The 57,671-nt window shown below is 71.1% G+C and carries 51 protein-coding genes and 1 riboswitch (1 of these 52 running past the window's edge); of the genes, 31 read left to right on the top strand and 20 right to left on the bottom strand.

Going from position 1 to position 57,671, the window contains the following annotated elements; all coding sequences use genetic code 11:
- Positions 1-178 precede the first annotated feature (178 nt).
- The 8 genes from K4G64_RS07890 to glgX all read right to left on the bottom strand — a co-directional run bounded on the left by K4G64_RS07890 (position 179) and on the right by glgX (position 14,780).
- Complete coding sequence (locus K4G64_RS07890) at positions 179-709, bottom strand: DUF1990 family protein (RefSeq protein WP_374206383.1); 531 nt, start codon at positions 707-709, stop codon at positions 179-181.
- A 68-nt stretch (positions 710-777) separates the two neighbouring features.
- Positions 778-2,424 (bottom strand): M4 family metallopeptidase, encoded by a 1,647-nt coding sequence (locus K4G64_RS07895; protein WP_221755308.1) that lies wholly within the window; start codon positions 2,422-2,424, stop codon positions 778-780.
- Positions 2,425-2,691: 267 nt separating this feature from the next.
- Positions 2,692-4,752, bottom strand: a complete 2,061-nt coding sequence (locus K4G64_RS07900) for a M4 family metallopeptidase (protein ID WP_221755309.1) — start codon at positions 4,750-4,752, stop codon at positions 2,692-2,694.
- Between the two features lie 282 nt (positions 4,753-5,034).
- On the bottom strand, positions 5,035-6,816 hold the full coding sequence (locus tag K4G64_RS07905) for an ABC transporter ATP-binding protein (RefSeq protein WP_221755310.1): 1,782 nt from the start codon (positions 6,814-6,816) through the stop codon (positions 5,035-5,037).
- Complete coding sequence (locus K4G64_RS07910; RefSeq protein WP_221755311.1) at positions 6,813-8,600, bottom strand: ABC transporter ATP-binding protein; 1,788 nt, start codon at positions 8,598-8,600, stop codon at positions 6,813-6,815. The genes K4G64_RS07905 and K4G64_RS07910 overlap by 4 nt, the downstream gene beginning before the upstream one ends.
- 25 nt (positions 8,601-8,625) lie before the next feature.
- Positions 8,626-10,512 (bottom strand): ABC transporter ATP-binding protein, encoded by a 1,887-nt coding sequence (locus K4G64_RS07915; RefSeq protein ID WP_221755312.1) that lies wholly within the window; start codon positions 10,510-10,512, stop codon positions 8,626-8,628.
- Positions 10,509-12,308, bottom strand: coding sequence for an ABC transporter ATP-binding protein (locus tag K4G64_RS07920; protein WP_221755313.1), 1,800 nt, complete (start codon positions 12,306-12,308; stop codon positions 10,509-10,511). The genes K4G64_RS07915 and K4G64_RS07920 overlap by 4 nt, the downstream gene beginning before the upstream one ends.
- 219 nt (positions 12,309-12,527) lie before the next feature.
- On the bottom strand, positions 12,528-14,780 hold the full coding sequence (gene glgX / locus K4G64_RS07925) for a glycogen debranching protein GlgX (RefSeq protein WP_221755314.1): 2,253 nt from the start codon (positions 14,778-14,780) through the stop codon (positions 12,528-12,530).
- 188 nt (positions 14,781-14,968) lie between these two features.
- On the opposite strand from glgX, the gene K4G64_RS07930 reads away from it, so the two are divergent.
- The 5 genes from K4G64_RS07930 (at position 14,969) to K4G64_RS07950 (ending at position 20,483) form a co-directional block, all read left to right on the top strand.
- Complete coding sequence (locus tag K4G64_RS07930) at positions 14,969-16,213, top strand: Ig-like domain-containing protein (RefSeq protein WP_221755315.1); 1,245 nt, start codon at positions 14,969-14,971, stop codon at positions 16,211-16,213.
- A 156-nt stretch (positions 16,214-16,369) separates the two neighbouring features.
- Positions 16,370-17,599 (top strand): Ig-like domain-containing protein, encoded by a 1,230-nt coding sequence (locus K4G64_RS07935; protein WP_374206384.1) that lies wholly within the window; start codon positions 16,370-16,372, stop codon positions 17,597-17,599.
- An 81-nt stretch (positions 17,600-17,680) separates the two neighbouring features.
- A complete protein-coding gene (locus K4G64_RS07940) occupies positions 17,681-18,448 on the top strand; it encodes an enoyl-CoA hydratase/isomerase family protein (protein WP_221755317.1) in 768 nt (255 codons plus the stop codon).
- Between the two features lie 275 nt (positions 18,449-18,723).
- A complete protein-coding gene (locus tag K4G64_RS07945; protein ID WP_062929175.1) occupies positions 18,724-19,227 on the top strand; it encodes an ATP-binding protein in 504 nt (167 codons plus the stop codon).
- 77 nt (positions 19,228-19,304) lie between these two features.
- Positions 19,305-20,483, top strand: coding sequence for a YncE family protein (locus K4G64_RS07950; protein WP_221755318.1), 1,179 nt, complete (start codon positions 19,305-19,307; stop codon positions 20,481-20,483).
- Here K4G64_RS07950 and K4G64_RS07955 read toward each other — a convergent pair.
- Positions 20,450-21,130: a GNAT family N-acetyltransferase gene (locus K4G64_RS07955; protein ID WP_260460152.1), complete on the bottom strand. Its 681-nt coding sequence runs from the start codon at positions 21,128-21,130 to the stop codon at positions 20,450-20,452. The genes K4G64_RS07950 and K4G64_RS07955 overlap by 34 nt on opposite strands.
- A gap of 44 nt (positions 21,131-21,174) precedes the next feature.
- Between K4G64_RS07955 and K4G64_RS07960 the strand changes: the two genes are divergently transcribed.
- The 3 genes from K4G64_RS07960 (at position 21,175) to K4G64_RS07970 (ending at position 23,199) form a co-directional block, all read left to right on the top strand.
- On the top strand, positions 21,175-22,089 hold the full coding sequence (locus tag K4G64_RS07960; RefSeq protein WP_221755319.1) for a MerR family transcriptional regulator: 915 nt from the start codon (positions 21,175-21,177) through the stop codon (positions 22,087-22,089).
- Between the two features lie 59 nt (positions 22,090-22,148).
- The gene (locus tag K4G64_RS07965) at positions 22,149-22,361 is read left to right on the top strand and encodes an EF-hand domain-containing protein (protein ID WP_221755359.1); all 213 of its coding nucleotides are present in this window, start codon (positions 22,149-22,151) and stop codon (positions 22,359-22,361) included.
- A gap of 175 nt (positions 22,362-22,536) precedes the next feature.
- Positions 22,537-23,199: an NAD(P)-binding domain-containing protein gene (locus tag K4G64_RS07970; RefSeq protein ID WP_221755320.1), complete on the top strand. Its 663-nt coding sequence runs from the start codon at positions 22,537-22,539 to the stop codon at positions 23,197-23,199.
- Between the two features lies 1 nt (position 23,200).
- On the opposite strand, the gene K4G64_RS07975 is transcribed toward K4G64_RS07970, so the two are convergent.
- From K4G64_RS07975 to gcvT, 6 genes are all read right to left on the bottom strand, one after another.
- Positions 23,201-23,758 carry a glycoside hydrolase family 25 protein gene (locus K4G64_RS07975; RefSeq protein ID WP_221755321.1) on the bottom strand — a complete coding sequence of 186 codons (558 nt, stop codon included), beginning with the start codon at positions 23,756-23,758 and terminating at the stop codon, positions 23,201-23,203.
- A 142-nt stretch (positions 23,759-23,900) separates the two neighbouring features.
- Positions 23,901-25,310 carry an MFS transporter gene (locus K4G64_RS07980; RefSeq protein ID WP_221755322.1) on the bottom strand — a complete coding sequence of 470 codons (1,410 nt, stop codon included), beginning with the start codon at positions 25,308-25,310 and terminating at the stop codon, positions 23,901-23,903.
- A gap of 101 nt (positions 25,311-25,411) precedes the next feature.
- Positions 25,412-26,779, bottom strand: a complete 1,368-nt coding sequence (locus K4G64_RS07985; protein WP_221755323.1) for an L-serine ammonia-lyase — start codon at positions 26,777-26,779, stop codon at positions 25,412-25,414.
- Between the two features lie 110 nt (positions 26,780-26,889).
- Positions 26,890-28,152 (bottom strand): serine hydroxymethyltransferase, encoded by a 1,263-nt coding sequence (gene glyA / locus K4G64_RS07990; protein ID WP_221755324.1) that lies wholly within the window; start codon positions 28,150-28,152, stop codon positions 26,890-26,892.
- A 9-nt stretch (positions 28,153-28,161) separates the two neighbouring features.
- Positions 28,162-28,539, bottom strand: a complete 378-nt coding sequence (gene gcvH, locus K4G64_RS07995; protein ID WP_221755325.1) for a glycine cleavage system protein GcvH — start codon at positions 28,537-28,539, stop codon at positions 28,162-28,164.
- A gap of 103 nt (positions 28,540-28,642) precedes the next feature.
- A complete protein-coding gene (gcvT, locus tag K4G64_RS08000) occupies positions 28,643-29,764 on the bottom strand; it encodes a glycine cleavage system aminomethyltransferase GcvT (protein WP_221755326.1) in 1,122 nt (373 codons plus the stop codon).
- 184 nt (positions 29,765-29,948) lie between these two features.
- Positions 29,949-30,048: riboswitch (glycine riboswitch) on the bottom strand.
- A gap of 222 nt (positions 30,049-30,270) precedes the next feature.
- On the opposite strand from gcvT, the gene K4G64_RS08005 reads away from it, so the two are divergent.
- From K4G64_RS08005 to K4G64_RS08050, 10 genes are all read left to right on the top strand, one after another.
- Positions 30,271-30,939 carry an AAA family ATPase gene (locus K4G64_RS08005; protein WP_221755327.1) on the top strand — a complete coding sequence of 223 codons (669 nt, stop codon included), beginning with the start codon at positions 30,271-30,273 and terminating at the stop codon, positions 30,937-30,939.
- Between the two features lie 102 nt (positions 30,940-31,041).
- The gene (locus tag K4G64_RS08010; protein WP_221755328.1) at positions 31,042-31,830 is read left to right on the top strand and encodes an enhanced serine sensitivity protein SseB; all 789 of its coding nucleotides are present in this window, start codon (positions 31,042-31,044) and stop codon (positions 31,828-31,830) included.
- A gap of 163 nt (positions 31,831-31,993) precedes the next feature.
- Positions 31,994-32,794, top strand: coding sequence for an enhanced serine sensitivity protein SseB C-terminal domain-containing protein (locus K4G64_RS08015; protein WP_221755329.1), 801 nt, complete (start codon positions 31,994-31,996; stop codon positions 32,792-32,794).
- Between the two features lie 343 nt (positions 32,795-33,137).
- The gene (locus K4G64_RS08020) at positions 33,138-34,136 is read left to right on the top strand and encodes an ABC transporter permease (RefSeq protein WP_221755330.1); all 999 of its coding nucleotides are present in this window, start codon (positions 33,138-33,140) and stop codon (positions 34,134-34,136) included.
- Between the two features lie 8 nt (positions 34,137-34,144).
- Complete coding sequence (locus K4G64_RS08025) at positions 34,145-35,911, top strand: ABC transporter substrate-binding protein (RefSeq protein ID WP_221755331.1); 1,767 nt, start codon at positions 34,145-34,147, stop codon at positions 35,909-35,911.
- A gap of 91 nt (positions 35,912-36,002) precedes the next feature.
- Positions 36,003-37,013, top strand: coding sequence for an ABC transporter permease (locus K4G64_RS08030; protein WP_030851334.1), 1,011 nt, complete (start codon positions 36,003-36,005; stop codon positions 37,011-37,013).
- The gene (locus tag K4G64_RS08035; RefSeq protein WP_221755332.1) at positions 37,010-38,092 is read left to right on the top strand and encodes an ABC transporter ATP-binding protein; all 1,083 of its coding nucleotides are present in this window, start codon (positions 37,010-37,012) and stop codon (positions 38,090-38,092) included. Before K4G64_RS08030 ends, K4G64_RS08035 begins: the two co-directional genes overlap by 4 nt.
- A complete protein-coding gene (locus tag K4G64_RS08040) occupies positions 38,089-39,249 on the top strand; it encodes an ABC transporter ATP-binding protein (protein WP_221755333.1) in 1,161 nt (386 codons plus the stop codon). Before K4G64_RS08035 ends, K4G64_RS08040 begins: the two co-directional genes overlap by 4 nt.
- A gap of 85 nt (positions 39,250-39,334) precedes the next feature.
- On the top strand, positions 39,335-40,009 hold the full coding sequence (locus K4G64_RS08045) for a trimeric intracellular cation channel family protein (RefSeq protein ID WP_221755360.1): 675 nt from the start codon (positions 39,335-39,337) through the stop codon (positions 40,007-40,009).
- A 139-nt stretch (positions 40,010-40,148) separates the two neighbouring features.
- Positions 40,149-41,009, top strand: a complete 861-nt coding sequence (locus tag K4G64_RS08050) for a thioesterase family protein (RefSeq protein WP_221755334.1) — start codon at positions 40,149-40,151, stop codon at positions 41,007-41,009.
- A 227-nt stretch (positions 41,010-41,236) separates the two neighbouring features.
- Here the strand turns inward: K4G64_RS08050 and K4G64_RS08055 are convergent, their stop codons facing one another.
- Positions 41,237-41,875 (bottom strand): TetR family transcriptional regulator, encoded by a 639-nt coding sequence (locus K4G64_RS08055; protein WP_221755335.1) that lies wholly within the window; start codon positions 41,873-41,875, stop codon positions 41,237-41,239.
- A gap of 116 nt (positions 41,876-41,991) precedes the next feature.
- Between K4G64_RS08055 and K4G64_RS08060 the strand changes: the two genes are divergently transcribed.
- The 3 genes from K4G64_RS08060 (at position 41,992) to K4G64_RS08070 (ending at position 43,782) form a co-directional block, all read left to right on the top strand.
- Positions 41,992-42,156 (top strand): hypothetical protein, encoded by a 165-nt coding sequence (locus tag K4G64_RS08060; RefSeq protein ID WP_221755336.1) that lies wholly within the window; start codon positions 41,992-41,994, stop codon positions 42,154-42,156.
- Positions 42,157-42,206: 50 nt separating this feature from the next.
- Positions 42,207-42,473, top strand: a complete 267-nt coding sequence (locus K4G64_RS08065; protein ID WP_031103607.1) for a hypothetical protein — start codon at positions 42,207-42,209, stop codon at positions 42,471-42,473.
- 139 nt (positions 42,474-42,612) lie between these two features.
- Complete coding sequence (locus K4G64_RS08070; RefSeq protein ID WP_221755337.1) at positions 42,613-43,782, top strand: cysteine desulfurase family protein; 1,170 nt, start codon at positions 42,613-42,615, stop codon at positions 43,780-43,782.
- 95 nt (positions 43,783-43,877) lie between these two features.
- Here K4G64_RS08070 and K4G64_RS08075 read toward each other — a convergent pair whose 3' ends face one another.
- Complete coding sequence (locus K4G64_RS08075; RefSeq protein ID WP_221755338.1) at positions 43,878-44,543, bottom strand: N-acetylmuramoyl-L-alanine amidase; 666 nt, start codon at positions 44,541-44,543, stop codon at positions 43,878-43,880.
- A gap of 60 nt (positions 44,544-44,603) precedes the next feature.
- Here K4G64_RS08075 and mnmA point away from each other — a divergent pair, with 60 nt between their 5' ends.
- Positions 44,604-45,734 carry a tRNA 2-thiouridine(34) synthase MnmA gene (mnmA, locus tag K4G64_RS08080; RefSeq protein WP_221755339.1) on the top strand — a complete coding sequence of 377 codons (1,131 nt, stop codon included), beginning with the start codon at positions 44,604-44,606 and terminating at the stop codon, positions 45,732-45,734.
- A 54-nt stretch (positions 45,735-45,788) separates the two neighbouring features.
- Here mnmA and K4G64_RS08085 read toward each other — a convergent pair whose 3' ends face one another.
- Both K4G64_RS08085 and K4G64_RS08090 read right to left on the bottom strand, forming a co-directional pair.
- Positions 45,789-46,571 (bottom strand): alpha/beta fold hydrolase, encoded by a 783-nt coding sequence (locus K4G64_RS08085; protein WP_221755340.1) that lies wholly within the window; start codon positions 46,569-46,571, stop codon positions 45,789-45,791.
- 61 nt (positions 46,572-46,632) lie between these two features.
- Entirely contained in the window at positions 46,633-46,956 is a 324-nt protein-coding gene (locus K4G64_RS08090) for a DUF427 domain-containing protein (RefSeq protein WP_221755341.1), read from the bottom strand.
- Between the two features lie 81 nt (positions 46,957-47,037).
- On the opposite strand from K4G64_RS08090, the gene K4G64_RS08095 reads away from it, so the two are divergent.
- The 6 genes from K4G64_RS08095 to K4G64_RS08120 all read left to right on the top strand — a co-directional run bounded on the left by K4G64_RS08095 (position 47,038) and on the right by K4G64_RS08120 (position 54,911).
- The gene (locus K4G64_RS08095; RefSeq protein ID WP_221755342.1) at positions 47,038-47,841 is read left to right on the top strand and encodes a class I SAM-dependent methyltransferase; all 804 of its coding nucleotides are present in this window, start codon (positions 47,038-47,040) and stop codon (positions 47,839-47,841) included.
- Positions 47,838-48,377 carry a TIGR00730 family Rossman fold protein gene (locus K4G64_RS08100; protein ID WP_221755343.1) on the top strand — a complete coding sequence of 180 codons (540 nt, stop codon included), beginning with the start codon at positions 47,838-47,840 and terminating at the stop codon, positions 48,375-48,377. Before K4G64_RS08095 ends, K4G64_RS08100 begins: the two co-directional genes overlap by 4 nt.
- An 18-nt stretch (positions 48,378-48,395) precedes the next feature.
- Positions 48,396-49,094 carry an SDR family oxidoreductase gene (locus tag K4G64_RS08105; protein ID WP_221755344.1) on the top strand — a complete coding sequence of 233 codons (699 nt, stop codon included), beginning with the start codon at positions 48,396-48,398 and terminating at the stop codon, positions 49,092-49,094.
- 59 nt (positions 49,095-49,153) lie between these two features.
- Entirely contained in the window at positions 49,154-50,161 is a 1,008-nt protein-coding gene (locus tag K4G64_RS08110) for a methionine synthase (RefSeq protein ID WP_308122272.1), read from the top strand.
- 15 nt (positions 50,162-50,176) lie between these two features.
- Complete coding sequence (gene ligA, locus K4G64_RS08115; protein WP_221755345.1) at positions 50,177-52,372, top strand: NAD-dependent DNA ligase LigA; 2,196 nt, start codon at positions 50,177-50,179, stop codon at positions 52,370-52,372.
- Positions 52,373-52,631: 259 nt separating this feature from the next.
- Positions 52,632-54,911: a bifunctional diguanylate cyclase/phosphodiesterase gene (locus K4G64_RS08120; protein ID WP_221755346.1), complete on the top strand. Its 2,280-nt coding sequence runs from the start codon at positions 52,632-52,634 to the stop codon at positions 54,909-54,911.
- Positions 54,912-54,971: 60 nt separating this feature from the next.
- Here the strand turns inward: K4G64_RS08120 and K4G64_RS08125 are convergent, their stop codons facing one another.
- Positions 54,972-55,559 carry a TetR/AcrR family transcriptional regulator gene (locus tag K4G64_RS08125; protein ID WP_221755347.1) on the bottom strand — a complete coding sequence of 196 codons (588 nt, stop codon included), beginning with the start codon at positions 55,557-55,559 and terminating at the stop codon, positions 54,972-54,974.
- A gap of 94 nt (positions 55,560-55,653) precedes the next feature.
- Here K4G64_RS08125 and K4G64_RS08130 point away from each other — a divergent pair, with 94 nt between their 5' ends.
- The 3 genes from K4G64_RS08130 to gatA all read left to right on the top strand — a co-directional run.
- Complete coding sequence (locus K4G64_RS08130; RefSeq protein ID WP_221755348.1) at positions 55,654-56,025, top strand: DUF4267 domain-containing protein; 372 nt, start codon at positions 55,654-55,656, stop codon at positions 56,023-56,025.
- 103 nt (positions 56,026-56,128) lie between these two features.
- Entirely contained in the window at positions 56,129-56,425 is a 297-nt protein-coding gene (gatC, locus tag K4G64_RS08135) for an Asp-tRNA(Asn)/Glu-tRNA(Gln) amidotransferase subunit GatC (protein WP_018531282.1), read from the top strand.
- Between the two features lie 5 nt (positions 56,426-56,430).
- Positions 56,431-57,671: the 5' portion of an Asp-tRNA(Asn)/Glu-tRNA(Gln) amidotransferase subunit GatA gene (gene gatA / locus K4G64_RS08140; protein ID WP_221755349.1), read on the top strand. 253 nt of this gene lie beyond the right edge of the window; the window shows 1,241 of its 1,494 coding nt (coding positions 1-1,241); its start codon is at positions 56,431-56,433; the stop codon falls past the right edge of the window.

Raw genomic sequence — 57,671 nt, forward strand, 5'->3', positions numbered from 1 at the left:
CTCCAACGGCGCCTCTCGGGCCCGGTGACACCACCCCCCAGGTCATCGGTTCGACAGGGGGGAACAGTCATGCCGGGCCCGGAGGCCAGCGGCCCTCTTGCAGGACCGCGAAGAACATAACGGGGGGGGGGCTCGCGCCCACGCGGCGGAGCCCGCACATGGATACAGCCCCGCGCCCCTAAGCCGGCTCGTCGCCCTGCGTCGCGAGGTTCCGGAGGACGTTGCCGCACCTGCGGGCGTACGCGTGCTGGAATCCCCTCGTCGCCGGGCCGCCCGCCTTCGCGTACCACTTGGCCGGCCGGCTGAACGCGTTCACCGTCAGCCACACCGTGCCGTCTCCCGTGCGGTCGACCACGAAGGACTCCTCGCCGGTCTCCGGGTGGCCGGGCAGCGTGCCGTAGGCCCAGCCCGCCCGGCGGGGTTCCTCGACCGTCCAGACCACGCGGCAGGGGGCCTTGATCATGCCGGCGAGGGTGACGGTGACGTCGACGCCGGGGGCCGCGCGTTCCGCGCTCGCGTCGAGGCCCACGCCCATCGACCGGTGCATCTCCCAGGTCAGGACCGCCTCGGAGGCCCGGCGGAAGACCTCCTCGCCCTCGCCCAGGCGGGTGCGCACGTTCATGGGATGGAAGCCCGGGGGGCAGAAACCCTGGTCACGGGTGGCGCCGACATCGGCGTAGGTGAAGTCCTGCGAATCCGTAGAAGACACGGTCCCCAAGGGTAAAGCGGTACCCGGGCCCGCTCGGGGTCCGGGTACCGCCCATGGTCGTGCTTCGGTCAGCCGACGTTCACGGCCGACCAGGCGGACGCGACCGCCTTGTACTCGGTGCTGGACGCGCCGTACAGCGCCGAGGCCGCGTTCAGGGTCGCGGTGCGGGCCTGGGCGTACTTGGTCGTCGACGTCATGTACGTCGTCAGCGCCTTGTACCAGATCTGCAGCGCCTTGGTGCGGCCGATGCCGGTGACCGTGGAGCCGTTGGAGGTGGGCGAGCTGTAGGTCACGCCGTTGATCGTCTTCGAGCCGCTGCCCTCGGACAGCAGGTAGAAGAAGTGGTTGGCGGGACCGGAGGAGTAGTGGACGTCCACCCCGCCGAGGCCGGAGGACCAGCTGTCCTTGGACGCCCCGTCCTTGCTGGGCTTGTCCATGTAGCGCAGCGGCGTGCCGTCGCCGTTGATGTCGATCTCCTCGCCGATGAGGTAGTCACCGACGTCGGAGGAGTTGCCCGCGAAGAACTCGGCACCCGCGCCGAAGATGTCGCTGGTGGCCTCGTTCAGACCGCCGGACTCGCCGCTGTAGTTCAGGCCCGCCGTGGCCGAGGTCAGGCCGTGGCTCATCTCGTGCGCGGCCACGTCGAGCGAGGTCAGCGGGTTGGTGTTGCCCGACCCGTCGCCGTAGGTCATGCAGAAGCAGCTGTCGGACCAGAACGCGTTGACGTAGGCGTTGCCGTAGTGGACGCGTGAGTAGGCGGCCTTGCCGTCGTTGCGGATGCCGTTGCGGCCGAAGGCGCTCTTGTAGAAGTCCCAGGTGACCTGGGCGCCGTAGTGCGCGTCGGCGGCGGCGGTCTCGGCGTTGGACGGGTTGCCGGTGCCCCACACGTCGTCGGAGCCGGAGAAGAGGGTGCCGGTGCCGGAGGTGCCGCGGTTGAGGTTGTACGTCTTGTGGCCGCCGCGGGTGGAGTCGGTGAGGTTGTACGTCGACCCGGACTGGGTGGTGCTGAGGGTGACCTGGCCGCTGTAGGTGGTGTTGCCGGTGCCGGTCTCGATGCCCTGGTACTCGTAGAGCTTCTTGCCGGTGGCGGCGTCGGTGACGACGTGCAGTTCGTTCGGGGTGCCGTCCTCCTGGAGGCCGCCGACGACGGTCTCGTAGGCGAGGACCGGCTTGCCGCTCGCCGCCCAGATCACCTTGCGGGGAGCGGACTTCGCCTCGGTCTTGGCCGAGCCGGCCTCCTTGGCGAGGGTCACGGCCTGCTTCTCCGCCTTCGCGGCGGTGACCTCGGGCTTGAGCGAGGCGACCTTCAGGGCCGCCTTGGTGGCTCTGGTGACGCCCTTGGCCGCGCCGGACTTCGACTCGTGCACCACGAGGTCGCCGCCGAGGACCGGCAGGCCCGCGTAGGTGCGCTCGTAGCGGGTGTGGACCGAGCCGTCGGCGTCCTTCACGACGTCCTTGACCACCAGCTTCTCCTGCGCGCCGAGGCCTATCTCGTCGGCGGTCTCGACGGCGCCCGCCTGCTGCTCCTGGATGAGCGCGGTGCGGGCGGGAGCGGAGAGCAGGACCGGGGCGGCGGCGAGGGCCGGCTTGCTCGCGGAGTCCGCGGCGGCGCTGCTGCCGGAGGTCAGTCCGGTGGTGAGCAGGGCACCGGCGGCGACGGCGGTGGCGATGGCGAGCGTGGCGCGCTTTTGACGCGCGTAGACAGAGGTGGACACACGAGCTCCTCGTTGTGGGGGAAGTGCTGCGGTGCTGTGCGGCGTGGGGGAACAGTGGCACTAGAGACGCGTACATGTCAGGAGTGCGGTGTGATGTTGGCCGGAACTCGACGGCCAGATGTACGCGAGGGCAGGTGAAACGGACGCCGCCCCGGGGGATTCGAACCCACCGGGGCGGCGCCCTGACTCTGAGGCCCTGGGGGCCTGTGTATCTACCGGTCCACGGATCTACGGTCTACGGATCTACCGGTCTACGGATCTACCGGTCTACGGGAACGTCAGCTTCCAGCTGTTGATGTAGCCGGTGTCGATGGCCGCGTTGTCCTGCACCCGCAGCTTCCACACGCCGTTGGCCACCTCGGAGGAGGCGTTCACCGTGTACGTGGTGTTGATGTTGTCGGCGCTGCCGCCGGTGCCGTACCCCTTCAGCGTGTACGCCGAGCCGTCGGGGGCGACCAGCTCCACCTTGAGGTCACCGATGTAGGTGTGGACGATGTCCACCGCGACCTGGAGGTTGGACGGCGCGTTGCCCGTCCGGCCGGAGACGGTGATCGACGAGGTGACCGCCGCGCCCCGGTCCGGGATCGCCACGTCGGCCGTGTTCTCGAAGGACGTGCCGCCGCCGCCCCCGCCGCCGGAGCGCTCGCCGACGTTGATGCCCGCCCACGCGTCCTGGACCGCCTTGTACTCGGCGCTGTCCGTGCCGTAGAGCTCACCCGTGGCCGCGAGGGTGCCGGTGCGGGCGCCCGCGTAGTTGGTGTTCGAGGTGAACTTCGTGGTGAGCGCGCGGAACCAGATCTTCTCCGCCTTGTCCCGGCCGATGCCGGCGACCGGAAGGCCGTCCGAGGTGGGCGAGTTGTATGTGACACCGTTGATGGTCTTGGTGCCGCTGCCCTCGGAGACCAGGTAGAAGAAGTGGTTCGCGGGGCCCGACGAGTAGTGCACGTCGATCGAGCCGATGCCCGAGTACCAGCTGTCCTTGGACGCGCCGTCCTTGCTGGGCTTGTCCATGTAGCGCAGCGGCGTGCCGTCGCCGTTGATGTCGATCTCCTCGCCGATGAGGTAGTCACCGACGTCGGAGGAGTTGTTCGCGTAGAACTCGACCGTCGATCCGAAGATGTCGGAGGTGGCCTCGTTCAGGCCGCCGGACTCGCCGCTGTAGTTGAGACCGGCCGTGTTCGAGGTGAGCCCGTGGGTCATCTCGTGCGCGGCCACGTCGATCGACGTCAGCGGGTTCGCGTTGCCCGAGCCGTCGCCGTAGGTCATGCAGAAGCAGCTGTCCGACCAGAAGGCGTTGACGTAGTTGTTGCCGTAGTGGACCCGGGAGTAGGCGCCCACGCCGTCGCCGCGGATGCCGGAGCGGCCGTGCACGTTCTTGTAGTAGTCCCAGGTGAGGGCGGCACCGTAGTGCGCGTCGGCGCCCGCGGACTCGAGGTTGGACGGGGTGCCGTTGCCCCAGACGTCGTCCGGGCCGGAGAAGAGGGTGCCGGTGCCGGAGGTGCCGCGGTTGAGGTTGTACGTCTTGTGGCCGCCGCGGGCGCCGTCGGTGAGGTTGTACGTCGACCCGGACTGGGTGGTGGTGAGGTCGACCGTGCCGGAGTACACCGTGTTGCCGGTGCCGGTCTCGATCGCCTCCCACTCGAACACCTTCTCGCCGGTGGTGGCGTCGGTGACGACGTGCAGTTCCTGCGGGGTGCCGTCGTGCTGGAAGCCGCCGACGACCGTCTCGTAGGCCACGGCCGGCTTGCCGTTCGCGGCCCAGATCACCTTGCGGGGCGCGCGGTTGATGTCGGCGTCCTTGGCCTCCCCGGCCTCGCCCGCCTTCAGGGCCTGCTGCCGGGCCTTCGCGGCGGACACCGCGGTCTTCGTCGTCGCCGGCTTGATGGCGGCGCGGGTGGCCTTCACGACGGCCGCGGTGGCGTCCGCCTTCGTGCTCTGGACGATCAGGTCGCCGCCGAGGACCGGCAGGCCGTCGTAGGTGCGCTCGTAGCGCGTGTGGACGGTGCCGTCGCGGTCCTTGAGGACGTCGCGGACGACCAGCTTCTCCTTGGCGCCGAGGCCCAGGTCCTCGGCGGTCTCCGTCTTGGCGGCGTCGGCCTCGCGGATCAGTGCGGCGCGCTGTGCGGGAGTGAGCCTGACCGACTCGGACCCGGGCTTCGCCTTGCTCGCGGCCGACGGTGCCTTCTCCGGGGCTGCGATGGCGGTGCCGCCCTGGACGGCGGCGGCGATCAGCGCGGCGACGCTGGCGAGGGCCACGGCCGCGGTGCGGCGGGGGGTGTGGGGAGTGCGTCTGTGGGAGGTGCCTCTTCGAGAGGAACTGCTTCTCAACACTGACTCCTTCTGCGGGACCGGGGGTCGCCCGGCCTGGGGAGGTGGAGGTGTTGCTGTGGGGTTCCTGTGGAGCAGTCGTCGGAAGCGTGACAGGGGAGCGCGCTTTCTGTCAGGACCGCGTCAAAAGTATGGCCGGAATCGGTTCGTTGTCCGGAATTTCATGTTCGGTATACGGACACGTCGCGATCAGGACGCTGCGCTGTCCCCGGGCGGATTCGCTGAGCGGGCGCGCCCCTGTGCCCGGCCAGCTCGGTTCTGCGGGCGCTGCGTCGTCCCCGGTCAGCCCCGCTCTGCCGACACTGCGCCGTCCTCGGGTAGATCCCCGTGCCAGGAGTGCCACAGTGCCGCGTAGGCGCCGCCGGCCGCCACCAGCTCGTCGTGCGTGCCGAGTTCGGTCAGCCGGCCGTCCTCCATCACCGCCACGCGGTCGGCGTCGTGCGCGGTGTGCAGCCGGTGCGCGACGGCGATGACGGTGCGTCCCTCGAGCACGGCGGCCAGGGCCCGCTCGGTGTGCCGGGCGGTCGTCGGGTCGAGCAGCGCGGTCGCCTCGTCGAGGATCAGCGTGTGCGGGTCCGCCAGCACCACCCGGGCCAGAGCCAGTTGCTGGGCCTGCGAACCGTCGGTGCGGCAACCGCCCTGCCCCAGCGGGGTGTCCAGCCCTTGCGGCAGCTCCCGTACCCACGCGTCGGCGCCCACCACCGCCAGCGCGTCCCACAACTCCCCGTCCTGGGCCGACGGTTCGGCGATCCGCAGGTTGTCGCGGACCGAGCCGAGGAACACGTGGTGCTCCTGGGTGACCAGGACCACCTGGCGGCGCAACCGCTCCGGCCCCAGCCCGACGACCGGCACACCGCCGACCGTCACCGAGCCCGCGGTCGGCGCGTCGATGCCCGCCATCAGCCGGCTCAGCGTGGTCTTTCCGGCGCCGGACGGCCCGACCAGGGCGAGCCGCTCCCCGGGCCGCACCGTCAGATCGACGCCGCGCAGCACCTCGATGCCCCCGTCGTACGCGTAGCGCACCCCGGTGACGTCGATCCGGTCGCCGTCGGGATCCGGACAGTCGCTCTCACCGGGTGCCTGCGGGGCCCGGACGAGCCCCTCCACCCGGGCGAAGGAGGCGCCGCCGGACTGGAGTTGCTCGACCCGCACCAGAACCTCGTCCAGGGGCGCGCTCAGCTGGTGCAGATACAGCGTCGCCGCCACCACCGCTCCGAGGCTCATCGAGCCGGACGCGTGCAGCGCGCCGCCGATCACCAGCACCCCGGCCACCGGGAGGACGTACGACGTCTCCATCACCGGGAAGAACACCGAGCGCAGGAACAGGGTGTGCAAGCGGGTGCGGCGGGAGGTCTCCAGGGCGTCCCGGCTCGCGGCCGTGCGCTGCTCCCGGAGCCCGAAGGCCTCCACCGTGCGTGCCCCGGCCGCCGTCGACGCCACGATCTCCGCCACGTCCGAGGTGGCGGCCCCCTCGGCGAGGTACCCGTCCCGGGCCCGGCGCAGATACCAGCGCAGCGCGATCCAGATCGGCGTCAGCGTCAGCACCGCGAGGGCGCCGAGCAGCGGGTCCATCAGGAACACCGCGACGATCAGGAACAGCGCCTGGACCAGGTTGACCAGCAGCACGGGGCCCGCGTCGCGCAGGGTGTTGCCGACCGTCGTCACGTCCGCCGTGCCGCGTGCCGTCAGGTCGCCGGTGCCGGCCCGTTCCACCACCGACGCGGGCAGGGTCAGCGCGCGGTCCACGAACCGCTCCCGCACCCGGGCCAGGGTCCGCTCCCCGAAGCGGTGCCCCACATACCGGGCCCAGCGCGCCAGCAGCACCTGCGCGAGGGCGGACAGCAGCAGGAGCAGGGCCAGCCGGTCCACGGCCGCCGTTCCGTGCCCGGCCCGTACGTCGTCGATCATCCGGCCGAGCAGCCACGGCCCGGCCAGTCCGGCCACGGCCGCGAGCGCGTTCAGGCCGAGGACGACACCGAAGGCCCGGGCGTCGGCCCGGACGAGACCCAGCAGGGCGCGCCGGACGTCGGCCCGTTCGGCGACGGGCAGGTGTGTCCGGCTCATCCCAGGACCTCCTCGGTGTCCCTCGCGACGAGGGCCCGGTAGCCGGGGGTGGTGGCGAGCAGTTCGTGGTGGGTGCCGGTGGCTTCGACCTTGCCGTCCTTGAGGTAGTGGACGGTGTCCGTGCGGTCCAGGACGAGGGGGGAGGTGGTGGTCACGACCGTGGTGAGGCCTTCCCTCGCCTTCCTCAGCCGGGCGGCGACGGTGGCTTCGGTGTGGGCGTCCAGGGCGGAGGTGGGTTCGACGGCCAGGAGGATCTCCGGGTCGGTGAGGAGGGCTCTGGCCAGGCGGATGCGTTGGCGTTGGCCGCCGCTGAGGTTGCGGGCCTGGGCGTCCATGGGGGTGTCGAGGCCGTGGGGGAGGGCTTGGGCGATGTCTTCTGCCGCGGCTGTGTGGAGTGCCTTCCGGGTTGCCGCGCAGGGTGGTCCGGCGGGTGCCGGTGCGTGGGGGCTTGTCGCGGCCCGCGGCGGAGCCGCAGATCGACACGGCCCCGCGCCCCTTCCTGGCGTGTCCCTGGCGCCGATCATGTGGTGCAGGGAGCCCGCGAACAGGTCCGCCTCATGGTCCGCCACCAGGATGCGTGACCGGATCTGGCTCAGGACGATGTCGTCCAGGCGCCGGTCGCCCCACGTCGCGCTCGACGGGGTGTAGCGGCCCAGGCGGTCAACCACCGTCGTGGCGTCCGCGGGGTGCTCCGCGACCAGGGCCGTCAGACGGCCCGGCAGGATGCGTACGCCCGACTCGGGGTCGTACAGGGCCGACGGCTCGGACGGGGCGTCCAGGGTCCCCACATCGGCCATCGGTTCCAGGCGCAGGAACCGTACGACCCGGCGCGCGCACACCACGCCGCGGCTGACCTGGTAGCCGCACTCGACCAGGAAGGCCACCGGCCACACCAGCACCGCCACATAGCCGTAGACGGACACCAGCTGGCCCACGGTGATGTCGCCCTGCGCCGCGAGCCGGGCCGCGAGCCACGTCACCACCGCGAGGAACAGGCTCGGCAGGCCGATGCCCAGCGCCTGCACCCAGCTGGTCACCGCCCCCACCCGGTACCCCTGCTCACGCAGCCGCCCCGAGTCCCGCCGGAAGGCGTCCGCCACCAGTTGCCTGCCGCCGAGGCCCGCGAGGACCCGCAGGCCGCCGGCGAGGTCGCCGATCCGCGCGGTCAGCACGCCCTGCCGCTCGCGGTACTCCGCCTCCGACCCCTGCAACCGGCCGAGCAGCGGCCCGACCAGCAGGGCGAGCACCGGAATGCCGAGCAGCACCACCAGCGCGACGACCCCCGAGACCGACACCAGCAGCACGGCGATCACCAGGTACCCCACGACAGCGCCGATACCGGGCCCCACGACCGTCAGCGACTGGCTGACCGTCTGCACGTCGCCCACGCCGATCGTGACGACCTCCCCGGCGCCCGCCTGCCGGCGCAGCGAGGCGCCGAGCCGTACCGCCTGTCCGACGACGACCTTCACCGTCCGGAAGTTGGCGTCCATGCGGACCCGGGTCATGGTGCGGTGCCGCATGATGCTCAGCCAGGCGTTGAAGGCGCCCACCACGAACAGCGCGCCGCTCCACAGCGTCAGCGCGCGCATGTCGCCGGGCTCCAGGCCGTCGTCGATCGCCCGGGACATCAGGTACGGCGTCGCCGCCAGCAGCACCATCCACACCGTGCCGAACATCGCCCCCGCGGCGCACCGCCCCGGCTGCCGGCTGACCAGCCACCACAGGTAGCGGGCGCCGCCGCGGTGGTCGGGTGTGCCGGGGTCCTCGTACGCGTCGATCATCCGCCCGCCCTCTGCCGTCGTCGTCCTAAGCCAGACTGTCCCGCCAGGCCCGGTGCAGGTCCGCGAACCTGCCCGTGCCCGCGATGAGTTCGGCCGGTTCGCCGTCCTCCACGATCCGTCCGTGCTCCATCACCAGGACCCGGTCCGCGATCTCGACGGTCGACAGCCGGTGCGCGATGACCACCGCCGTACGGCCCTTCAGCACCGTCGTCATGGCCCGCTGCACCGCACGCTCCCCGGGGACGTCCAGCGAGCTGGTCGCCTCGTCGAGGATGAGCACCGCCGGGTCGGCCAGCAACGCCCGTGCGAACGCCACCAGTTGCCGCTGCCCGGCGGAGATGCGGCCGCCCCGCTTGCGGACGTCGGTGTCGTAGCCGTCGGGCAGGGTGCTGATGAAGTCGTGCGCGCCGATCTCCTTGGCCGCCTGCTCGATCTCCTCGCGGGTGGCGCCGGGGCGGCCGATCGCGATGTTGTCGGCGACCGTCCCGGAGAACAGGAACGCCTCCTGCGTCACCATGACCACCCCGCGCCGCAGCTCGGGCACGGCGAGGTCGCGCAGGTCGACGCCGTCCAGCAGCACCCGGCCGCCGGAGGGGTCGTAGAACCGGGCCAGCAGCTTGGCCAGCGTCGACTTGCCTGCGCCCGTGGAGCCCACGACCGCGACGGTCTGCCCGGCCGGGAGGGTGAGGTCGAACGCGGGCAGCACCTCGCCGCCGGTGCGGTAGCCGAAGCGGACGCCGTCGAAGACCACCGCGCGGCCGGGGTGTTCGCTCGCGAGCGGCGGGAGCTGCCGGGGCGTGGCCGGCTCGGGGACCGACGGGGTCTGGGCGAGCAGTCCGGCGATCTTCTCCAGGGAGGCCGCCGCCGACTGGTAGGAGTTGAGGAACATGCCGAGTCGGTCGATGGGGTCGTACAGCCGCCGCAGGTACAGCACGGCCGCGGCCAGCACACCGAGGGCCAGCGTGCCGTCCGCGACCCGGTAGGCGCCCCACAGCACGATCGCCGCGACCGCCGTGTTGGCGACCAGCCGCGAGCCGGTGACGTAGCGGGCCATCTCCAGCAGCGCGTCCCCGTTGGTCCTCTCGTGCCGCCGGTTGAGCGCGCCGAAGTCCGCGTCATTGGCGGCCTCTCGGCGGAAGGCGCGCACCGGCCGGATGCCGTTCATGGTCTCGACGAACTTGACGATGACGGCGGCGATGGCGGTCGACCGGGCCCGGTACACCCGCCCGGCCCGCCGCTGGTACCACCGCACCAGCGCGTAGAGCGGCACCAGGGACGCCACCGCCACGCCCCCGAGGCCCAGATCGAGCCAGAGCAGCATCGCCGAGATGTAGACGAAGGACAGGATGACCGTCACGAGTTCCTGGAGGCCCTCGTCCAGCAGTTCCCGCAGCGACTCCACGTCGGTCGTGGAGCGGGAGATGAGCCGGCCCGAGGTGTAGCGCTCGTGGAAGTCGACGCTCAGCGCCTGCGCGTGGCGGAAGATCCGGCCGCGCAGATCCAGCAGCACGTCCTGGCTGACCCGGGCCGCGGCGGCGACGAACGCGAACTGCAGCCCGCCCGCGGCCAGCGCGCACGCCAGATAGCCGGCGCCCACCGCGATCAGCGGCCCGTGGTCCTGCGCCCGGAACGCCGGTACGGCACGGTCGATGGCGTACGCCACCAGCAGCGGGCCCGCCTGCACCACCGCCTGCTGGAGCAGCAGCAGGAGCGCCGTGACCGTGACCCGGGCCTTCAGCGGCGCGAGCAGGGAGCGCAGCAGGGCTCCGGTGGCGCCGGGCGGGGTGGGGAGGACGTCCCGGTCGAAGGGGTCGCCCGGGGCGTGGGTCCGGCCGTCGGGTTGGCCGCCTGCCTGGCTGCTTGCTTGGCCGTCGGGTTTGTTGCCGGCCGGTGCGCTGGTGGCCGCCGTCATCGTGCGCCCTCCTCTTCCCCTGACATCAGATGCGCGTACTCGGCGTTCGTACGCAGCAGTTCGTGGTGGGTGCCGACCGCGACGATCCGGCCGCCGGAGAGCAGGGCGACGCGGTCGGCGAGCAGCACGGTCGACGGGCGGTGCGCCACGATCAGGGCGGTGGTGTCCGCGAGGACCTGCCGCAGGGCGGCCTCGACGGCGGCCTCGGTGTGCACGTCCAGGGCCGACAGCGGGTCGTCCAGGACGAGGAACTCCGGCTGCCCGACGACGGCCCGGGCGAGCGCGAGGCGCTGGCGCTGACCGCCGGAGAGACTGAGGCCCTGCTCGCCCACCTGGGTGTCCGTGCCCTGGGGCAGGGCGTGCACGAAGTCGGCCTGGGCGACGGCGAGTGCCCGCTCCAGGTCGGCTGCTCCGGCGGTGTCCCGCGCCCCCATGAGAACGTTGTCGCCGACCGCCGCCGAGAACAGCGTGGGCTCCTCGAAGGCCACGGCGACCTTGGCGCGCAGCGCTTGTCTGGACAGCTTCGTGATGTCGACGCCGTCGAGGGTGATGCGGCCCGAAGTGAGCTCGTAGAGGCGGGGGACGAGCGCGGTGAGGGTGGTCTTGCCGCTGCCGGTGGCGCCGACCAGGGCCATGGACTCGCCGGGTCGGATGTGCAGGTCGATGTGCTGGAGGACGGGCGGGGTGCCGGCGGGGGCGTCGGGGTAGCGGAAACGGACGTCGTGGAAGCGCAGCCCCCTGTCCCCGGCCCGCCCGGCGCCGGTGACGGAATCCGAGCCGGTGCCCGGGGCGGTGGTGGCGTCCTCCACCGCCTGGTCCATGACCTCGAAGTACCGCGCCGTCGCCGTCGCCGCCTCCTGGCTCATCGCCAGCAGGAACCCGATCGACTCCACCGGCCACCGCAGCGCCAGCGCCGTCGACAGGAACGCCACCAGCGTCCCCGCCGACAGGGCGCCGTCGGCCACCTGGACGACCCCCACCACCAGCGCCGCCCCGATCGCGACCTCCGGCAGCGTCACGATGACGCCCCAGATCGTCGCCAGCAGCCGCGCCTTGCGCAGTTCCGTGCCGCGCAGCCTCTTCGACAGGTCCCGGAACGCCCGCGCCTGACTGCGGTGGCGGCCGAAGCCCTTGATGATGCGAATGCCGAGGACGCTCTCCTCGACGACCGTCGTCAGATCGCCGACCTGGTCCTGCGCGCGCCGGGCCATCTCGGCGTAGTGCTTCTCGAAGACCATGCAGGTGACCATGAGGGGGAGGGCGGGCCCGAGGACGACCAGCCCGAGGGTCCAGTCCTGGAGCAGCATGATGACCACGCCCACGGCGATCGTCACTCCGTTGACCAGGAGGAACGTCAGTGGGAAGGCGAGGAACTGACGCAGCAGCATCAGGTCCGTCGTGGCCCGGGACAGCAACTGCCCCGAGGCCCAGCGATCGTGGAAGGCCACCGGCAGCCGCTGGAGGTGCCGGTACAGATCCGCCCGCATCGACGCCTCGACGTGCGAGAGCGGACGCGCCACCAGCAGCCGCCGCAGCCCGAACAGCAGGGCCTCCGTGAAGCCGAGCAGCAGCAGGTACAGCGCGCCGAGCCATACTCCGGCCGGGTCCCGGTGGGCGATCGGTCCGTCCACCATCCACTTCAGGACGAGCGGGATGACCAGGCCCACGCAGGAGGCGAGTATCGCGACGCACGCGGCACTGGACAACCGCGCCCGCACGGGCCGCACATACGGCCACAGGCGCAGCAGCGTGCGTACGGTGGAACGGTCCTGGGCGGGGGCGGGTGTCGTGGCCATCAGCAGCGAGCCTACGGATCGCCACTGACACTGCCCACCGAGTTTCCGCCGGACCGGAATCGGCCGCTGGTCCTACGACCTGCACGTTCGGCGGGCCGGACGGCGCCGAAAGGCGACCGTGAGGACCCACCTCACCCACCTGTACGCCGAGCTCGGCTCAAGGACCGCACGGCGGCGGTGGCGGTCGCCTACGACCGGGGCACCCTCGGCCGGCCGGGATCACCCCGCCACCCGCAGCAGCAGCACCGCACGCGCCGGCATCGTGATCTCCGTACCCGCCGGGTGCTCCACGCCCGGCGCCTCCCCCTGCTCCTCCAGGCTCGTGTCGACGACGACCTCGTACCGCTCCGCCCAGGGCGGCCCCGGCAACCGGAAGTCCACCGGCCCCTCGCCCGCGTGCAGCACGGCCAGGAAACTGTCGTCGAGGATCTGCTCCCCGCGCTCGTCACGGCCCGGGATGTCCCGGCCGGAGAGATACATGCCCAGCGTGGCGGCGGGCGCGTACCAGTCCTGCTCCGTCATCTCCGTGCCCCGGGATGTGAACCAGGCCAGGTCGCGCAGCCCGTCGGCGGTCTGCGCCCGGCCGGAGAAGAACGCCCGGCGCCGCAGCACCGGGTGCCGGTGGCGCAGCGCGATCAGCCGGGAGGTCAGCGCGAACAGGGCCTGCCAGCCGGGATCCTCCAGCAGCTCCCAGTCCAGCCAGCTGATCTCGTTGTCCTGGCAGTAGGCGTTGTTGTTGCCGCGCTGGGTGCGGCCCAGTTCGTCGCCCGCGACCAGCATGGGCACGCCCGTCGACAGCAGCAGGGTGGTCAGGAGGTTCCTGAGCTGCCGCCGCCTGAGCGCGCGTACGCCCTCGTCGTCCGTCCCGCCCTCGGCGCCGCCGTTCCAGGCCCGGTTGTCGTCCGTGCCGTCCCGGTTGCCCTCGCCGTTGGCCTCGTTGTGCTTGCGCTCGTAGCTCACCAGGTCGCGCAGCGTGAACCCGTCGTGCGCGGTGATGAAGTTGACGGACGCGTACGGCCTGCGCCCGCCCCAGGCGTACAGATCGCTGGAGCCCGACAGCCGGTAGCCCATCTCCCGTACGTCCGGCAGCGCGTGCCGCCAGAAGTCCCGCACGGCGTTGCGGTATCGGTCGTTCCACTCCGTCCACAGCGGCGGGAACGCCCCCACCTGGTAGCCGCCCGAGCCCACGTCCCACGGCTCGGCGATCAGTTTCACCCGGCGCAGCACCGGGTCCTGGGCGATGACCGCGAGGAACGGGGAGAGCATGTCGACGTCGTGCATGGAGCGGGCCAGCGCCGCCGCCAGGTCGAAGCGGAAGCCGTCCACGCCCATCTCGGTCACCCAGTACCGCAGCGAGTCCGTGATCAGGCGCAGCACGTGCGGCTGGACCACGTGCAGGGTGTTGCCGCAGCCGGTGTAGTCGGCATAGCGGCGGGCGTCGTCCTGGAGGCGGTAGTAGCCGCGGTTGTCGATGCCCTTGAGGGACAGCGTCGGGCCCAGTTCGCCCGCCTCCGCGGTGTGGTTGTAGACCACGTCGAGGATGACCTCGATCCCGGCCGCGTGCAGGGCGCGCACCATCCGTTTGAACTCGCCGACCTGCTGCCCGGTCGTCCCGGAGGCCGCGTACGCCGCGTGCGGGGCGAAGTAGCCGATGGAGTTGTAGCCCCAGTAGTTCTTCAGGCCTCTGCGCAGCAGGTGGTCCTCGTGGGCGAACTGGTGCACCGGCAGCAGCTCCACCGCCGTCACGCCCAGCTTCACCAGGTGCTCGATCGCGGCCGGGTGCGCGAGGCCGGCGTAGGTGCCGCGCAGCTCCTCGGGGATGCCCGGGTGCAGTTGCGTGAAGCCCTTGACGTGCAGCTCGTAGATCACCGAGTCCGCCCACGGCGTCTTCGGGCGGCGGTCGTCGGCCCAGTCGTCGTCATCGTGCACGACGACGCCCTTCGCGACGTGCGGCGCCGAGTCCCGCTCGTCGCGCACGGTGTCGGCGACATGTTGCTGCGGCCAGTCGCGGACGTGCCCGTACACCTCCGGCGGCAGGCTGAAGTCTCCGTCGACCGCCCGCGCGTACGGGTCGAGGAGCAGTTTCGCCGGGTTCCAGCGGGCGCCGGTCCACGGGTCCCAGCGGCCGTGCACCCGGTAGCCGTAGCGCTGCCCGGGCAGCACACCGGGGACGAAGCCGTGCCAGATCTCGTGCGTCAGCTCGGCGAGCCGGACCCGCGACTCCTTGCCCGCCTCGTCGAACAGGCACAGCTCGACGCCCTCGGCCCCGCCCGCCCACAGCGCGAAGTTGGTGCCCGCCACCCCGTCCGGGCCGACCCGGAACCGGGCGCCCAGCGGCGTCGGCGCGCCCGGCCACGCGGGCACGGTGGGCGGCGGCGCGGCCCGTCGTGCGCCGTTCACGGCGGCGGCCTGGCGCCCGTTCCCGGTGGCCCGATGACCGGCCACCGCCTCCTGCTCGGCTGCGCTGGACACCTGTCAGCCTCCCACCGGCTCATGGGACGACGGGGGACAGAGGGGTGCGGCCAGTGCTGCGGCCCGGGTCGCGGCTCCCCTGCGCGTCGTCCTCCCCACTGTTCTGCCCAGAGCGTGGGTCGCACTCACGTTTCCCCGGGGGCGGGCATGGTCGTTTCCCGGGGACACGGCCGGTCGTTGGGCACCGCGTGAGGCACGTACAAGGGCGCGCGCGGCGCGCGAGGGCCGCGCTGGCCGCCGTAGTGACATGGGCAGGGCTCCTCGCCGGAGCCACGGGCTGTACCTCGGACGACGCGGGAGGGCTCGCCGGGGCGTTCGGCGCGCCCCCGGCGCCCGAGGACGTCATCAAGGTCTCGCCCGACGACGGCAGCAGGGGAGTGCGCCCCGGGAAGAAGCTGCGGGTGCGCGTGCCCGACGGCCGGCTGGAAAAGGTGAAGGTCGTCAGGTCGCAGGACGCGCAGGAGTCCCCGGTGCCCGGGCACCTCTCCGCCGACGGCCTGACCTGGGAACCCGACGACCAACGGCTCGCGCTGGCCGCCAAGTACACGATCGACGCCGTGGCCGTGGACGGCGGCGGACGTCGTTCCGCCCGGCACACCACCTTCACCACCTACGTCCCGGAGGAACGCTTCATCGGCTACGTCGCCCCGGAGAACCGCGCGACGGTCGGCACCGGCATGATCGTCTCCCTGGAGTTCAACCGGCGGATCGCCGACCGGGCCGCCGTCGAACGCGCGATCCGGGTCACCGCCCGTCCGGCCGTCGAGATCCGCCCGCACTGGTTCGGCAGGAGCCGCCTCGACTTCCGCCCCGAGGACTACTGGAAACCCGGCACCCAGGTCACCGTCGCCCTGAACCTGCGCGACGTCGAGGGGGCACCCGGCGTCTACGGCCTCCAGCACAAGACGTTCTCCTTCACCGTGGGCCGCAGCCAGGTCTCCATCGTCGACGCCGCCGCGCACTCCATGGAGGTCCGGCGTGACGGCGAGCCCCTCGCCACCGTGCCCGTCACGGCCGGGGCCCCCGGCAACGCCACGTACAACGGCACGATGGTGGTGACCGAGATGCTCGACGTCACCCGGATGAACGGCGCCACGGTCGGCTTCAAGAAGCGCGACGGCAAGGGCGAGTACGACATCCCGGACGTCCCGCACGCCATGCGCCTGACCGACTCCGGGACCTTCCTGCACGGCAACTACTGGGCGCACCACAGCGTCTTCGGCCGCACCAACGTCAGTCACGGCTGCATCGGGCTGCGCGACGTGAAGGGCGGCAGCTCGGACACCCCGGCCGGCTGGTTCTTCGACCGAAGCCTCATCGGGGACGTCGTCAAGGTCGTCAACAGCAATGACAAAAAGGTCTCTCCCGACAATGGCCTCGGAGGCTGGAATATGGACTGGAATGCATGGAAGGCGGGCGGTGCGGTGAAGTAGCCCGACAAGGGGGCGGGTTGAGCCGGCGATCTGTTGGGACCGAACGGTGACAATCGCGGGCCGCCGGTGCCGTGCACCCTGTGGTTACTATTCGCCGACGTGCGGGGGACGCGCGGGGTGCGCGGGCCTGACCAGGCCCTGGGAGGGGAGAAAGACGTGAACGGGCGACCGATATCGGGGGCGTCGGCTGGGCGCAGGAACGGAATGCTCGCCTCGGCGATCGGCGTACTGCTTCTCGCCGTGACGGCATGCGGCGGGGGGACCGGCTCCGGTTCCGGCGAGGGCGACGGCAAGGGCAAGGACTCGGGCGCCGCGCAGAGCAAGCAGTCCGAGGCGGTCGTCGGCATCACCCCCAAGGACGGCGCCAAGGCCGTCGACACGAGCGGTGCGCTGAAGGTGACCGCCGAGAAGGGGAAGCTGACCGAGGTCGAGGTCAAGGACGCCAAGGGCAACAAGGTCGACGGCGCGATATCCGAGGACGGCGCCAGCTGGACGCCGTCCATCCACCTGTCCGGCGCCACCAAGTACACCGTCCACGCGGTCGCCGAGGACTCCGAGGGCCGCACGGCCGCGGAGGACGCCGGGTTCACCACGCTGACCCCCGAGAACACCTTCACCGGCACCTTCACCCCCGAGGACGGCTCGAAGGTCGGCGTCGGGATGCCGTTCTCCATCCGCTTCGACCGGGGCATCACCAACCCGGAGGACGTCGAGAAGGCCATCCGCATCAAGACGGAGCCGGCCGTCGACGTCGAGGGCCACTGGTTCGGCAACGACCGTCTCGACTTCCGCCCCGAGAAGTACTGGAAGCCCGGCACCAAGGTGACCGTCGACCTGAACCTCGACGGCGTCGAGGGACGCTCCGGTGTCTACGGCGAGCAGGACAAGACGGTGAAGTTCACCATCGGCCGCAACCAGGTCTCCGTCGTCGACGCCAAGAAGCTCACGATGAAGGTCATGCGCGACGGCAAGCTGTTCAAGACCATCCCGGTCACCACCGGCAAGCCCGGCATGGAGACCTGGAACGGCCAGATGGTCATCAGCGAGATGCTGACGGTGACCCGGATGAACGGCGAGACGGTCGGCTACGGCGGCGAGTACGACATCAAGGACGTCCCGCACGCCGTCCGCCTGACCACCTCCGGCACCTTCCTGCACGGCAACTACTGGGCGAGCGGCGCCTTCGGCAACTACAACGCCAGCCACGGCTGCATCGGCCTGCGCGACGTGCGCGGCGGCTGGGACAAGAAGGTGGCGGCCGCGTGGTTCTTCAACCACTCGATGGTCGGAGACGTGGTGGTCGTCAAGAACTCCGAGGACCGGATCGTCGCCCCGGACAACGGGCTGAACGGCTGGAACATGTCGTGGGAGAAGTGGAAGAAGTAGTTCTCCCCTGCTGACAAGAGGGCCCCGGTGTGACGGACCGCACCGGGGCCTCACCCGTTAGTCGTGGTTAACCTGCTGCCTATGACCGTCTCTCTCGAAGTCGCTGAAGGCGTCGGTACGATCCGTCTCGACCGCCCGCCCATGAACGCGCTGGACATCGCCACGCAGGACCGGCTGAAGGAACTGGCCGAGGAGGCCACGCGCCGCGAGGACGTGCGCGCCGTGGTGCTCTACGGCGGCGAGAAGGTGTTCGCGGCCGGCGCGGACATCAAGGAGATGCAGGCGATGGACCACACCGCGATGGTCCTGCGCGCCCGCGCCCTGCAGGACTCGTTCACGGCGGTGGCCCGGATCCCCAAGCCGGTCGTCGCGGCCGTGACGGGGTACGCGCTGGGCGGCGGCTGCGAACTCGCCCTCTGTGCGGACTTCCGCATCGCCGGCGAGAACGCCAAGCTCGGCCAGCCGGAGATCCTGCTCGGCCTGATCCCCGGCGCCGGCGGCACCCAGCGCCTGGCCCGTCTGGTCGGCCCCTCCAAGGCCAAGGACCTCATCTTCACGGGCCGCATGGTGAAGGCCGACGAGGCCCGCGAGATCGGCCTGGTGGACCGGGTCGTCCCCGCCGACGAGGTGTACGCGCAGGCACACGCCTGGGCCGCGAAGCTCGCTCAGGGCCCGGCGCTAGCCCTGCGCGCCGCGAAGGAGTCGATCGACACGGGCCTGGAGACGGACATCGACACGGGCCTCGCGATCGAACGCAACTGGTTCGCGGGCCTGTTCGCCACCGAGGACCGCGAGCGCGGGATGCGCAGCTTCGTCGAGGAGGGCCCGGGCAAGGCGAAGTTCCTCTGAACATCCCTCCAGGGGCTTGCAATTGACATGGTGTCTGACCCGGGGTCCCTCGATGGGGCGGTTTATGGCACCCTTAAGACAGCCTTAAGGGTGCCGGAACGGAAGAGTCCGTCGATTACCCCGGAATCAGGTGTTCTGGCAGGTCAGATGGGCTGCTGAAGGCTCCGAAGTGCCGCGGGCATATGACGAATGGCCACCGGTTCACCCCCCGTTCCCCGGGGCGTATTCCCCGGGAACGACCCCGCCGGGCGCCCCAGGCGGCCATGATGGGGGGCATGGCGGGGCTGGAGGGTATGGAACAGCCGCGGGGACACGCACATGCGGCCGCGGCGCGCTGGTCGCCGACCGTCGAGGACGAACACGCGCTGAAGGCGCTCGAGTTGTACGGCAACCCGACGGAGGCAGAGGTTCCACTGCCGTCCCGGCCCGAGTCCGCGGCCACCGCGAGACGCCTCACCCAGGTCGTGGTCCTGCGCCACTGGGGGCTCACACCCAAGACCACCGAGGACGCGGTTCTGCTCGTCTCCGAACTGGTCGGCAACGCCGTACGCCACACCGGCGCCCGCGTCTTCGGACTGCGTCTGCACCGGCGCCGCGGCTGGATCCGCGTCGAGGTCCGCGACCCCTCCCGCGGACTGCCGTGCCTGATGCCGGTCCAGGAGATGGACATCAGCGGCCGGGGCCTGTTCCTCGTCGACAAACTCGCCGACCGCTGGGGGGTCGATCTGCTGCCCCGGGGCAAGACGACCTGGTTCGAGATGCGGGTCGCCGACCGCTAGGGCCCTTCTGATGCCTCACCCGGTCGCCGGACGGACGAATCACCGGTTTCCCTCAGAGGCGCCCATTAAATGGTGCAATGCACCGCCATCTCGTCAAGAGCGCCCTGGTCGCGGGTGCCGTCCTCGCCGTCCTCTCCGCCTGCGGCACCGGGAGCGGGGAACGGACCTCCGAAGCGCGCGGCACCAAGGCCGCCGTGCCCGCCCCGCCCGAGAAGAAGCCTGTGAAGGGCCTGCCGGGCATGCCGCCCGTCCTGGACCCCGAGGACGTGTACGCCGCCGACCGCCCCGGCAAGCTGTCCCCCGTGGTCAAGGACTTCCCGTCCCGGGTCTACGTCCCCAACACCGGGTCCGACACGGTCACCGTCATCGACCCGACGACGTACGAGGTCACCGAGACGATCCGGGTGGGCCGGCAGCCCCAGCACGTCGTGCCCTCCTGGGACCTGAAGACGCTCTGGGTCAACAACAACCGCGGCCACACCCTCACCCCGATCGACCCCAAGACCGGCAAGGCGGGCAAGGACGTCGAGGTCCACGACCCCTACAACCTCTACTTCACGCCCAACGGGAAGTACGCCGTCGTCATGGCCTCCCTCGACCGCGAGCTGGTCTTCCGCGACCCGCACACCATGAAGGTGAAGAAGACCGTCCCGGTCTCCTGCTACGGTGTCAACCACGCCGACTTCTCGCTCGACGGCCGCTACTTCATCGTCTCCTGCGAGTTCAGCGGCGAACTGCTCAAGGTCGACACCGAGAAGATGGAGGTCGTCGGGCAGCAGCGGCTGCCGTTCGAGGGCGCCATGCCGCAGGACGTGAAGCTCTCACCCGACGGCAAGAGGTTCTACATCGCCGACATGATGGCCCACGGCATGTGGGTCCTGAACGGCGACGCGTTCACCGAGCCCGTCCTGATGCCCACCGGCAAGGGCTGCCACGGCCTCTACGTCGGCCGCGACTCCCGCGAGATGTACGTGACCAACCGCGGTGAGGGCACCATCTCCGTCTTCGACTTCACCCAGGGCAGGCTGACCAAGAAGTGGAAGCTGCCCGACGGCGGCAGCCCCGACATGGGCGGCGTCTCCGCCGACGGCAAGGTGCTGTGGCTGTCCGGCCGCTACGACGCCGAGGTGTACGCCGTCGACACCCGCACCGGCATCCAGCTCGCCCGGATCCCGGTCGGCAGCGGCCCGCACGGCCTCGCGGTCTACCCGCAGCCGGGCCGCTACTCGCTCGGCCACACAGGCGTCTTCCGGTGACGCCCGGCTCCGGGGACGAGCAGCGCTTCCGAGCCCACCGGCCGGTAACCGGCCGCCTGGAACGCCCGCAGACTGCGGGCGTTCCCCGCCGACACCTGCGCCCACACCGGCGCGCCCCCGGCCAGCTGCCGCGCCGCCGACACCAGCCGCCGCCCGACCCCGCGGTGCCGCGCCCCCTCCTCCACCTCGACGGCGACCTCCCAGCGCCCGGCCACCCCGCGGCCCAGCACGAGCACTCCGCCGTCCGTCGTCCACACGCGCACGCCGTCCCGCCGCCGCATCGCGGACACCACGCGCGGATGCCCCGGGTCGTGGACCTCCGTGAGCGCGACCGGCGGCTCGCCGGGCAGCGCGGCACCCGTCAGCAGCACGTCGACCGTGTCGGACGTACGTCCCGTCCGGTCCATCAGAGCCGTCAGGAAACGGGCGTTCATCGTGGCCGCGAGGGCGTCGCACTCGGTGCGGGCGAGGACGCCACGTACCCAGTCGGGGTCCTCGTCCGTGAAGACGACCGAATGGGCCGTGAAGGCGAGGACCCCGGCGTCCCGGACCGAGGGCTGGGGCACGATCGTCGTACCGCCGTCCGCCGGCGGGAAGACGCCCCGCGCCGCCGCGTCGAGGATGTCCGCCAGAGTGTCCGTCACCATCGCTCCTTGAGTCTCCACCCGCTGGAGGGTCCAGACTCGCAGGCATGATCGACGACCGCACCGGACTGCTCACCATCGGCGAACTGGCCCGGGTCACGGGACTCACCGTGCGCACCATCCGCTACTGGTCCGACGAGGGCGCCCTGCCCCCGGTGGACCGGTCCACGGGTGGATACCGGCTGTACGACGCGGCGTCCGTGGCACGGCTGGAGCTGATCCGCACCCTGCGCGAGCTGGGCCTCGGGCTCGTGGACGTCCGCCGGGTGCTGGCCGGTGAGACGACCGTCGCGCGGGTCGCGGCCGCGCACGTGGTCGCGCTGGACGCGCAGATCCGGGCGCTCAAGGTGACCCGTGCGGTGCTGTCGACCGTGGCGAAGCGGGGGTCCGACGCGGAGGAGATGACGCTCGTGAACAGACTGGCACAGCTGTCGGCGGCCGAACGGCGGCGGATCGTGGAGGAATTCGTGGACGAGGTGTTCCACGGCCTGGACACGGCGGATCCGGTGATCCGTGAACGCATGCGGAGCACCGCCGCCGACCTGCCCGAGGACCCCACCCCCGAGCAGGTCGACGCCTGGCTGGAGCTGGCCGAGATGCTCCAGGACCCGGGCTTCAGGGCCGAGATGCGCAAGGTGGCCGAGTTCAACGCGGCCGACCGCGGCCATGACGCACCCGCCGGGGCGTCCCTGTGGTTCTCCCGGCGGCTCGTGCAGCTGGGAGCACAGGCCCGCGGGCGCGGCATCGACCCCGGCTCCCCGGAGGCGGCCGAGGTGCTGGACGAGCTGCTGGGCGACGCCGACCCCGCCACCGTGCTGAACCGGCTGCGGTCGCACGCCACCCACCAGGTCGCCCGCTACCGCGAGCTGCTCGCCCTCGTGAAGGGCGCCGGGCCCGAGGCGGCCTACCGCGACGAGTTCGCCTGGGTGGCTGCCGCGCTGGAGGCCCGCACGGCCGGATAATCTGACCTGCGTCAGACCTGCGCCGGCAGGAAGCACAGCACGAGATGAGGGGCGGATCGGTGGCGGACATCGAGGAAGCACGCAAGCAGTTCGAGCGGATCGATACGGACGGTGACGGCTACATCACCGCTGCCGAGTTCAAGAGCGCCCTGGCCAAGTCGGGCGACTGGAACGTCACCGAGTCGGTGGCCGAGGTCGTCATCAAGACCCGCGACCTCGACGGCGACAAGCAGCTGAGCTTCGACGAGTTCTGGGCCTACCTGAACAAGTAGGCCTCCGGCTCGCCCGTGCGCGAAGGGGCCCGGTCCACGATCCTCGGACCGGGCCCCTCGCCATGCCCGGGCGGAGACCCTTCCCGGACCGGAATAGCCCACTCGCTCCCGAGGTTGACCCTGGTCACAAGGCTTCACGCGGCGCTGTTCATCTCCGGAAGGGCAAGGCGAGGACATGAAGATCGGCATCATCGGAGCGGGCAACATCGGCGGCAACCTGACCCGGCGGCTCACCGCCCTGGGGCACGACGTCTCCGTCGCCAACTCCCGGGGTCCGCACACACTCAAGGCCCTCGCGGACGAGACCGGCGCGACGCCCGTGACCGTCGGGGAGGCGGCGCGGGGCGCCGAGATCGTCGTTGTCACCATCCCGCTGAAGGCGGTCCCGGACCTTCCCGCCGGTCTGCTCGACGGCGCGGCCGACGGCGTCGCGGTCATCGACACCGGCAACTACTACCCGCGCCAGCGCGACGGCAGGATCGCGGAGATCGAGGACGAGGGCCTCACCGAGAGCCGCTGGACGGAGCGCCGGATCGGCCACCCGGTCGTCAAGGCCTTCAACGGCACCTACGCCCAGGACATCCTGGACCGCCCGCTCCCCGCCGGCGACCCCGACCGCATGGCCCTCCCGGTGGCCGGCGACGACGAGGGCGCCAAGCGCACGGTACGGGACCTGATCGACGCCCTCGGCTTCGACACCGTCGACGCGGGCGGCATCGACGACTCCTGGCGCCAGCAGCCCGGCACCCCGGTCTACGGCCTGCGGGGCGGCACCGAGGCGGTCACGAAGGCCCTGGCCGAGGCGTCCCCGGAGCGCACCCCGGATTTCCGCGGCTAGCTCAGGCGCCCTCCGCCCACCTCCGCAGCGCCGTCTCGCTCTCGAAGTCGGCCACGTTCTTGTCCAGCGGGTCGTCGGTGTACTGGTGGAAGCGCCACTTGGCCTTGATGCGGGGCTTGCCCGCCGAGACGTAGTCGGCGATCCACAGGCCGTCGCCCGCATAGGACGTCGTGTCGATGTCGAGCCAGAAGTGACGGTTGCAGTAGAGCACCACCCGACTGTCCGGCCGGAGGTCCTTCAGCTTCCTGATGAACCGGTCCTTCTCCGCGTTGCTCGCGTGTGTCCCCTCGCTGGTGTTCTCCCAGTCGACGGCGAGGATGTCTCCCGGCCGGTCGGGGGCCTTGCTCACGAAGTACTCGGCCTGGGCCGTGAGGTTGCCGGGCCACAGGAAGTGGTAGAAGCCGACGACCAGCCCGGCGTCCCGGGCTCGTCCGGTCTGGGCGGCGAGTTTCGGATTGACGTAGGAGCGGCCTTCCGTCGCCTTGACGAAGACGAAGGAGAGGCCGTCCGTACCGTAGGAGGAGGACTGGTAGGCGCTCACGTCGATGCCGCGCAGCATGGGGGCTCCCTGTGGTGCGGGTGGGGCTGAAGTTCCCTCGGGTCAGGGGTTGTTGTTATGCCCCGAAGGAACGGCCGTACGCCGGGTGCGAGGAGGCTCGCGGCCCGGCGGTGGTGAGCGCCGGTCGGTTTGACGGCCGGTTTCAGGGGGTGGGGGAGCCGGCCGGGGCGCGGAGCGGATCGTCGGCGGTGGCGTCCCGGTCGTCCAGGGAGACGTCCTTGGTCTCCTTGCCGAGCAGGAGCGCGATCAGCGTCAGCACCGCCATCGCCGAGAGGTACACACCGACCAGCCACGGTGAGCCGTCCCCGGTCTCCCACAGCGCCACGGCGATGAACGGTGCGACCGCCGCCCCGAGGATCGAGCTGACGTTGTACGAGATGCCGGAGCCGGTGTAGCGCACGCTGGTGGGGAAGAGCTCCGGCAGCAGCGCGCCCATGGGGCCGAAGGTCATGCCCATCAGGGTGAAGCCGAGCACCAGCCAGAGCACCACGCCGAGCGTGCCCAGCTCGATCAGCGGCACCCAGACCAGCCCGAAGACCACGATCCCGGCGGTGATCCAGAGCAGGGTGGCGCGCCGCCCGTACCGGTCCGCGAGCGGGCCGGAGACCAGGGTGAACGCGGCGAAGAACAGCACGCCGAAGATCATCATGAGCACGAACGTCGTGTAGCCATAGCCCAGTCCGGGCACGGCGGCGTCCTTCGCGGCGCGTCCGTAGCTGAGCGAGAACGTGGTCATCAGGTAGAAGAGCACGTAGGTCGCCAGCATGATGAAGGTGCCCAGGACCAACTGCTTCCCGTGGCTGCGCACCACCGTGGCGAGCGGCAGCCGCCGCACCCCGCCCGACTCGCGGGTCCGGGCGAAGACCGCCGACTCGACGAGCCGGGAGCGCACCCACAGGCCGATCGCGACCATCACGGCGGAGAACAGGAACGGCACCCGCCAGCCCCAGCTGACGAAGGCATCCGAGGGCTGCGAGGGGTCGGCGCCGGCCGCGGACGGCAGGAGCGCACCCATGGCCAGGAACAGACCGTTGCCGATGATGAAGCCGAGCGGGGCGCCCAGTTGCGGGAAGGTGCCGTACAGGGCGCGCTTGCCGCTGGGGGCGTTCTCGGTCGCGACCAGGGCGGCACCGCTCCACTCGCCGCCGAGCGCGAAGCCCTGGGCGAGCCGCATCAGCACGAGCAGCGCGGTGGCCACCCAGCCGGCCTGGGCGTAGGTGGGCAGGACGCCGATGAGGAACGTGGCGATGCCCATGGTCAGGAGCGAGACGACGAGCGTCTTCTTGCGGCCGAGCCGGTCACCGAGGTGCCCGAAGACGACGGCGCCGATCGGGCGGGCGACCATCGCGGCACCGAACACCGCGAAGGACGACAGCAGCGCGGTGGTCGGGTCGCTGCTCGGGAAGAACAGCTGGGGGAAGACGAGCACCGCGGCGGTCGCGTAGATGTAGAAGTCGTAGAACTCGATCGTCGTGCCGATGAGGCTGGCGACGAGGACGCGGGACCTCGGGTTGACGGGCGTGGGGGCTGAACCGGTGGCTGGTGCGGGCATCGTTCGGTCTTTCACGTGTGAAACATGGGTCCTACAACGATGTCAGCCATCTTGATTTCCGGTATTGCCATCTCGCATGGCAAGACGCCCGCCGCCCGGGCTCAGCACTCGATGATGTTCACCGCCAGCCCGCCCCGGGCCGTCTCCTTGTACTTGACCGACATGTCCGCGCCGGTGTCCTTCATCGTCTTGATGACCTTGTCCAGGGACACCTTGTGGGAGCCGTCGCCGCGCATCGCCATGCGGGCGGCCGTGACGGCCTTGACCGCGGCCATGCCGTTGCGCTCGATGCAGGGGATCTGAACCAGGCCGCCGACCGGGTCACAGGTGAGGCCGAGGTTGTGCTCCATGCCGATCTCGGCGGCGTTCTCGACCTGCTCGGGCGAGCCGCCGAGGACCTCGGCCAGGGCGCCCGCGGCCATGGAGCAGGCGGAGCCGACCTCGCCCTGGCAGCCGACCTCGGCGCCGGAGATGGAGGCGTTCTCCTTGAAGAGCATGCCGATCGCGCCCGCGGCGAGCAGGAAGCGGACCACGCCCTCCTCGTCGGCCCCCGGCACGAAGTTGACGTAGTAGTGCAGGACCGCCGGGATGATGCCGGCGGCGCCATTGGTGGGGGCGGTGACGACCCGGCCGCCGGCGGCGTTCTCCTCGTTGACCGCCATGGCGTAGAGGGTGATCCACTCCATGGCGAGGGCCAGCGGGTCGCCCTCGGAGCGCAGCTTGCGCGCGGTGTTCGCGGCCCGGCGGCGCACCTTGAGGCCGCCCGGCAGGATGCCCTCCTGGGACAGTCCGCGCGCCACGCAGTCCCGCATCACCTGCCAGATCTCCAGCAGGCCTTCGCGGATCTCCTCCTCGGTGCGCCAGGCCCGCTCGTTCTCCAGCATCAGCGCGGAGATGGACAGACCCGTCTCCTCGGTCAGGCGCAGCAGCTCGTCGCCGGTGCGGAAGGGGTACTTCAGCACGGTGTCGTCGAGCTTGATGCGGTCCGCCCCGACCGCGTCCTCGTCGACGACGAAGCCGCCGCCGACGGAGTAGTACGTCTTCGTCAGCAGCTCCGCGCCCGAGGCGTCGTACGCCCACAGGGTCATGCCGTTGGCGTGGTACGGCAGGGCCTTGCGGCGGTGCAGAACCATGTCGTCGTCGAAGGAGAACGCGATCTCGTGCTCGCCGAGCAGGTTCAGGCGGCCGCCGGTCTTGATCGCCTCCACCCGCTCGTCCGCGCTCGACACGTCGACCGTGCGCGGCGAGTCGCCCTCCAGGCCGAGCAGCACCGCCTTGGGGGTGCCGTGGCCGTGGCCGGTCGCGCCCAGCGAGCCGTACAGCTCCGCGCGGACCTGTGCGGTCGGGGCCAGCAGCTCCTCGTTGCGCAGCCGCCGGGCGAACATGCGGGCCGCCCGCATCGGACCGACGGTGTGGGAACTGGACGGGCCGATGCCGATCGAGAACAGGTCGAAGACCGAGATGGCCACGGGGGAACTCCTGACTACATGGGTGGTGCAGAGGGGGTGGGCGCCGCGACCGCTTGTGGCGGGCGCGGCGCCCGAAAGGTTTCTTCGCGGCCGTCGCCGGCCGCGAAGCGTTACGTGTTCAGACCCGGGTACAGCGGGTGCTTGTCGGCCAGGGCCTTCACCCGGGCCTTGAGGGCCTCCGCGTCGTAGGACGGCTTCAGCGCCTCGGCGATGACGTCCGCGACCTCCGCGAAGTCCTCGGCGGCGAAGCCCCGGGTCGCCAGCGCCGGCGTGCCGATCCGCAGACCGGACGTCACCATCGGCGGACGCGGGTCGTTCGGGATCGCGTTCCGGTTGACCGTGATGCCCACCTCGTGGAGGCGGTCCTCGGCCTGCTGACCGTCCAGCTCCGAGTGGCGCAGGTCGACCAGGACCAGGTGCACGTCCGTGCCGCCGGACAGGACGTCCACGCCCACGGCCCGGACGTCGTCCTTCACCAGACGCTCGGCCAGGATGCGGGCACCGTCCAGCGTACGGCGCTGGCGCTCCTTGAAGTCCTCCGAGGCGGCGACCTTGAAGGAGACCGCCTTGGCCGCGATCACGTGCTCCAGCGGGCCGCCCTGCTGACCGGGGAAGACGGCGGAGTTGATCTTCTTGGCCAGTTCGGCCGTGGAGAGGATCACACCGCCGCGCGGGCCGCCGAGGGTCTTGTGGGTCGTGGTGGTGACCACGTGCGCGTGCGGCACCGGGTTCGGGTGCAGCCCGGCCGCGACCAGCCCGGCGAAGTGGGCCATGTCGACCATCAGGTACGCGCCGACCTCGTCCGCGATCCGGCGGAACGCGGCGAAGTCCAGCTGCCGCGGGTAGGCCGACCAGCCGGCGACGATCAGCTTCGGCTTGGACTCCTTGGCCAGCCGCTCGACCTCGGCCATGTCCACCCGGCCGTCGTCGCCCACGTGGTAGGCGACGACGTCGTAGAGCTTGCCGGAGAAGTTGATCTTCATGCCGTGGGTCAGGTGCCCGCCGTGCGCGAGGTTCAGCCCCATGATGGTGTCGCCCGGCTTGAGCAGCGCGAACATCGCGGCGGCGTTGGCCTGGGCGCCCGAGTGCGGCTGGACGTTGGCGTGCTCGGCGCCGAACAGCTCCTTGACGCGGTCGATCGCGATCTGCTCGACCACGTCGACGTGCTCGCAGCCGCCGTAGTAGCGGCGGCCGGGGTAGCCCTCGGCGTACTTGTTGGTGAGGACCGAGCCCTGCGCCTCCATGACCGCGACCGGAGCGAAGTTCTCCGAGGCGATCATCTCCAGCGTGGACTGCTGACGGTGCAGCTCGGCGTCGACCGCGGCGGCGACCGCCGGGTCGAGCTCGTGCAGGGGTGTGTTCAGGACGGACATACGACTCCCTCAGCCCGCGGAGAACGCGGTGTACTCGTCGGCGGAGAGCAGGTCGCCCGGCTCGTCCGTGACCCGCACCTTGAACAGCCAGCCGCCCTCGAAGGGGGCCGAGTTCACCAGCGACGGGTCGTTCACGACGTCCTCGTTGACCTCGGTGATCTCACCGGAGACCGGGGAGTACAGGTCGGACACCGACTTGGTCGACTCCAGCTCGCCGCAGGTCTCGCCGGCGGACACCGAGTCGCCCACCTCGGGAAGCTGGACGAACACGACGTCACCGAGCGCGTTGGCCGCGTGCTCCGTGATGCCGACCGTCGAGACGCCGTCCTCGGCGGCCGACAGCCACTCGTGCTCCTTGCTGTAGCGCAGCTCTTTGGGGTTGCTCATGGCCTGGATTCTCCTGTACGCGCGGGAGTGCTGTGGAAAGGGGGACTGCTGGTGAGCTGGGACGACGGGCACGGGGTCGCTGCCGCGGCCCTTCGGCCAGTGTCTACTTCTGGCGCTTGTAGAACGGCAGCGCCACGACCTCGTACGGCTCGTGACTGCCCCGGATGTCCACACCGACACCGGCCGTGCCCGGCGTGGAGTACATGGCGTCGACGTAGGCCATCGCGATCGGCTTGCCCAGCGTGGGGGAGGGGGCCCCGGAGGTGACCTCGCCGATCACCTTGCCCTCGGCGACGACCGCGTACCCGGCGCGCGGGACCCGGCGGCCCTCGGCGATCAGGCCGACCAGCACGCGCGGCGGCTCGTGATTCGCGTTCTCCGCGGCCTCGCGCAGGGCCTCACGCCCCACGAAGTCGCCCTCCTTCTCGAACTTCACCACCCGGCCGAGCCCGGCGTCGAAGGGCGTGAGGGAGGTCGTCAGCTCGTGCCCGTACAGCGGCATGCCCGCCTCCAGGCGCAGCGTGTCGCGGCAGGACAGCCCGCACGGGACGAGGCCGACGCCCTCGCCGGCCTTGGTCAGGGCCTGCCACAGCTCGACCGCGTGCTCCGGCTTCACGAACAGCTCGAAGCCGTCCTCGCCGGTGTAGCCGGTCCGGGCGATCAGGGCCGGGACGCCCGCGACCGTGCCGGGCAGCCCGGCGTAGTACTTCAGGCCGTCGAGGTCGGCGTCGGTCAGGGACTTCAGGATCCCCGGCGACTGCGGCCCCTGGACGGCGAGCAGCGCGTAGGCGTCCCGGTCGTCGCGCACCTCGGCGTCGAAGCCGGCGGCGCGCTCGGTCAGCGCGTCCAGCACCACCTGGGCGTTGGAGGCGTTCGCGACGACCATGTACTCGCTCTCGCCGAGGCGGTAGACGATCAGGTCGTCCAGGATGCCGCCGTCGGCCCGGCAGATCATGGTGTAGCGGGCCCGGCCCGGCTTCACGCCCCCGATGTTGCCCACCAGGGCGAAGTCCAGCAGCGCGGCGGCCTGCGGTCCGGTGACGGTGATCTCGCCCATGTGGGAGAGGTCGAAGAGGCCGGCCTTCGTGCGCACGGCGATGTGCTCGTCGCGCTCGGAGCCGTAGCGCAGGGGCATGTCCCAGCCGGCGAAGTCGGTCATCGTCGCGCCGAGCGAACGATGCAGGGCATCGAGCGCGGTGTGACGGAGTTCTCCTGTACTGCTCACGGTCGGTCGTCTCCCAAGGCAAATGGGGGTCCCTCCCGCGCGAGCGAAGCCGAGCGTGGGGGAGGGCGAGGTCGTTCCTCCCCATCTGTCATCGGAACCTGAGAGGTTCGCCATGACCACACGGGACACGGCTTGCACCTTGGGTGGAGCCACCGGTGGCCGGTGACTCGCTTTTCAGATGTGCCTCGCCCGCGCGGTAACGGGGCCTGAGAGATTCAAGGGAGGGACTTGCTCCTTCGGCGCCCCAGCTCTTGCGGTGCTGGGGACTCTCCCGCGCGGATTCAAACGGCCGGTATGCAGTTGGCGCGCACATCATTGCACGCATCCTTCCGGCGCGGCAGGGGGACCTTTCACAGGGAGTGCACGAGTCCCGCGCGCCGGACACAGCGACCTGTAGCAGCCCTGTTGCAGGACGAGAACGTAAATGAGAGGCCTGCCGCATTACCTTCTCTTTACACTCGGCGGGGATGGGACTCCGTACCTGGCCCCAGGGGAGGACGATCACGGTGAACAGGACCACCGCGTACGCGACGACGGGCATCGCGCCGCCCGAGCAGCCGGCCGCAGCTCCGGTCCGGGCGGTCCGCGCCCCGGCGCCGGCGCCGGTCGTCCGCGACCTGCGCGACCGCCCCGGGGGCGGCCCGCACGCGCTGCTGTTCGGCCCCCGCGACCTCGTCGTGGTCACGGGCCTGCCCGGCAGCGGCAAGTCGACGCTGATGCGGCGCACCGTGCCGGGCCGGCGCATCGACTCCCAGGACACCCGCGACCGCTGGGAGCGCCGCATGCCGCGCGCCCTGCCGTACGCGCTCTACCGCCCCCTCGTCCGCCTCTCCCACTACGCCGGGCTGCGCCGCGCCCTGCGCACCGGGGACGGCGTCGTCGTGCACGACTGCGGCACCCAGGCCTGGGTCCGCCGCTGGCTCGCCCGCGAGGCCCGCCGCCGGGGCGGCACGCTCCACCTGCTCCTCCTCGACGTCACCCCCGAGCAGGCCCTGGCCGGTCAGCGCGACCGCGGCCGCGGCGTCTCGCGCTACGCGTTCCTGCGCCACCGCGCGGCGAGCAACCGCCTCCTTCGCGCGGTCGAGCGCGGCGACCTCCCCACCGGCTGCGGCTCGGCCGTCCTCGCCGACCGGGACACGGCGAACGCCCTGCACAGAATCGGCTTCACGGGCTGAGCCCGCGCCGTCCCGCGCAGTCCCGGTTCCCGATGCCCCCGGGCGTCCGTCAGCCGTTAGCCTTTTGAGCCACAGCAGTGGTTCCAGGCAGGCGGTAGGCAGATGGACATCCCGGCGGACTTCTCCGCGGACTTCCCGGCGCAGACGCAGACGCACCCGCACGGCGGTTGGCCCGGCAACGAGCTGGAGGAGGTGCTCTCGGCCTCCCTCGGCGCCGGGCCGGCGGCCGGCGGGCGGATCGTCGAGGTGCTCGGCCGGAGCTTCGTGTGGATCCCGCTGCCCAGCGGCGGCGGCCCGCACAGCGGCCCCCTCGACCTGCCCGGCATCGAGATCGACGGCCAGGCGTTCGTGCCGGTGTTCAGCTCCGAGGAGCAGTTCCGCCAGGTCGTCGGCTCCCACATGTCGTACACCATCGCGCCCGCCGTGGAGTTCGCCCGGGGCCTGCCCCCGCACGCCGGCATAGCCGTCAACCCGGGCGGTGTGGTGGGCATCCCGCTCCCGCCGCCCGCCGTGGCCGAGCTGTGCCGGGCCGGCCGGACCCCGCTGGACGGTCCCGCGAGCGGCGGCCGGGTCCGCCTCTTCGAGCCCGACTGGCAGGACGACCCGGTGGACTTCCTCGCCGCCGCCTCCACCGAGTTCGAGGCGACCGGCGTCGTCGTCACGGCCCGCCGCTGCCTCGCCGCGATCGAGACCGCCGACCCGGTGATGTTCGTCGGCGTCGAACTCTCCCAGTGGGAAGGCGACCTGCGCGCCCTGCCCCTGGACGCCCTCACCCGGGCCGTCACTGCCGTCCCGGCCCCCTGGCAGGTCAACCTCGTCCTCCTGGACGTGGCGGAGGACCCGGTGGGAGCGTGGATGCGGGAGCGGGTCCGGCCCTTCTACCAGCGTTAGGGCAGCGCCCCAGGGGCGCGGGGCCGTATCGCCGTGCGGCTCCGCCGCGTGGGCGCGGTCAACCACACACGACCCGCACCCGCCCGACGGCACAAATCCCCGCCGCTCCCCCGCGGGCTTAAGCTAGGACACCGTCGAGGCGGTGTACGAAGGGGCGGTAAAGGTGAGCGCGAGCGGCACGGCCGCGGCCGGACAGGTCGAGCACATGCTGCGCCAGGTCACGCCCGGGCGTTACGACGCCTACGAGGCACTCCTGCGCGCGCTCGCGACCCCGCACAGCGGCCAGATCTGGATGCTCCTGTGGCACGGGCAGGCCGGCTCCCCCGACGCCCAGTACGGAAACATGGACGTCGACGGCTGCGGCTACGCCCCCTGTGTGACCTCCGCCCAGGAGCTCTCCGCCAGCGGCTGGAACCGCTCCTACGAGGTGGTCGACGGGGTCGACGTCGCCCGCGCCCTCTACCCCGACCACTACGGCCTCTGGCTCAACCCGCACGCCCCCGGCGGCGGCGTCGGCATCCCCTGGCTGGACCTGCGCAGAATCGCCACGGGCCTGGACCGCCAGCCCGCCGGCCCCCTGCGGCTGTCCGAACCCGCCATCGAGATCCCGCAGTTCTACGCCCTGCTCGCGCAGAACGCCCACCGCACCCCGGCCGTCCGGTCGTTGCGCCGGGCCTGGGTGCAGCCCGCGCTCGGGGCGCCGTACCTCGCCATCGGACTGGATGTGTACGACACCTCGCCGCCGGCCGTGGACTCGGTGCGCGCGATGATGCAGCAGTCCCTCGGCGCCGTGCCGGACGGGCTCCCCGTGTCGACCGTCGCCATGTCCGACGAACACGACCCGGTGGCCATGTGGCTGCGTGCGAAGGCCCGCCCGTTCTACGACCGCGAGGCCCACGCCACCGCCCCCGTCCAGGCCCCGGTCTCCGGCTACGGATACCCTCCCGCGCATGGCCGGTACTGACCGGCTCGAAGTCGCCCCCCGGAGCCCCTCTCGCACCACCCCCGAAGGCGACAACCGCTCAGCTCTCCGCGCGTAGATAGGGGAGGAAAGCGCCAGTATGTCCTAGAATGCCCCTGTCTTGGCGCGTCCGACCCCCGCTACCCGCTGTCCGGATAACGGAACCCCCCAGACAGCATCACGTTTACGCATCCTTTCACCGCCAAGTCTGGCAACAGATCGCCAAAGCGTTGAAGACTCCCCGCAAGACACGGGCCCGGTCGGTCTTGTGTACGAGACAAACAAAACCGCTACAGCGGCAGCCAGGGGCTCGGCGATCGCCGGCCCGAGAGGGGTCAATCGCACCGTGACCGCACCCATCGAGACCACCGGGGCGGAAGCCGGAGCACAGCCCGAGGCCGTGCTCTCCGGGGTCAAGAAGAGCCAGATCGAGGGTCGCTCGCTCACCCAGATCGCCTGGATGCGCTTCAAGCGGGACAAGGTGGCGATGGCGGGCGGCATCGTCGTCATCCTGCTCACGCTGCTGGCGGTGTTCTCCAAGCCGATCCAGTGGATCTTCAACCTCGATCCCAACAAGTTCAACCAGGACCTCATCGACCCCGCGCTGCTCGCACCCAAGGGCGGCTGGGGAGGGATGAGTTGGGACCACCCGCTCGGCGTGGACCCCCAGTACGGCCGTGACATGCTCGCCCGCATCATCGACGGCTCCTGGGTCTCCCTCCTGGTCGCGGGCGGCGCCACGCTGCTGTCCGTGTGCATCGGCACCGTGCTCGGTGTCGTCGCCGGCTACTACGGCGGCTGGATCGACAGTGTGATCAGCAGGCTCATGGACACGTTCCTGGCCTTCCCCCTGCTGCTGTTCGCGATCTCGATCTCCGCCTCGGTGCAGGACGGGTTCTTCGGCCTCGAAGGCCTGCCGCTGCGCATCTGTGTGCTGATCTTCGTGATCGGCTTCTTCAGCTGGCCGTACATCGGCCGCATCGTGCGCGCCCAGACGATGACCCTGCGCAAGCGGGAGTTCATCGAGGCCGCCACGAGCCTCGGGGCACGCGGCCCGTACGTCCTGTTCCGGGAGCTCCTCCCGAACCTCGTCGCGCCGATCCTCGTCTACTCGACGCTGATCATCCCGACGAACATCCTGTTCGAGGCCGCGCTGAGCTTCCTCGGCGTCGGTATCGCTCCGCCGCAGGCTTCCTGGGGCGGCATGCTCAGCAACGCTGTGGATCTCTACACGGCTGATCCGCAGTACATGTTCGTGCCCGGACTGGCGATCTTCATCACCGTCCTGGCCTTCAACCTGCTGGGTGACGGGCTGCGTGACGCCCTCGACCCTCGCAGCAAGTGATCCATCTAATGAGGGGGCTTCCTCAGGTGAAGACGAGAAGGGTGACCGCCGGCGTTGCGTCGGTCCTGGCACTGTCGCTGGGTGCTGCCGCGTGCGGCGGCGGAGGTGACGACAACGACGGGGGAGGCAACGGCAAGAAGGACGCCGCGCTGAACTCGATCGTCAACGCGTCGGACAAGAAGGGAGGGACGGTCACGTACGAGCACTCGGACGTGCCGGACTCCCTCGACCCGGGCAACACGTACTACGGCTGGGTGCAGAACTTCTCCCGCCTCTACGGCCGGACGCTCACCACGTTCAAGCCGGCGGCGGGCAAGGAAGGCCTGGAGGTCGTGCCGGACCTCGCCGAGGGACTCGGCAAGTCCAGCCCGGACGCCAAGACCTGGACGTACAAGCTGCGTGCGGGTGTGAAGTTCCAGGACGGCACCCCGGTGACGTCCAAGGACGTCAAGTACGCCATCGAGCGCTCCAACTTCGCGCCCGAGGCACTGTCCAACGGCCCGACGTACTTCAAGGCGTACCTCGAGGGCGGTGACAAGTACCAGGGTCCCTACAAGGACAAGTCCGCCGAGGGCATCAAGTCCATCGAGACGCCGGACGACCGGACGATCGTCTTCAAGCTGAAGCAGCCGTTCGCCGACTTCGACTACCTGGCGACGTTCTCGCAGACGGCCCCCGTGCCACAGGCGAAGGACACCGGTGCGAAGTACGTCCAGGCCATCCAGTCCACGGGCCCGTACCAGTTCCAGTCCTACGAGGAGGGCCGCGGCGCCACCCTCGTGCGCAACAAGCAGTGGGACGCCAAGTCGGACCCGATCCGCAAGGCCCTGCCGGACAAGATCACGATCAAGTTCAAGGTCAACCCGGTCACGGTCGACAACAACCTGCTCTCCGACAAGATCACGGCTGACGCGGCCGGCACGGGTGTGCAGCCGCAGACCCAGCCGAAGGTGCTGCGCGGCAAGTACGCCAACCAGACGGACAGCTCCTACGCGGGCGCCACGCAGTACATCGCGCTCAACGTGAACGTGAAGCCGTTCGACAACGCCGAGTGCCGCAAGGCCGTTCAGTGGGGCCTCGACAAGCAGTCGGTGCTCGACGCCATGGGCGGTTCCCCGAAGGGCGACGTGGCGACCACGCTGCTGCCGCCGTCGGTGAACGGCTACACCAAGTTCGACACCTACGCGACCGAGGGTCACAAGGGTGACGTGGCCAAGGCCAAGGCGGCCCTGAAGGCGTGCGGCAAGCCCAACGGCTTCAACACGATCCTGACGGCTCGTTCCGACCGCCCCGCCGAGGTCGCCGCGGCGACCGCCATCCAGGCGTCGCTGAAGAAGATCGGCATCAACGTCGAGATCAAGCAGTTCCCCTCCGGCAAGTACTTCTCGAACTTCGCCGGTGTCCCGAGCTACGTCCACGACAACAAGCTCGGCATGCTCTCGATGGCGTGGGGTGCCGACTGGCCGACCGGCTACGGCTTCCTCGACCAGATCGTCAACGGTGCTGCCATCAAGCCCTCGGGCGGCAACAACCTGATGGAACTGGACGACCCGAAGATCAACAAGGCCCTGACGGACGCGATCGCCAACACCGACGACGCGGCCCGCACCAAGGCCTGGGGTGACATCGACAAGATGGTCCTCGACAACGCCTCGGTCGTCCCGCTGGTCTACCGCAAGAACCTGCTGCTGCGGCCGACGTCCGCGACGAACGTCACGGTCACGCAGGCCTACCTCGGCATGTACGACTACCTGCTGATGAGCTCCTCGAAGTAATTCAGCAGGCCGGATCCTTTCGAAAGGCAGGTGAAGGCACCGGGTGGCCGCGGCGGACGATCCCGCCGCGGCCACCCGGGGCCGTACAGCTGTGGCTGCGTACATCCTCCGACGCGTCATGGGCGCAGTGCTGTTGCTGCTGGTGGTCAGCGCAGTCACCTTCGCCATCTTCTTCCTGGTACCCCGCATCGGCGGGCAGACGGCCGACCAGTTGGCCACCCAGTACGTGGGCAAGGACGCGAACCCCGCATCCGTCGCCGCGATCAAGCAGAACCTGGGTCTGGACCAACCGCTCTACGTCCAGTACTGGGACTTCCTCAAGGGCCTCGTGGTGGGCGCCGACTACAAGTTCGGTCCCGACGCGACGCACTGCAGCGCACCCTGCTTCGGGTACTCCTTCAAGAGCCACATCGAGGTGTGGCCGCAGTTGGAGCAGCGGATCCCCGTCTCCTTCTCGCTGGCCGTCGGTGCGGCGGTGATCTGGCTGGTCACCGGCGTGACGACCGGCGTGATCTCGGCGCTGCGCAAGGGCAAGCCGATCGACCGCTTCTCCATGTTCATCGCGCTCGCCGGCGTCTCCCTGCCGATCTTCTTCACCGGTCAGATCCTGCTCGCGCTCTTCGTCTACGAGATCCCGATCTGGGAGAGCATCGACTACGTCCCGTTCACGGACAACCCGGCCGAATGGGCCTGGCACCTGATGCTGCCCTGGATCAGCCTCGCGTTCCTCTTCTCCGCGCTCTACGCCCGGCTCACCCGGGCGGGCATGCTGGAGACGATGAGCGAGGACTACATCAGAACGGCCAGGGCCAAGGGTCTCAAGGAGACCACGGTCGTGGCCAAGCACGGCCTGCGCTCCGCGCTCACCCCGATCGTCACCATCTTCGGCATGGACTTCGGCACCCTGGTCGGCACCGCGGTGCTCACCGAGACCGTGTTCTCCCTCCAGGGCATCGGTGCCTACTCCGTCCAGGCCATCAAGGACAACGACCTGCCCATCGTGATGGGCGTGACCCTGGTCGCCGCGTTCTTCATCGTCTTCTGCAATCTGATCGTCGACCTGGTGTACGCCGCCATCGACCCCCGGGTGAGGTACTCGTGAGCAAGCTCGACAAAGCCGCGCTCGGCGAACCGGACACCACGCCTGCGTCCGAACCGGACGACGTGTTCCTGTCCGTCCGTGATCTGCGCATCCACTTCGACACCGACGACGGCCTGGTCAAGTCCGTCGACGGCGTCAGCTTCGACGTGCGCAAGGGCAAGACCCTGGGCATCGTGGGCGAGTCCGGCTCCGGCAAGTCGGTCACCTCGCTCGGCGTGATGGGCCTGCACCGCTCGGCGCGCGCCAAGGTCACCGGCGAGGTCTGGCTCGACGGCCAGGAGCTGATCGCGGCCGACCCCGACGAGGTACGGCGGCTGCGCGGCCGGAAGATGGCCATGATCTTCCAGGACCCGCTGTCGGCGATGCACCCCTACTACTCCGTGGGGCAGCAGATCGTCGAGGCGTACCGCGTCCACCACGACGTCAGCAAGAAGGTCGCCCGGCAGCGGGCGATCGAGATGCTCGACCGGGTCGGCATCCCCGAGCCCGCCAAGCGCGTCGACGGCTACCCGCACGAGTTCTCCGGCGGTATGCGCCAGCGCGCCATGATCGCGATGGCGCTGGTGAACAACCCCGAGCTGCTCATCGCCGACGAGCCGACCACCGCCCTGGACGTCACCGTGCAGGCGCAGATCCTGGACCTGATCCACGATCTGCAGAAGGAGTTCGGCTCCGCGGTCATCATGATCACCCACGACCTGGGTGTGGTCGCCGAGATGGCCGACGACCTGCTGGTCATGTACGGCGGCCGGTGCGTGGAGCGCGGCCCCGCCGAGGACGTGTTCTCCGAGCCCCGCCACCCCTACACCTGGGGCCTGCTCGGCTCGATGCCGCGTCTGGACCGCGAGGAGACCGACCGGCTCATCCCGATCAAGGGTGCGCCGCCCTCCCTCATCAACCTCCCGTCCGGCTGCGCCTTCCACCCGCGCTGCCCGTACGCGGACATCCCGAAGGACAACGTCACCCGCACGGTCCGCCCCGAGCTGACCGAGGTCGGCGGCTCGCACTGGGCCGCCTGCCATATGACGCAGGAGCAGCGGGAGCGTATCTGGACCGAAGAGATTGCGCCGAAGCTGTGAGCGACGACAAAACGGTGAGCACACCGGACACCAGCGGGAGCACCCTCACCAAGGGCACCACCGCCGACGGCGAGGTCCTGCTGAAGGTGACCGGCCTTCAGAAGCACTTCCCGATCCGCAAGGGCCTGCTCCAGCGGCAGACCGGCGCGGTGCGTGCCGTCGACGGCATCGACTTCGAGGTGCGCAAGGGCGAGACGCTCGGCGTCGTCGGTGAGTCGGGCTGCGGCAAGTCCACCATGGGCCGGCTGATCACCCGGCTGCTCGAACCGACCGGCGGCTCGGTCGAGTTCGAGGGCCAGGACATCACGCACCTGAAGACCGGCGAGCTGCGCCCCATGCGCCGCGACGTGCAGATGATCTTCCAGGACCCGTACTCCTCGCTGAACCCCCGCCACACGATCGGCACGATCGTCGGCGCCCCCTTCCGGCTCCAGGGCGTCGAGCCCGAGGGCGGTGTGAAGAAGGAGGTCCAGCGGCTGCTGTCGGTGGTCGGCCTCAACCCCGAGCACTACAACCGCTACCCGCACGAGTTCTCCGGCGGCCAGCGCCAGCGCATCGGCATCGCCCGCGCGCTCGCGCTCAACCCCAAGCTGGTGGTGGCCGACGAGCCGGTCTCCGCGCTGGACGTGTCGATCCAGGCGCAGGTGGTGAACCTGCTGGACGACCTCCAGGAGGAGCTGGGCCTGACGTACGTGATCATCGCGCACGACCTGTCGGTCGTCCGGCACGTCTCGGACCGGATCGCGGTGATGTACCTCGGCAAGATCGTCGAGCTGGCCGAACGCGACCAGCTGTACAAGTCCCCGATGCACCCGTACTCCAAGGCCCTGCTGTCGGCTGTGCCGATTCCGGACCCGAAGCGCCGGGGCGCCAAGAGCGAGCGCATCCTGCTCAAGGGCGACGTGCCCTCGCCGATCGCCCCGCCGAGCGGTTGCCGCTTCCACACCCGGTGCTGGAAGGCGACGGAGATCTGCAAGACGACCGAGCCGCCGCTCAAGGAGCTGCGGGCCGGGCAGCAGGTCGCCTGTCACCACCCGGAGAACTTCGCGGACCAGCAGCCGCAGGACACCAAGCTGCTGTTGTCGGCGCACGGGGCGGCCGCGGAGAACACCGTGGAGAAGACCGCGGGGGACGACGCCGCGACCGTGGAGAAGTGACTCCGGCCGGTCCGGAAGCGAGTCCACCCGAGCCCCCGCCCTCGTACATCAGGGCGGGGGCTCACCCGTGGGTGAAAATGAGCGGGTGCTCCAGCAACTCTTCAGCCCGTCCGTCCAGCACACGCTCGACCTGATCGGCATCTTCGTCTTCGCGATCTCCGGCGCCCTGCTGGCCGTGCGCAAGAACTTCGACGTGTTCGGCATGGCCGTGCTCGCCGAGGTCACCGCGCTGGGCGGAGGACTGTTCCGGGACCTGGTCATCGGGGCCGTACCGCCCGCCGCCTTCACGGACCTGGGGTACTTCCTCACCCCGCTGCTCGCCACCCTCCTGGTCTTCTTCCTGCACCCCCAGGTCGAGCGCATCCAGGTCGCGGTGAACGTCTTCGACGCGGCCGGCCTCGGCCTGTTCTGCGTCGCCGGCACGATCAAGGCGTACGAGTACGGGCTCGGTCTGACCGCCTCGGCGGGACTCGGGCTGACCACCGCCGTGGGCGGCGGTGTGCTGCGGGACGTCCTCGCCAACGAGGTGCCCTCACTGCTGCGCTGGGACCGCGACCTGTACGCGGTTCCGGCGATCGTCGGCTCCGCGCTGATCGCCCTGTGCATCCGCTACGACGTCCTGAACCCGCTCACCAGCGGCCTCGCCGTGATCACCGCCTTCGTACTGCGCCTGCTCGCGATGCGGTACCACTGGCGAGCTCCGCGGGCGTGGCACCGCCGGTCGACGGTGAGCGAGGAGGAGCAGCCCGTCCTGCCGTGACGGGGCGGAGGTCCGTCTCCTGGGTCAGCCACCGGAAAACCGACACTTACCGAGAAATTGCCCGTGTCTCACCAAGACGTGACCCTGGCCCGGGATGGAAAAGCTACCGCTTAGTAGTTAGTTCTTGTACTGTTCAGCCATGCCAGAAGCAGCCACCACCCCGGCCGCCCGGGCCACGATCGGCGACAGCGAGTTCGACCGCGACACCGCGCTCACCCGCCGCGCGCCGGGCGTCTACGACATCGACCTCTCCGCCGGCTGGACGATCATCAGCGCCGTCAACGGCGGCTATCTGCTGGCCGTCCTGGGCCGCGCCCTCGCGGACGCCCTGCCGCACGCCGATCCCTTCACGATCTCGGCGCACTACCTGACCGCGTCCCAGCCCGGCCCGGCGGTCGTCCGCACGGACGTCGTCCGCACCGGCCGCACCCTGTCGACCGGCCAGGCCTCCCTCTTCCAGTACGACGACGAGGGCCGCGAGGTGGAACGCATCCGCGTCCTCGCCTCCTACGGCGACCTGGACACCCTGCCCGACGACGTCCGTACGACGGCCCTGCCGCCCGCGATCCCGCCGCCGGCGCACTGCTTCGGCCCGGAGGACGGACCCGCCCCGGTCGACGGCAGCTCGGCCATCACCGACCGGCTGATGCTCAAGCTGGACCCGTCGACCCTGGGCTGGGCCCTCGGGCAGCCCTCCGGCAAGGGCGAGATGCGCGCCTGGTTCGGCCTCGCGGACGGACGCGACCCCGATCCGCTCTCCCTGCTGCTCGCGGTGGACGCGCTGCCGCCCACCGCCTTCGAGATCGGCCTGAAGGGCTGGGTGCCGACCGTCGAGCTGACCGTGCACGTCCGCTGCCGTCCGGCGCCGGGCCCGTTGCGGGTGTCCATCGTCACGCGCAACCTCGCCGGTGGCTTCCTGGAGGAGGACGCCGAGGTGTGGGACAGCGCGGACCGGCTGGTCGCACAGTCCCGGCAGCTGGCGCGGGCCCGGCTGGGCTGAACTCCGGCGTATTGACAGGCAGGTCACAGGGCAGGCCCAAGGGAGGCCCAGGCGGGGTTGGTTGAGTCCCCGGGGTTCCTTCCGGAGCTCCCTCCGGGGCCTTTTGAAGGCCGAGCCCGGTCCGACCGGGGTACGGCAGGGGCGGCGCGCCCGGCGAACGGGTGCGCCGCCCCTGTGCGTTGTCACGAGGGTGGTGTCGATCCGGCCGGTGATGGCGGCCGAGGGTGTCAATCCAGCCAATGATGGCGGCCGAGGCCGATCAGCCGCATCTGGCGGGCCGCCAGCTGTGCGACCTGCCGGGTCCGCTCCGGGCGCTCCTGCCGCGGCCCTTCGAGGGCCTCCAGGAACAGCGACGCCGTGCTCAGCATCTGGTCGACGTAGAGATACGCGAGCATCAGCAGGTCGTCCTCGCTCCAGCCCTCGGACACCGGGTCCTTGGCCAGTTCGTCCTTGACCTCCTCGGCGAACCGGACGAGTTGGTCCCGTATCGCCTCCCGGACCGGCTGAACTCCGCCATGTCGTTCACGGGCGATGAACCGGACATGGGCGGGGTACCCGTCGACGTGACGGGCGATCAGATCGATGGTGCGCGTGACGCGTTCCTCGCGGTCGCCCGTCGTGGACACCGTCGTCCGGATCATCGGGTGCAGGCTGCCCAGCGCCTCCTCGACCAGGGCCACGCCCAGATCCGCCGTGGAGCGGAAGTGGCGGTAGAAGGCGGTCGGGGCGACGCCGACCGCGCGGGTTACCTCGCGCAGTCCCAGGCTGCTCAGGCTCTGCTCCTCCAGCAGCGCCAGGGCCGCGTCCAGGAGTGCCTGCCGGGTCTTCTGCTTCTGGGCCTGCCGGATGCCGAGGGTGTGACTCATACCATGCAGTTAACAACTGTTCTCTGGAATTGGAAAGTCATGAGAGACGTTAGACTGGGAAGTCAGTGAACAACTGTAACTACAAGCGTTCACCCAAACCTTGGGGGCTGTTACCCGTGCTGTTCATCGTCGCCGCGCTCCTGCTGCTGGGTGTCGTCCTGGGCACCGTCGCGCACGCGCCGCTCACCTTCTCCGTCGCCGTCGGCGCCGTCATCGCCGTCTGGCTCGGCATCTTCGCGGTCCGCGAGCGCGGCCGCCGGCGCCACACCCAGGCCCACTGACGGCGACGCCGTTCACCGTCCCTCCGAACCGACTTCGGGAGTCGATCACCATGCAGCTCACCGCTCCGGCCTCGCGCCGCACCGGTATCCGTGACACCGACGGCATGGCCGTCGCGTCCTTCATCCTCGGCCTGCTCGGCCTGCTCGTGCTCAACCTCTTCCTCGGCCCGATCGCCATCGTGCTGGCGAGCGTCGCCCTGTGGCGCGGCACCGAGCGCCGTGGCCGCGCCCTGCTGGGCCTGGGCCTGGGCGTCGCCGACCTGCTGGTCCTCGCCGCCTTCATGGAGTTCGACAGCACCATCTCGTGGAGCTTCTGAGCCGCCGTCGGACGGCCGTGAGCCGGTACGCCGCGGCCGGGCCCGAGGACGACGGGCCGTCGCCCCCCGCACGGCGGTTCACGTTGGGCCAGCCTTGATCTGAGGCCCGTCGAAACGGAGCCGTAGAATCGGGCTCACCATGGCTTACCTCGACCACGCCGCGACCACCCCGATGCTCCCGGAGGCGGCAGAGGCGCTCACCGCCCAGCTGGGTGCCACCGGCAACGCGTCCTCCCTCCACGCATCCGGCAGGCAGGCCCGCCGCACCGTCGAGGAGGCCCGCGAGACCCTCGCCGAAGCCCTCGGCGCCCGCCCCAGCGAGGTCGTCTTCACCTCGGGCGGCACGGAGGCCGACAACCTGGCCGTCAAGGGCCTTTACTGGTCACGTCGCGACGCCGATCCGGCCCGCACCCGTGTCCTCGCCAGCCCCGTCGAGCACCACGCGGTCCTCGACGCCGTGCACTGGCTCGGCGAACACGAGGGCGCCACCATCGAGTACCTGCCGGTCGACTCCCACGGCCGCGTCCACCCCGACGCCCTGCGTGAGGCGATCGCCCGCAACCCCGACGACGTGGCCCTCGCCACCGTCATGTGGGCGAACAACGAGATCGGGACGATCCTCCCCGTCCGTGAACTCGCCGAGACGGCAGCCGAGTTCGGTGTCCCGCTGCACGCGGACGCCGTCCAGGCCTTCGGCCAGATCCCCGTGGACTTCGCCGCCTCCGGCCTCGCCGCGATGACCGTCTCGGGCCACAAGATCGGCGGCCCCTACGGCATCGGCGCGCTGATCCTCGGCCGTGAGCACACCCCCGTTCCGGTCCTGCACGGCGGCGGTCAGGAACGCCACGTGCGCTCCGGCACCCTCGACGTGCCCGCCATCGCCTCCTTCGCCGTCGCCGGGCGACTGGCCGCCGAGCAGCGCGAGTGGTTCGCCCGCGAGATCGGCACCCTGCGCGACGCCCTCGTCAGCGCGGTCCGTTCGGCCGTCCCGGACGCGATCCTCGGCGGCGACCCGGACCCGCAGGGGCGTCTTCCGGCCAACGCGCACTTCACCTTCCCCGGCTGCGAGGGCGACTCCCTGCTGCTCCTTCTGGACGCCCAGGGCATCGAGTGCTCCACCGGCTCCGCCTGCACCGCCGGCGTCGCCCAGCCCAGCCATGTCCTCCTCGCCACCGGCACCGACCCCGACCTGGCCCGCGGCACCCTGCGCTTCTCCCTGGGCCACACCTCCACCGAGGCCGACGTCGAGGCCCTGGCGAAGGCCATCGGCCCGGCGGTGGAACGGGCGAGGGCGGCGGGGCTGACCTAGGCCCTGCCGGGGTCGGGCCGGGGCGGGGCGCGTCGTGAACGGGCCCGTGACGTCGGGCAGGTGCCATCAGGCCGACGCCGCACGGTCCCGTCGGATCAGGCCGGAGTCGTACGCGCCTGTCGTACCAGTCGCATGTACTTGTCCCAGTCCCAGTGCCGCCCCGGGTCCGTGTGGTCCGTGCCCGGGACCTCCACATGGCCGATGATGTGCTCGCGGTCGACGGGTATGTCGTAGCGGGCGCAGATCCGGGCCGTCAGACGGGCCGAGGCCTCGTACATCTCGTCGGTCAGGTCCTGCGGGCGGTCCACGAAACCCTCGTGCTCGATGCCGACACTGCGTTCGTTGTAGTCGCGGTTGCCCGCGTGGTAGGCCACGTCCAGCTCGCGGATCATCTGCGTGACATGGCCGTCCTGCCGGACGATGTAGTGCGCCGCCGCCCTGTGCCCCGGGTCCTGGAAGGCCTTCACCGCGCTGTCGAAGCTGCCCTGTGTGACGTGCACCACGACCATGTCTATGCCGTAGTCGTCGGGTCGGTCCGCGCGCCGCCAGTTCGCGTCCGACGCCGCCACCCAGCGCGCGCCCGCGTAGTCGACCTCGCCCTCCTTGCGCGGCTTCTCGACGCCCGGGGTGCGCCACCACAGGCGCGCCAGCTCGTCCCGGGCGAGCACGGCGGAGCCCGCCGCGGCCACCGTCCCGCCGATCAGCAGCGCGCGGCGGCCGACCTTCCGGTCGCCGTCCTTCGAAGCCTTCCGCTCTCCCATGTGATCGTCAACGGATACCCGGCGGCCCTGGTTCCCGCGTCCCCGTACCCTGGAAGGGTTATGACTGACACCCCGCAGCGCCCCCGCCCCCTCCGCGTCCTGGCCGCCATGTCCGGCGGAGTCGACTCCGCCGTCGCCGCCGCCCGCGCGGCCGAAGCGGGCCACGACGTGACCGGCGTCCACCTCGCGCTCTCCGCCAACCCCCAATCCTTCCGGACGGGCGCGCGCGGCTGCTGCACCATCGAGGACTCACGCGACGCCCGCCGCGCCGCGGACGTCATCGGCATCCCGTTCTACGTGTGGGACCTCGCCGACCGCTTCCGCGAGGACGTCGTCGAGGACTTCGTCGCCGAGTACGAGGCCGGCCGCACCCCCAACCCGTGCCTGCGCTGCAACGAGAAGATCAAGTTCGCCGCCCTCCTCGACAAGGCGCTCGCGCTGGGCTTCGACGCGGTCTGCACCGGCCACTACGCCCAGGTGATCGTCCGCGAGGACGGCACCCGCGAACTGCACCGCGCCTCCGACATGGCCAAGGACCAGTCGTACGTCCTCGGCGTGCTGGACGACCGGCAGCTCGCCCACGCGATGTTCCCGCTCGGCGACACCGTCACCACCAAGGACGAGATCCGCGCGGAGGCCGAGCGCCGGGGCCTGGCCGTCGCCAAGAAGCCCGACTCGCACGACATCTGCTTCATCGCCGACGGCGACACCCAGGGCTTCCTCGCGAACCGGCTCGGCCGCTCCGAGGGCGACATCGTCGACGAGTCCGGCGCCAAGCTCGGCACGCACGAGGGCGCGTACGGCTTCACCATCGGCCAGCGCAAGGGCCTGCGCATCGGTACCCCCGCCGCCGACGGCAAGCCGCGCTACGTCCTCGACATCTCGCCGGTGGACAACACGGTGACCGTCGGCCCGGCCGCCGCGCTGGACGTCAGCGCCCTGACCGCGATCAAGCCCCGCTGGTGCGGCGCCGCCCCCACCGGCCCCGGCACCTACACGGCCCAGCTGCGCGCCCACGGCGGCGAGACCGAGGTCACGGCGGAGCTGGTGGACGGCGAGCTGCGCGTGTCGTTCGCGGAGCCGGCCCGCGGCGTCGCTCCCGGCCAGGCGATCGTGCTGTACGACGGCACGCGCGTGGTGGGCTCGGCGACGATCGCGTCGACGACCCGGGCGACGGCGGGCGTGGCCTGATCCTTCCGGGACCGGGGGGCGGGGTCCACGCGCGCGTGGACCCCGCCCCCCGGCTCAGTCCCGGCTGAAGAACTCCGTCAGCACCGGCGCCAGGACATTCGGCTCGACCATGTGCGTCTGGCCCTGGAGCGTGCGGTACGTGCCCTCGGGCACCGTGTCCGCGATCGCCCGGGCCGCCTCGCGCAGCCACGCGGGGCTCGCGTCGCCCGCGACCGCGAGGACGGGAACGCCCACCGAGGCCAGCCGGGAGCGCGGGACCCGGCCGTCACGCATCACGGCGTCGTCGTAGGCGAGGCTCGCGGCCATCGTCTCCATGCCGGCCCACATGGGGGACTGGCGGGCGCCCTGGATCACTCCCTCGGCCAGGCCGGTCAGCCGCAGGAACAGTTCGACCGCGTCCCCGCGCCGCCCCTCGCCGAGCGCCTCCGTCAGCCGCTCCGTGTACTCCGCACGCTCCTTGGCGCCCTCCTCGGACATCGCGAACGGCGTCTCGTACACCGCCACGCGCCGTACCGGCAGCCCGCTCGCCGCCGCCTCCAGGGCCAGCGCCCCGCCCGAGGAGATGCCGTACAGGAGCGCCTCGCCGCCCACCGCCTCGATCACCGCGGCCAGGTCCTCGACCTCACGTTCCACGGCGTACGGCGCGGTGTCCGCGCTCGCGCCGCGGCCCCGGCGGTCGTACACCACGGCCTGGAAACGCTCCGAGAGCGACACGGCGAGCGGCGCCAGGGTGCCGCCCGTCGACATCGCGCCGCTCACCAGGACGACCGCGGGACCGCGGCCGGTGCTCTCGTAGGCGATGCGGGTGCCGTCGCGCGAAAGGGTCTTCTTGTCCATGCTCATGCAGACTGCCGCACGCCGCGGTGTTCATCGATGAAGCGGACGGCGCGTCAGCCGATCAGAACACTTCCACTTCGTAGAAGCACAGGTGGTCCTTGATCTCGGCGACGTCCGGCTTGGGGTCCGGATACGCCCAGACGAGGTCTGCCGCGTCCGGCCGCGACCAGTAGGAGGCGGTGCCCTTGAAGGGGCAGTACGTCTGCGTACCGGACGGCGTCAGCAGGTCCAGGCGCACGTCCTCGGGCGGGATGTAGTACCGCTCGGGACAGCCCGTCTCGCGCAGCACCAGCGACCGGTCGCTCTCCGCCAGCACCTGCCCGTCGTGCACCACGCGCACGCGCCCGCCGCCGCGCTCGATGGTGATGCGATGCCCTCTGGTCACGATCGCCCCTCCTCGGGTAGCCGACTCCTGAGGTACAGCGCAGGCTGAAGCGGAGTTCTTCCCTCGCCGCAGGAGGCCCCGATGCGCGCCACGGAACCGGCCGGAAACCGCTCCCGTCTGCTCCACCAGGTCCGGTACGCGCTGCGCCACCCGGAGCGGGTGCCCGCGCACGCCCGGCGCGCGGTGCGGGACGCCTGGCTGCGGCTGCGCCACCCCGACCACATCGCCTACTACCGGGCCGTCATGGCCTCGGACGCGGCCCGCAGCACCGAGGCGGCGGTCGGGCACAACCCCTCGCGCGAGCAGTGGGCGCGGATCGGCCGCATGCAGTTCGACTACCTGGTGAGCCACGGCCTGCGACCGCACCACCGGATGCTGGAGATCGGCTGCGGCAACCTGCGCGCCGGACGGCTGTTCATCGACCACCTCGACACCGGGCACTACTACGGCATCGACATCTCCCCGCACATCCTGCTCGCCGCCCAGGACACCCTCGTCGCCGAGAAGCTCCAGCCCAAGCTGCCCTACCTGGCGCTCGCCGACGACCTCACCTTCGCCTTCCTGCCGGACGCGCACTTCGACGTCGTGCACGCGCACAGCGTCTTCTCGCACTCGCCGCTGCACGTCATCGAGGAGTGCTTCGCCCACGTCGGCCGGATCCTCGCGCCCGGCGGGTTCTTCGACTTCACCTTCGACCGCACCGAGGGCGAGGAGCACCAGGTCCTGCACGAGGACTTCTACTACCGCACGCGCACCCTCACCGACCTCGCCGCCCGGCACGGCCTGGACGCCCGGTTCATGGACGACTGGGAGCGGCTGCCCCACCGGCAGTCCAAAATGCGGGTCACCGTCACGGTGGACCGGGCCCGTACGGTGGGTTCATGAACATCTGTGTCTTCCTGTCCGCCGCCGACCTCGACGAGCGTTACACCCGTCCCGCCAGGGAGTTCGCCACGCTGCTGGGCAAGGGCGGCCACACGCTCGTGTGGGGCGGCTCCGACGTCGGCCTGATGAAGGTGGTCGCCGACGGGGTGCAGGAGGCGGGCGGCCGGCTGGCCGGCGTCTCCGTGCAGTTCCTCGCGGCCAAGGCCCGCCCGGGCGTCGACGAGATGGTCGTCGCCAAGGACCTCGCCGAGCGCAAGAAGCTGCTCCTGGAGAGGGCCGACGCCGTGGTGATCATGGTCGGCGGCACGGGCACGCTCGACGAGGCCACCGAGATCCTGGAACTGAAGAAGCACGGGCACACCGACAAGCCGGTGGTCCTGCTCAACACGGCGGGCTTCTACGACGGTCTGAAGGAGCAGTTCCGCCGCATGGATGCCGAGGGGTTCCTGCCCCGGCCGCTCACCGACCTGGTGTTCTTCGCCGAGGAGCCGGTGGGGGCCCTCGCGTACCTGGAGGAGAGCCGGGGCGTCGAGTGACCCGGCAGTGATGCGAGCATGGCGGGCATGGCTACTCATGTGATCACCGGAGCCGGCTCCGGCATCGGCGCGGCCGTGGCCCGCCGCCTGCACGGGCGCGGGGACGAGCTCGTGCTGCACGCGCGCGACGCGGGCCGCGCGAAGGAACTGGCGGCCGAGTTCCCCGGGGCGCGGACCCTGGTCGGCGACCTCGCCGACCCCGACCGGCTCTCCTGGGCCTTCTCCCACCAGTCGCTGCCGGACCGGGTGGACTCGCTGCTGCACATCGCCGGTGTCGTCGACCTCGGCCCGGTCGGCGAGCTCACCCCGAAGGCCTGGCGCCGGCAGCTCGACGTCAACCTGATCGCCCCCGCCGAGCTGACCCGCCACTTCCTGCCCCAACTGCGTGCCGCCCGCGGCCACGTGCTCTTCGTCAACTCCGGCGCCGGCCTCAACGCCCACGCCGACTGGTCCGCGTACGCCGCCTCCAAGCACGGCCTGAAGGCGCTCGCCGACTCCCTGCGTCACGAGGAGCACGGCAACGGGGTCCGCGTCACCTCGGTGTACCCCGGCCGCACGGCGAGCCCCATGCAGGCCAAGGTCCACCAGCAGGAGGGCAAGGAGTACGACGCCGCGCTCTGGATCGACCCGGAGTCGGTCGCCACGACGATCGTCATGGCCCTGGATCTGCCCCGGGACGCGGAGATCAACGACCTGACGGTGCGCCCGGGGCGCTGACCCCGAGAGCCGACCCCGGGGAGCTGACCCCGGGCCGGGACCCTGCGTAGGCTTCTCCGGTGAGCGAAAACAGCCAGTTCAGGTTCGGCGCGGCGACCGGCGTGGGATCCATGCCGGGCGGCGACGCCCGAGAGGCCGCCAAGACCGTCACCGGCACCTTCGAGGACTTCCCCTTCCTGCCCGAACTGCCCGCCCGGGGCCCCGGCGCGGACATGATCGGGCGGACCGCCGGCATGCTCGTCGAGCTGTACGCGCGCGTGGAGCCCAGCGGATGGCGCCTCGGGGACCGGCCGGGCCGGGACACCAAGCGGGCCCGCTCCTGGCTCGGCGAGGACCTCGACGCGCTGGAGGAGTTCACGCAGGACTACGAGGGGCCGCTGAAGGTCCAGGCTGTCGGCCCCTGGACCCTCGCGGCCAACCTGGAGCTGCGGGGCGGCGAGGTGGCGCTCTCCGACTCGGGGGCCTGCCGCGACCTGGCCGCCTCCCTCGCCGAGGGGCTGCGGCTGCATCTCGCCGAGGTGCGGCGGCGGATCCCCGGCGCGCAGCTCGTCCTCCAGCTCGACGAGCCGTCCCTCACCGCCGTCCTGCGCGGGCAGGTGAAGACCGCCAGCGGCTACCGCACCCACCGGGCCGTCGACCGGCAGCTCGTGGAGCAGACGCTGCGCGACCTCGTCGGGACGCACACCGACGGCCCGGTCGTGGTCCACTCCTGCGCTCCCGACGTGCCGTTCGCGCTGCTCCGCAGGGCCGGCGCGGCCGCCGTCTCCTTCGACTTCTCCCTGCTCACCGAGCGTGACGACGAGGTGATCGGGGAGGCCGTGGAGGGCGGCACCCGGCTCTTCACCGGTGTCGTCCCGTCCGCGGACGGCCCATTGTCAGACCCTGCCGGTAGCGTCATGGGTGTCAGGACGCTGTGGCGCAGGCTGGGGCTGTCTCCGGGGCTTCTCGCGGAGGCGGTCACCCTCACCCCGGCGTGCGGACTCGCGGGGGCCTCCCCGGAGTACGCGCGCACGGCTCTCGCGCACTGCGCCCGGGCGGCGAGATCCCTCGCGGACAACCCAGAGTAACGGGAGGACGACACGGTGGCCGGCGACAAGCAAGCGGAGACGACGACGGTGCCCGCAGAGGCACGGGAGAAGCACGCGCGCCTCGCGGAGCAGATCGAGGAGCACCGCTTCCGCTACTACGTGAAGGACGCTCCCGTCGTCAGCGACGCGGAGTTCGACCAGCTGCTGCGTTCCCTGGAGGCGCTGGAGGAGGAGTACCCGGAGCTGCGCACCCCGGACTCGCCGACCCAGAAGGTCTCCGGCTCCTACGAGACGGAGTTCACGGCGGTCGAGCACCGCCGGCGCATGCTCTCCCTCGACAACACGTTCAACGACGAGGAGATGGCCGCCTGGACCGAGCGCATCGCCAGGGAACTGGGCGAGCAGGACTACCACTTCCTGTGCGAGCTCAAGGTCGACGGCCTCGCCGTGAACCTCACCTACGAGCACGGCCGCCTCACCCGCGCGGCCACCCGCGGCGACGGCCGCACCGGCGAGGACATCACGCCCAACGTGCGGACGATCGCGGAGATCCCCGACCGTCTCAAGGGCGACTCCGTCCCCGACCTCGTGGAGATCCGCGGCGAGGTCTACTTCCCGATGGAGAAGTTCCAGGAGCTCAACGCCCGCCTCGTCGAGGCCGGCGACAAGCCCTTCGCCAACCCGCGCAACGCGGCGGCCGGTTCACTGCGCCAGAAGGACCCGCGCGTCACCGCCACCCGCCCCCTGCACATGGTGGTCCACGGCATCGGCGCCCTGGAGGGCTTCACCGGCCTCACCCGCCTCTCCGAGGCCTACGACCTGCTGAAGTCCTGGGGCCTGCCCACATCCGGCCACAACCGGGTGGTCGACGGCCTGGACGGCATCCGGGAGTTCATCGCCTACTTCGGCGAGAACCGCCACTCCGTGGAGTGGGAGATCGACGGCGTCGTCGTCAAGCTCGACGAGATCCCGCTCCAGGGCCGCCTCGGCTCCACCTCGCGCGCCCCGCGCTGGGCCATCGCGTACAAGTACGCGCCGGAGGAGGTCAACACCAGGCTCGTCAACATCCGTGTGGGCGTGGGCCGCACCGGCCGGGTCACCCCCTACGCCCAGGTCGAACCGGTCACGGTCGCGGGCTCCGAGGTCGAGTTCGCCACGCTCCACAACCAGGACGTCGTCAAGGCCAAGGGCGTCCTCATCGGCGACACGGTCGTGCTGCGCAAAGCCGGTGACGTCATCCCGGAGATCCTCGGCCCGGTCGCCGACCTGCGCGACGGCAGCGAGCGCGAGTTCGTGATGCCGAGCGAGTGCCCCGAGTGCGGCACCGCGCTGCGGCCGATGAAGGAGGGCGACGTCGACCTGCGCTGCCCGAACGCCCGCACCTGCCCGGCCCAGTTGCGCGAGCGCCTGTTCTACCTGGCGGGCCGCAAGGCCCTGGACATCGAGCACTTCGGCTATGTGGCGGCGGCGGCCCTCACCGCCCCGCTGGAGCCGAAGGACCCGCCGCTGGTCGACGAGGGCGACCTGTTCGACCTCACCATCGAGCAGTTGCTGCCCATCAAGGCCTACGTCCTCGACCCGGACAGCGGGCTGCCCAAGCGCGACCCGAAGACCGGTGAGGAGAAGGTCGCCACGATCTTCGCCAACCAGCAGGGCGAGCCCCGCAAGAACGCGGTCGCCATGCTGGAGAACATCGCGGCGGCCAAGGAGCGCCCGCTCGCCCGGATCATCACCAGCCTGTCGATCCGTCACGTCGGCCCCGTGGCGGCCGAGGCACTGGCCCGCGAGTTCCGCTCGATCGAGCGCATCGACCAGGCCACGGAAGAGGAGCTGGCGGTCACCGAGGGCGTCGGCCCCACCATCGCCGCCTCCCTCAAGCAGTGGTTCGCCGAGGACTGGCACCGCGACATCATCCGCAAGTGGAAGGCCGCGGGCGTCCGCATGGAGGCCGAGAGCACCGGCGAGGACGAGGGGCCGCGCCCCCTCGAAGGCCTCACCGTCGTCGTCACCGGCACCCTCGACCACTTCACGCGGGACGGCGCCAAGGAGGCGCTGCAGAGCCGCGGAGCGAAGGTGACCGGCTCGGTTTCGAAGAAGACGTCGTTCGTCGTGGTGGGTGACAGCCCCGGGTCGAAGTACGACAAGGCGATGCAGCTGAAGGTTCCGGTCCTGAACGAGGACGGTTTCGGCGTTCTGCTGGGGGAGGGACCGGACGCGGCGGCCGAAGTCGCCCTTTCGGCCGAGGAGTAGCGGTTGAAGGCCACCCGTTCGGCGCATACCAGATGCATACGGGTGGCTGGGGCGCATTCGGGCAACCGTCGGCGACCGCTGCCCCTGGAAGCCTTCTGCGGCCTACTGTTGAGATGTGCGCCTGCCGTGCCCAGCCGCGGTCGGGGCATCTTCGTGCTCGCACGGAGCGCGGGGAAGGGTTTTCGGGCGCGGGCCGCACAAGGGTTGTCGGGCACCGGGCCGCGGGGCGTGGGCACCGCCGGCTGTGAGAGGGACGGGAATGGAACCGACCGAGAGCGCCGTGCCGGGCTCACGGCTGCGCCTGCGCCGCATGGCGGTCGCATGGCGCGCAGTCCGTGAGGCCGTGCGGCCGGCGGGGCGTCCGGGTGCGGAGGTGCGCGCCGTCGGACAGTACACCCCGGACGGACGTGGCGGTGCGGGGCGCGCCGCGGACGGCACCGGGGCACAGCCGATCACCGAACACACGCCCGGACTCGCCGGCGCGGACGACGCGGACGGCGAACGGCACCACTCCTGGCCCGCAGTGCCCGCGGCCGTCGTCTCGGCGGCCGGATTCGTCCTCGGTGCGGGCTTCTACCGCGCTTTCACCGACGGCCACGCGCTCTTCCCGGCAGGCACCACCGGCTGGTCGCTGGCCGTGCTGACCGGCATCATCGTCGGCCACCTCGTCATGCTGGGCCGCTCCCGCTGGTGGGGCGGCACCGGCTCGGGCGCCGCCCTCACCCTCGCCGTCCTGCTGCTCTACGGCTGGGTTCCGGCCGGCATGGTCAGCCTCACGGTCGTTGTGCTGGTCGGCATAGCCCGCCGCAACCGCTGGCGCCAGGGGGTGCTGCACGGCGCGGTCGACCTCCTCGGCATCGGCGCCGGCGCGCTCGTGCTGGGCGTCTTCGGCACCGTGCCGTCCGTCGAGTCCCCGGCGGAGCCCGCCGCCTGGACCCTCGCCGCGGCACCCCAGGTGGCCCTGGTCGCCGTCGCCTACCTGATGGTCACCCGCGTCCTGCTCTGGTACCTGCACGCCCCGCGCCCCGGACTGCCCACCGTCGCCCGCACCGCCCTGGTCAGACAAGGCCTGGTCGCGGTCGCGCTGCTGGGGATCGCGCCGCTGGTCTGCGTGGTAGCAGTGGCCAAGCCGATCCTGCTGCCGCTGTTCTCCATCCCGCTGATCGCCCTGGACTCCACCCTGTGGATCGCCCGGGCCCGGGCGGAGGAGCAGCTGCGCGACCCGCTGACCGGTCTGCCCAACCGCCAGTGGCTGCTGGAGCGCATCTGGACCGCGCTGGACGATGCGGAGCGGATCAACGCCCGCGCCGCCCTGATGCTGATCGACCTCGACCGGTTCCGGTCGGTCAACGACACGCTTGGTCATCTCGCCGGTGACCGGCTGCTGCTGCAGATCGCCGACCGGCTGCGGGTGGCGCTGCCGCGCGGGGCGGAGGCCGCCCGGCTCGGCGGGGACGAGTTCGCCGTCTTACTGCCCGTCGCCGACTCCACGACCTCCGCGACCCGGGTCGCCCGCAACCTCGTCGCCGCCCTCAGCTCCCCCCTCGACCTCGACGGCCTCACCCTCGTCCTGGAGGCCAGCGCGGGAGTAGCCGTCTTTCCCGACCACGCCCTGGACGCCGAAGGGCTGCTGCGGCGGGCGGACGTGGCGATGTACCAGGCGAAGCGGGACCGCACCGGCGTCGAGGTCTACGAGTCCAAGCGCGACTCCAACACCCCCGACCGCCTCGGCCTGCTGGGGGATCTGCGCCGCGCCCTCGACGCGCGGGAGGTGCATCTGCACTACCAGCCCAAGGTCCGCTTCGACGGGCAGGTGGCCGGCCTGGAGGCCCTGGTCCGCTGGGTGCACCCCGAGCGGGGCAAAGTGCCGCCGGACGAGTTCATAGCGATCGCCGAGTCCTCGGGCCTGATGCCCCACCTCACCGAGTACGTCCTGGAGACCGCGCTCGAACAGGTCGCGCACTGGCGGGAGCAGGGCCTGTTCGTCCCGGTCGCGGTGAACGTCTCCCCGCGCGATGTGCACACCCCCGGCTTCGCCGGCTCCGTCGCCGCCCGGCTGGCCCGGCACGGCGTCCCGGCGGGAGCGCTCCAACTGGAGATCACCGAGCACGTGCTGCTGGAGGATCCGCAGCGCGCCGCCGACACCCTCAACCAACTGACCGCGCACGGCGTGAAGATGTCCCTCGACGACTTCGGCACGGGCTACTCCTCGCTCGTGCACCTGCGCCGGCTCCCGGTCAGCGAGCTGAAGATCGACCGTTCGTTCGTGGCCCGGCTCGCGGTCGACACCGAGGACGCGGAGATCGTCCGCTGCACGGTCGACCTCGCGCACTCCCTCGGCCTGCTCGTCGTCGCCGAGGGCGTCGAGGACGACGAGACCTGGGAGCGTCTGCGTGACCTCGGCTGCGACGCCGTCCAGGGCTGGCTGGTCGCGGCGGCGATGCCCCCGGAGGAGACCACGGCGTGGCTGCGGGCGCGGGGGCCCCGGGGCTGGCAGCGCCCGCGCGCCGCGCTCCCCGCCGCGACGGCCGACGAGTAGGCCGCACCCACCTGTTCCGCTCGCCCGGCCGCTGCGCTTCCCCCGGCCCGGGGCGAGCGCTCAGCTCGTGCCGGGCGGCACGAAGTGGCCGATCAGCAGCGCCAGTCGCTGCTCGTGTGCCTCCTCGGGCAGCCGGCCGCTGCGCATCAGGGTCACCAGCCCGTGCAGCCCGGCCCAGTACGTCTCCGTCAGCAAGCCCGTGTCCTCGCCGTCGCCCGCGATCGGCAGGACGGCCTGGAGCAGTTCGCCGAAGGCGTCCTGAAGGGCGGGCGGCGCCTCGGGGGTGGCGAAGGGCAGGTCCACGGCGAGCGTGAAGATCACGTCGTAGAGCGCGGGCCGCCGCCGGGCGAAGGCCGTGTACGCGCCGCCCACCGCGGCGAGTGCCTCGCGGGGGCTCCCGGCCGCCGTGCGCGCCGCCCGCATCTCTTCGGCCAGGTCCGCGCAGCCCTGCACCGCCACCGCCGCCATGATCGCGCCCTTGCCCTTGAAGTGGCTGTAGAGGACCGGCTGGCTGTACTCGATCTCCTCGGCGAGCCGGCGCGTGGTCACCGCGTCCCAGCCCTCCGCCTCCGCCAGTTCCCGGGCGGCCGTCACGATCAGTCGCTCGCGTTCCGCTCGTTCGCGCTCCCGGCGCGTCTGGATCGTCATACCAGAATTCTAGCAGCGCTAGCGTTCCTGCCGATGCTCTGCTAGCTTCGCTCCCATTCCTAGCGTTGCTAGATTCCATGAATCGGAGAGAGCCATGACCGTCACCGCGTACACCCTGGCCGTCGTGCTCAACCTGTTCTGCCTGTTCCTCGGCTACCGGTTCCTGTTCCAGCGCGCCTCCGCGGCCACCGGATACGGCGTCCCGGCCGACCCCGGCGGTGACGCCGGCGCCTATCTGACGATCAAGGGCCTGCGGGACGGCACCCTCGGGCTGGTCGGTCTGGCGCTGCTCGCCTTCGCGGGGGCCGGAGCCGAGGCCTGGTTCATGCTCGCCGTGGCGCTCGTGCCGCTCGGCGACACCCTGATCGTGCTGCGCAACGGCGGCACGAAGGCGGTCGCGTTCGGAATCCACTTCGCCACCGCGGTCGTCGTCCTGATCATCGCCGGACTGCTCTTCGCGGTCTGAGGGGCCCCGGGAGCCCCCGGGGCGGCAAACCGTTTCACGGGCACGGCCCCCCGCCCCATAGGATTGGGCCAAACCACATTCACTCACCCCAGAGGATCGCTGCATGCCTGGCATCACGCGCGAGGAGGTCGCCCACCTCGCCCGGCTGGCGCGTCTGGAGCTGAAGCCCGAAGAGCTCGACCACTTCGCGGGACAGCTGGACGACATCATCGGCGCGGTCGCCCGCGTCAGCGAGGTCGCCGACCAAGACGTACCGCCGACCTCGCACCCGCTCCCGCTGACGAACGTCATGCGGGCGGACGAGGTCCGTCCGTCGCTCACCCCCGAGCAGGCGCTCTCCGGCGCCCCGGCCCAGGAGCAGCAGCGTTTCAAGGTGCCGCAGATCCTGGGGGAGGACTAACAGCCATGACGGACATCATCAAGCTCACGGCCGCCGAGACCGCCGCGAAGATCGCCTCCGGCGAGCTCACCGCGGTCGAGGTCACCGAGGCCCACCTCGCCCGCATCGAGGCCGTCGACGAGAAGGTGCACGCCTTCCTGCACGTCGACCGCGAGGGCGCCCTCGCCCAGGCCCGCGCCGTGGACGACAAGCGCGCCAAGGGCGAGAAGCTCGGCCCGCTGGCCGGCGTGCCCCTCGCGCTGAAGGACATCTTCACCACCGAGGGCATCCCGACCACCGTCGGCTCCAAGATGCTCGAGGGCTGGGTCCCGCCGTACGACGCGACGCTCACCAAGCGGCTCAAGGCCGCCGACGTCGTGATCCTCGGCAAGACCAACATGGACGAGTTCGCCATGGGGTCCTCCACCGAGAACAGCGCCTACGGCCCGACCGGCAACCCCTGGGACCTCACCAAGATCCCCGGCGGCTCCGGTGGCGGTTCGTCCGCCGCGCTCGCCTCCTTCCAGGCCCCGCTGGCCATCGGCACCGACACCGGCGGCTCCATCCGCCAGCCGGCGTCCGTCACCGGCACGGTCGGTGTGAAGCCGACGTACGGCGCGGTCTCCCGCTACGGCATGGTCGCCTTCTCCAGCTCCCTCGACCAGGGCGGGCCCTGCGCCCGCACGGTCCTGGACGCGGCGCTGCTGCACGAGGTCATCGCCGGGCACGACCCGCTCGACTCGACCTCCATCGACGAGCCCGTCCCGGCGGTAGTCGAGGCCGCTCGCAACGGCAGCGTCGAGGGCATGCGCGTCGGCGTCGTCAAGCAGTTCCGCGGCGAGGGCTACCAGGCCGGCGTCATCCAGCGCTTCGACGAGTCCGTCGAGCTGCTGAAGGAGCTGGGCGCCGAGATCGTCGAGCTGGACTGCCCGTCCTTCGACCTGGCGCTGTCGGCGTACTACCTGATCGCGCCCTCGGAGTGCTCCTCCAACCTCGCCCGCTTCGACGGCCTGCGCTACGGCCTGCGCGTCGGCGACGACGGCACGCACTCCGCCGAGGAGGTCACCTCCCTCACCCGCGAGGCCGGCTTCGGCCCCGAGGTCAAGCGCCGCATCATGCTCGGCACCTACGCCCTGTCGAGCGGCTACTACGACGCCTACTACGGCAGCGCCCAGAAGGTCCGCACGCTCATCAAGCAGGACTTCGACAAGGCGTTCGAGCAGGTCGACGTGATCGTCTCCCCGACGACCCCGACCACCGCCTTCGC

The organism is Streptomyces sp. WAC04114 (assembly GCF_019733245.1).
Taxonomy (GTDB): Bacteria; Actinomycetota; Actinomycetes; order Streptomycetales; family Streptomycetaceae; genus Streptomyces; species Streptomyces massasporeus_A.

Coding starts and splice junctions, on each gene's coding strand:
- K4G64_RS07915 (WP_221755312.1), bottom strand. CDS start 10,512: ATGACGGCGGCCACCAGCGCACCGGCCGGCAACAAACCCGACGGCCAA.
- mnmA (WP_221755339.1), top strand. CDS start 44,604: ATGACTGACACCCCGCAGCGCCCCCGCCCCCTCCGCGTCCTGGCCGCC.
- K4G64_RS08125 (WP_221755347.1), bottom strand. CDS start 55,559: ATGACGATCCAGACGCGCCGGGAGCGCGAACGAGCGGAACGCGAGCGA.
- K4G64_RS08055 (WP_221755335.1), bottom strand. CDS start 41,875: ATGAGTCACACCCTCGGCATCCGGCAGGCCCAGAAGCAGAAGACCCGG.
- K4G64_RS08010 (WP_221755328.1), top strand. CDS start 31,042: ATGGACATCCCGGCGGACTTCTCCGCGGACTTCCCGGCGCAGACGCAG.
- K4G64_RS07960 (WP_221755319.1), top strand. CDS start 21,175: ATGATCGACGACCGCACCGGACTGCTCACCATCGGCGAACTGGCCCGG.
- K4G64_RS08105 (WP_221755344.1), top strand. CDS start 48,396: ATGGCGGGCATGGCTACTCATGTGATCACCGGAGCCGGCTCCGGCATC.
- K4G64_RS08070 (WP_221755337.1), top strand. CDS start 42,613: ATGGCTTACCTCGACCACGCCGCGACCACCCCGATGCTCCCGGAGGCG.
- K4G64_RS08120 (WP_221755346.1), top strand. CDS start 52,632: ATGGAACCGACCGAGAGCGCCGTGCCGGGCTCACGGCTGCGCCTGCGC.
- K4G64_RS07955 (WP_260460152.1), bottom strand. CDS start 21,130: ATGGTGACGGACACTCTGGCGGACATCCTCGACGCGGCGGCGCGGGGC.
- K4G64_RS08025 (WP_221755331.1), top strand. CDS start 34,145: ATGAGGGGGCTTCCTCAGGTGAAGACGAGAAGGGTGACCGCCGGCGTT.
- K4G64_RS08095 (WP_221755342.1), top strand. CDS start 47,038: ATGCGCGCCACGGAACCGGCCGGAAACCGCTCCCGTCTGCTCCACCAG.
- K4G64_RS08075 (WP_221755338.1), bottom strand. CDS start 44,543: ATGGGAGAGCGGAAGGCTTCGAAGGACGGCGACCGGAAGGTCGGCCGC.
- K4G64_RS07950 (WP_221755318.1), top strand. CDS start 19,305: ATGCACCGCCATCTCGTCAAGAGCGCCCTGGTCGCGGGTGCCGTCCTC.
- K4G64_RS07910 (WP_221755311.1), bottom strand. CDS start 8,600: ATGATCGACGCGTACGAGGACCCCGGCACACCCGACCACCGCGGCGGC.
- K4G64_RS07970 (WP_221755320.1), top strand. CDS start 22,537: ATGAAGATCGGCATCATCGGAGCGGGCAACATCGGCGGCAACCTGACC.
- K4G64_RS07975 (WP_221755321.1), bottom strand. CDS start 23,758: ATGCTGCGCGGCATCGACGTGAGCGCCTACCAGTCCTCCTCCTACGGT.
- K4G64_RS08050 (WP_221755334.1), top strand. CDS start 40,149: ATGCCAGAAGCAGCCACCACCCCGGCCGCCCGGGCCACGATCGGCGAC.
- gcvH (WP_221755325.1), bottom strand. CDS start 28,539: ATGAGCAACCCCAAAGAGCTGCGCTACAGCAAGGAGCACGAGTGGCTG.
- glyA (WP_221755324.1), bottom strand. CDS start 28,152: ATGTCCGTCCTGAACACACCCCTGCACGAGCTCGACCCGGCGGTCGCC.
- K4G64_RS07945 (WP_062929175.1), top strand. CDS start 18,724: ATGGCGGGGCTGGAGGGTATGGAACAGCCGCGGGGACACGCACATGCG.
- K4G64_RS07920 (WP_221755313.1), bottom strand. CDS start 12,308: ATGGCCACGACACCCGCCCCCGCCCAGGACCGTTCCACCGTACGCACG.
- K4G64_RS08100 (WP_221755343.1), top strand. CDS start 47,838: ATGAACATCTGTGTCTTCCTGTCCGCCGCCGACCTCGACGAGCGTTAC.
- K4G64_RS07980 (WP_221755322.1), bottom strand. CDS start 25,310: ATGCCCGCACCAGCCACCGGTTCAGCCCCCACGCCCGTCAACCCGAGG.
- gatC (WP_018531282.1), top strand. CDS start 56,129: ATGCCTGGCATCACGCGCGAGGAGGTCGCCCACCTCGCCCGGCTGGCG.
- K4G64_RS07940 (WP_221755317.1), top strand. CDS start 17,681: ATGACCGTCTCTCTCGAAGTCGCTGAAGGCGTCGGTACGATCCGTCTC.
- K4G64_RS07905 (WP_221755310.1), bottom strand. CDS start 6,816: ATGAGCCGGACACACCTGCCCGTCGCCGAACGGGCCGACGTCCGGCGC.
- K4G64_RS08065 (WP_031103607.1), top strand. CDS start 42,207: ATGCAGCTCACCGCTCCGGCCTCGCGCCGCACCGGTATCCGTGACACC.
- K4G64_RS08130 (WP_221755348.1), top strand. CDS start 55,654: ATGACCGTCACCGCGTACACCCTGGCCGTCGTGCTCAACCTGTTCTGC.
- K4G64_RS08085 (WP_221755340.1), bottom strand. CDS start 46,571: ATGGACAAGAAGACCCTTTCGCGCGACGGCACCCGCATCGCCTACGAG.